This window comes from Nonomuraea glycinis (assembly GCF_014646515.1).
Classification (GTDB): Bacteria; Actinomycetota; Actinomycetes; order Streptosporangiales; family Streptosporangiaceae; genus Nonomuraea; species Nonomuraea glycinis.
On the sequence record NZ_BMNK01000005.1, the window covers coordinates 112904 to 169164 of the forward strand.

The 56261-nt window shown below is 69.3% G+C and carries 52 protein-coding genes (1 of these 52 cut by a window edge); 20 read left to right on the top strand and 32 right to left on the bottom strand.

Annotation, left to right across the window (positions count from 1 at the left end):
- Positions 1-672, top strand: partial view of a glycosyltransferase family 2 protein gene (locus IEY87_RS16460; RefSeq protein ID WP_225277069.1) — the 3' portion only. It extends 294 nt beyond the left edge of the window; only the last 672 of its 966 coding nucleotides appear in the window; the start codon falls outside the window, past its left edge; the stop codon is at positions 670-672.
- 42 nt (positions 673-714) lie between these two features.
- Here IEY87_RS16460 and IEY87_RS16465 read toward each other — a convergent pair whose 3' ends face one another.
- Positions 715-1218, bottom strand: coding sequence for a hypothetical protein (locus tag IEY87_RS16465; RefSeq protein WP_189139546.1), 504 nt, complete (start codon positions 1216-1218; stop codon positions 715-717).
- A 214-nt stretch (positions 1219-1432) separates the two neighbouring features.
- On the bottom strand, positions 1433-1774 hold the full coding sequence (locus IEY87_RS16470; protein WP_189139547.1) for a hypothetical protein: 342 nt from the start codon (positions 1772-1774) through the stop codon (positions 1433-1435).
- Between the two features lie 128 nt (positions 1775-1902).
- Here IEY87_RS16470 and IEY87_RS16475 point away from each other — a divergent pair, with 128 nt between their 5' ends.
- The gene (locus tag IEY87_RS16475; protein WP_189139548.1) at positions 1903-3096 is read left to right on the top strand and encodes an RNA-guided endonuclease InsQ/TnpB family protein; all 1194 of its coding nucleotides are present in this window, start codon (positions 1903-1905) and stop codon (positions 3094-3096) included.
- 132 nt (positions 3097-3228) lie between these two features.
- On the opposite strand, the gene IEY87_RS16480 is transcribed toward IEY87_RS16475, so the two are convergent.
- From IEY87_RS16480 to IEY87_RS16490, 3 genes are all read right to left on the bottom strand, one after another.
- Complete coding sequence (locus tag IEY87_RS16480; RefSeq protein WP_189139549.1) at positions 3229-3624, bottom strand: glucodextranase DOMON-like domain-containing protein; 396 nt, start codon at positions 3622-3624, stop codon at positions 3229-3231.
- Positions 3621-4484: an LLM class F420-dependent oxidoreductase gene (locus IEY87_RS16485; protein WP_189139550.1), complete on the bottom strand. Its 864-nt coding sequence runs from the start codon at positions 4482-4484 to the stop codon at positions 3621-3623. Before IEY87_RS16485 ends, IEY87_RS16480 begins: the two co-directional genes overlap by 4 nt.
- 154 nt (positions 4485-4638) lie before the next feature.
- The gene (locus IEY87_RS16490; RefSeq protein WP_225277068.1) at positions 4639-4968 is read right to left on the bottom strand and encodes an STAS domain-containing protein; all 330 of its coding nucleotides are present in this window, start codon (positions 4966-4968) and stop codon (positions 4639-4641) included.
- Between the two features lie 154 nt (positions 4969-5122).
- Here IEY87_RS16490 and IEY87_RS16495 point away from each other — a divergent pair, with 154 nt between their 5' ends.
- The 5 genes from IEY87_RS16495 to IEY87_RS16515 all read left to right on the top strand — a co-directional run bounded on the left by IEY87_RS16495 (position 5123) and on the right by IEY87_RS16515 (position 9128).
- On the top strand, positions 5123-5428 hold the full coding sequence (locus IEY87_RS16495) for a hypothetical protein (protein WP_189139551.1): 306 nt from the start codon (positions 5123-5125) through the stop codon (positions 5426-5428).
- A gap of 73 nt (positions 5429-5501) precedes the next feature.
- Positions 5502-5963, top strand: a complete 462-nt coding sequence (locus tag IEY87_RS16500) for a TspO/MBR family protein (RefSeq protein WP_189139552.1) — start codon at positions 5502-5504, stop codon at positions 5961-5963.
- Positions 5964-5992: 29 nt separating this feature from the next.
- Entirely contained in the window at positions 5993-6910 is a 918-nt protein-coding gene (locus IEY87_RS16505; protein WP_189139553.1) for a diacylglycerol/lipid kinase family protein, read from the top strand.
- Between the two features lie 92 nt (positions 6911-7002).
- Positions 7003-7851: a hypothetical protein gene (locus IEY87_RS16510; protein ID WP_189139554.1), complete on the top strand. Its 849-nt coding sequence runs from the start codon at positions 7003-7005 to the stop codon at positions 7849-7851.
- A gap of 80 nt (positions 7852-7931) precedes the next feature.
- Positions 7932-9128: a cytochrome P450 gene (locus IEY87_RS16515; RefSeq protein WP_225277067.1), complete on the top strand. Its 1197-nt coding sequence runs from the start codon at positions 7932-7934 to the stop codon at positions 9126-9128.
- Positions 9129-9187: 59 nt separating this feature from the next.
- Here IEY87_RS16515 and IEY87_RS16520 read toward each other — a convergent pair whose 3' ends face one another.
- Positions 9188-10318 carry an L-talarate/galactarate dehydratase gene (locus IEY87_RS16520; protein ID WP_189139555.1) on the bottom strand — a complete coding sequence of 377 codons (1131 nt, stop codon included), beginning with the start codon at positions 10316-10318 and terminating at the stop codon, positions 9188-9190.
- Positions 10302-12626 carry an LLM class flavin-dependent oxidoreductase gene (locus IEY87_RS16525; protein ID WP_189139556.1) on the bottom strand — a complete coding sequence of 775 codons (2325 nt, stop codon included), beginning with the start codon at positions 12624-12626 and terminating at the stop codon, positions 10302-10304. The genes IEY87_RS16520 and IEY87_RS16525 overlap by 17 nt, the downstream gene beginning before the upstream one ends.
- Positions 12627-12732: 106 nt before the next feature.
- Here IEY87_RS16525 and IEY87_RS16530 point away from each other — a divergent pair, with 106 nt between their 5' ends.
- Positions 12733-13281 carry a MarR family winged helix-turn-helix transcriptional regulator gene (locus IEY87_RS16530; protein ID WP_189139557.1) on the top strand — a complete coding sequence of 183 codons (549 nt, stop codon included), beginning with the start codon at positions 12733-12735 and terminating at the stop codon, positions 13279-13281.
- A gap of 3 nt (positions 13282-13284) precedes the next feature.
- Here IEY87_RS16530 and IEY87_RS16535 read toward each other — a convergent pair whose 3' ends face one another.
- Positions 13285-15426, bottom strand: coding sequence for a SpoIIE family protein phosphatase (locus tag IEY87_RS16535; protein ID WP_225277066.1), 2142 nt, complete (start codon positions 15424-15426; stop codon positions 13285-13287).
- A gap of 208 nt (positions 15427-15634) precedes the next feature.
- Entirely contained in the window at positions 15635-17608 is a 1974-nt protein-coding gene (locus tag IEY87_RS16540) for a glycosyl hydrolase family 18 protein (RefSeq protein ID WP_189139558.1), read from the bottom strand.
- Positions 17609-17827: 219 nt separating this feature from the next.
- On the opposite strand from IEY87_RS16540, the gene IEY87_RS16545 reads away from it, so the two are divergent.
- A complete protein-coding gene (locus tag IEY87_RS16545; RefSeq protein WP_189139559.1) occupies positions 17828-18961 on the top strand; it encodes a PP2C family protein-serine/threonine phosphatase in 1134 nt (377 codons plus the stop codon).
- A 104-nt stretch (positions 18962-19065) separates the two neighbouring features.
- Here IEY87_RS16545 and IEY87_RS16550 read toward each other — a convergent pair whose 3' ends face one another.
- Entirely contained in the window at positions 19066-19296 is a 231-nt protein-coding gene (locus IEY87_RS16550; RefSeq protein WP_225277065.1) for a hypothetical protein, read from the bottom strand.
- A gap of 93 nt (positions 19297-19389) precedes the next feature.
- On the opposite strand from IEY87_RS16550, the gene IEY87_RS16555 reads away from it, so the two are divergent.
- Positions 19390-19539 carry a hypothetical protein gene (locus IEY87_RS16555; RefSeq protein ID WP_189139561.1) on the top strand — a complete coding sequence of 50 codons (150 nt, stop codon included), beginning with the start codon at positions 19390-19392 and terminating at the stop codon, positions 19537-19539.
- 73 nt (positions 19540-19612) lie between these two features.
- Here IEY87_RS16555 and IEY87_RS16560 read toward each other — a convergent pair whose 3' ends face one another.
- Together IEY87_RS16560 and IEY87_RS16565 are read right to left on the bottom strand one after the other, a co-directional pair.
- Positions 19613-21163: a M28 family metallopeptidase gene (locus IEY87_RS16560; RefSeq protein WP_189139562.1), complete on the bottom strand. Its 1551-nt coding sequence runs from the start codon at positions 21161-21163 to the stop codon at positions 19613-19615.
- Positions 21164-21320: 157 nt separating this feature from the next.
- Positions 21321-21773, bottom strand: coding sequence for an Lrp/AsnC family transcriptional regulator (locus IEY87_RS16565; protein WP_189139563.1), 453 nt, complete (start codon positions 21771-21773; stop codon positions 21321-21323).
- 156 nt (positions 21774-21929) lie between these two features.
- Here IEY87_RS16565 and IEY87_RS16570 point away from each other — a divergent pair, with 156 nt between their 5' ends.
- The 3 genes from IEY87_RS16570 (at position 21930) to IEY87_RS47180 (ending at position 28062) form a co-directional block, all read left to right on the top strand.
- On the top strand, positions 21930-25337 hold the full coding sequence (locus IEY87_RS16570; RefSeq protein WP_225277064.1) for an indolepyruvate ferredoxin oxidoreductase family protein: 3408 nt from the start codon (positions 21930-21932) through the stop codon (positions 25335-25337).
- Between the two features lie 9 nt (positions 25338-25346).
- Positions 25347-26486 (top strand): acyl-CoA dehydrogenase family protein, encoded by a 1140-nt coding sequence (locus IEY87_RS16575; protein WP_189139564.1) that lies wholly within the window; start codon positions 25347-25349, stop codon positions 26484-26486.
- A 1135-nt stretch (positions 26487-27621) separates the two neighbouring features.
- Positions 27622-28062, top strand: a complete 441-nt coding sequence (locus IEY87_RS47180) for a bacteriocin fulvocin C-related protein (RefSeq protein ID WP_225277093.1) — start codon at positions 27622-27624, stop codon at positions 28060-28062.
- Between the two features lie 170 nt (positions 28063-28232).
- Here IEY87_RS47180 and IEY87_RS47185 read toward each other — a convergent pair whose 3' ends face one another.
- On the bottom strand, positions 28233-29021 hold the full coding sequence (locus IEY87_RS47185; RefSeq protein ID WP_373294352.1) for a Clp protease N-terminal domain-containing protein: 789 nt from the start codon (positions 29019-29021) through the stop codon (positions 28233-28235).
- 176 nt (positions 29022-29197) lie between these two features.
- Here IEY87_RS47185 and IEY87_RS16590 point away from each other — a divergent pair, with 176 nt between their 5' ends.
- Together IEY87_RS16590 and IEY87_RS16595 are read left to right on the top strand one after the other, a co-directional pair.
- Positions 29198-29521, top strand: a complete 324-nt coding sequence (locus tag IEY87_RS16590; protein ID WP_189139567.1) for a type II toxin-antitoxin system RelE/ParE family toxin — start codon at positions 29198-29200, stop codon at positions 29519-29521.
- The gene (locus tag IEY87_RS16595) at positions 29518-29835 is read left to right on the top strand and encodes a helix-turn-helix domain-containing protein (protein WP_189139568.1); all 318 of its coding nucleotides are present in this window, start codon (positions 29518-29520) and stop codon (positions 29833-29835) included. Before IEY87_RS16590 ends, IEY87_RS16595 begins: the two co-directional genes overlap by 4 nt.
- A 660-nt stretch (positions 29836-30495) precedes the next feature.
- Here IEY87_RS16595 and IEY87_RS46685 read toward each other — a convergent pair.
- Complete coding sequence (locus IEY87_RS46685; protein ID WP_189139569.1) at positions 30496-32343, bottom strand: S8 family peptidase; 1848 nt, start codon at positions 32341-32343, stop codon at positions 30496-30498.
- A 743-nt stretch (positions 32344-33086) separates the two neighbouring features.
- A complete protein-coding gene (locus tag IEY87_RS16610; RefSeq protein WP_189139570.1) occupies positions 33087-33920 on the bottom strand; it encodes a helix-turn-helix transcriptional regulator in 834 nt (277 codons plus the stop codon).
- Positions 33921-34037: 117 nt separating this feature from the next.
- Between IEY87_RS16610 and IEY87_RS16615 the strand changes: the two genes are divergently transcribed.
- A complete protein-coding gene (locus tag IEY87_RS16615; RefSeq protein ID WP_189139571.1) occupies positions 34038-35126 on the top strand; it encodes an aldo/keto reductase in 1089 nt (362 codons plus the stop codon).
- A gap of 62 nt (positions 35127-35188) precedes the next feature.
- Positions 35189-36208, top strand: coding sequence for an MDR family NADP-dependent oxidoreductase (locus IEY87_RS16620; protein ID WP_189139572.1), 1020 nt, complete (start codon positions 35189-35191; stop codon positions 36206-36208).
- A gap of 138 nt (positions 36209-36346) precedes the next feature.
- Here the strand turns inward: IEY87_RS16620 and IEY87_RS16625 are convergent, their stop codons facing one another.
- The 3 genes from IEY87_RS16625 to IEY87_RS16635 form a co-directional block, all read right to left on the bottom strand.
- Complete coding sequence (locus IEY87_RS16625; protein WP_189139573.1) at positions 36347-37549, bottom strand: hypothetical protein; 1203 nt, start codon at positions 37547-37549, stop codon at positions 36347-36349.
- Complete coding sequence (locus IEY87_RS16630; RefSeq protein ID WP_189139574.1) at positions 37546-38067, bottom strand: SigE family RNA polymerase sigma factor; 522 nt, start codon at positions 38065-38067, stop codon at positions 37546-37548. The genes IEY87_RS16625 and IEY87_RS16630 overlap by 4 nt, the downstream gene beginning before the upstream one ends.
- A 161-nt stretch (positions 38068-38228) precedes the next feature.
- Complete coding sequence (locus tag IEY87_RS16635; RefSeq protein ID WP_189139575.1) at positions 38229-38789, bottom strand: SMI1/KNR4 family protein; 561 nt, start codon at positions 38787-38789, stop codon at positions 38229-38231.
- A gap of 458 nt (positions 38790-39247) precedes the next feature.
- On the opposite strand from IEY87_RS16635, the gene IEY87_RS16640 reads away from it, so the two are divergent.
- A complete protein-coding gene (locus IEY87_RS16640; protein WP_189139576.1) occupies positions 39248-39997 on the top strand; it encodes a PP2C family protein-serine/threonine phosphatase in 750 nt (249 codons plus the stop codon).
- Here IEY87_RS16640 and IEY87_RS16645 read toward each other — a convergent pair.
- The 11 genes from IEY87_RS16645 to IEY87_RS16695 form a co-directional block, all read right to left on the bottom strand.
- Complete coding sequence (locus tag IEY87_RS16645; protein WP_225277063.1) at positions 39987-40322, bottom strand: hypothetical protein; 336 nt, start codon at positions 40320-40322, stop codon at positions 39987-39989. The genes IEY87_RS16640 and IEY87_RS16645 overlap by 11 nt on opposite strands.
- Positions 40323-40398: 76 nt before the next feature.
- Positions 40399-41451, bottom strand: coding sequence for a hypothetical protein (locus IEY87_RS16650; RefSeq protein ID WP_189139577.1), 1053 nt, complete (start codon positions 41449-41451; stop codon positions 40399-40401).
- Between the two features lie 562 nt (positions 41452-42013).
- A complete protein-coding gene (locus IEY87_RS16655; protein WP_189139578.1) occupies positions 42014-43120 on the bottom strand; it encodes a hypothetical protein in 1107 nt (368 codons plus the stop codon).
- Between the two features lie 131 nt (positions 43121-43251).
- Positions 43252-44532 carry a glycosyltransferase family 4 protein gene (locus IEY87_RS16660; RefSeq protein ID WP_189139579.1) on the bottom strand — a complete coding sequence of 427 codons (1281 nt, stop codon included), beginning with the start codon at positions 44530-44532 and terminating at the stop codon, positions 43252-43254.
- A complete protein-coding gene (locus IEY87_RS16665; RefSeq protein WP_225277062.1) occupies positions 44529-45797 on the bottom strand; it encodes an MATE family efflux transporter in 1269 nt (422 codons plus the stop codon). Before IEY87_RS16665 ends, IEY87_RS16660 begins: the two co-directional genes overlap by 4 nt.
- The gene (locus IEY87_RS16670; RefSeq protein WP_189139580.1) at positions 45794-46948 is read right to left on the bottom strand and encodes a glycosyltransferase family 4 protein; all 1155 of its coding nucleotides are present in this window, start codon (positions 46946-46948) and stop codon (positions 45794-45796) included. Before IEY87_RS16670 ends, IEY87_RS16665 begins: the two co-directional genes overlap by 4 nt.
- On the bottom strand, positions 46936-47688 hold the full coding sequence (locus tag IEY87_RS16675; protein ID WP_225277061.1) for an NTP transferase domain-containing protein: 753 nt from the start codon (positions 47686-47688) through the stop codon (positions 46936-46938). The genes IEY87_RS16670 and IEY87_RS16675 overlap by 13 nt, the downstream gene beginning before the upstream one ends.
- Entirely contained in the window at positions 47681-48346 is a 666-nt protein-coding gene (locus IEY87_RS16680) for an HAD family hydrolase (RefSeq protein WP_189139581.1), read from the bottom strand. The genes IEY87_RS16675 and IEY87_RS16680 overlap by 8 nt, the downstream gene beginning before the upstream one ends.
- On the bottom strand, positions 48343-49536 hold the full coding sequence (locus tag IEY87_RS16685) for a 2-phospho-L-lactate transferase CofD family protein (protein WP_189139582.1): 1194 nt from the start codon (positions 49534-49536) through the stop codon (positions 48343-48345). Before IEY87_RS16685 ends, IEY87_RS16680 begins: the two co-directional genes overlap by 4 nt.
- Entirely contained in the window at positions 49533-50291 is a 759-nt protein-coding gene (locus IEY87_RS16690; protein WP_225277060.1) for a glycosyltransferase family 2 protein, read from the bottom strand. Before IEY87_RS16690 ends, IEY87_RS16685 begins: the two co-directional genes overlap by 4 nt.
- Positions 50292-50350: 59 nt before the next feature.
- Positions 50351-51064, bottom strand: a complete 714-nt coding sequence (locus tag IEY87_RS16695; RefSeq protein ID WP_225277059.1) for a hypothetical protein — start codon at positions 51062-51064, stop codon at positions 50351-50353.
- A 358-nt stretch (positions 51065-51422) separates the two neighbouring features.
- On the opposite strand from IEY87_RS16695, the gene IEY87_RS16700 reads away from it, so the two are divergent.
- Both IEY87_RS16700 and IEY87_RS16705 read left to right on the top strand, forming a co-directional pair.
- Positions 51423-52931: an ATP-binding protein gene (locus IEY87_RS16700; protein ID WP_225277058.1), complete on the top strand. Its 1509-nt coding sequence runs from the start codon at positions 51423-51425 to the stop codon at positions 52929-52931.
- Between the two features lie 103 nt (positions 52932-53034).
- Complete coding sequence (locus IEY87_RS16705; RefSeq protein WP_189139583.1) at positions 53035-53340, top strand: antibiotic biosynthesis monooxygenase family protein; 306 nt, start codon at positions 53035-53037, stop codon at positions 53338-53340.
- A 36-nt stretch (positions 53341-53376) separates the two neighbouring features.
- On the opposite strand, the gene IEY87_RS16710 is transcribed toward IEY87_RS16705, so the two are convergent.
- The 3 genes from IEY87_RS16710 to IEY87_RS16720 form a co-directional block, all read right to left on the bottom strand.
- A complete protein-coding gene (locus tag IEY87_RS16710) occupies positions 53377-53967 on the bottom strand; it encodes a TetR/AcrR family transcriptional regulator (RefSeq protein WP_189139584.1) in 591 nt (196 codons plus the stop codon).
- 88 nt (positions 53968-54055) lie between these two features.
- Positions 54056-55015, bottom strand: a complete 960-nt coding sequence (locus IEY87_RS16715; RefSeq protein WP_189139585.1) for a phage baseplate protein — start codon at positions 55013-55015, stop codon at positions 54056-54058.
- A gap of 79 nt (positions 55016-55094) precedes the next feature.
- The gene (locus tag IEY87_RS16720) at positions 55095-56174 is read right to left on the bottom strand and encodes an epoxide hydrolase family protein (protein ID WP_189139586.1); all 1080 of its coding nucleotides are present in this window, start codon (positions 56172-56174) and stop codon (positions 55095-55097) included.
- Between the last annotated feature and the right edge of the window lie 87 nt (positions 56175-56261).

Here is a 56261-nt window from a genome sequence, read left to right on the forward strand (position 1 = left end):
CTTCAGGTGCCGCCGGAGGAGATCTGGACCCTGCTCGACAAGGCCGCGCAGGGCTACGACGTGGTGTTCGGCGAGCGGCGGGGCCGGCGCGATCCGCTGGTCCGCAGGGGCGGCTCGGCCGGGCTGCACTGGACGGCCCGGCGGCTGTTCGGCATCGACATGCCGCGCGGCGCCTCCACGTTCAGGCTGGTCCGCACCGGCCTGGCCCAGACGATCACGGAGCTGCGGCTGCCCTGGTTCATCCCGGCGGTGCCCCTGGTCGGCGCCCGGTACGCGGTCACGCCGGTCACGCACCGCCCCCGGACGGCGGGCCGGTCCAAACTGCGCGTGGCCAGGCTGGCGGCGCACTCCTTCGAGCTGTTCTTCGGCTTCTCCTGGCGTCCGCTGGCCGCCGTCTACGCGGCGGGGGCGCTGGGCGGCTGCCTGGCGCTGGTGCTCGCGGCCCTCGGCTATGCCGGGGTGGCGGGCGGCAGCGCGTTCGCGGCGACCCAGGTGCTGCTCACCGGGCTCACGGTGGCGGCGGTGGCGCTGCTCGGGCGCTATCTCCACCGGCTGCTGCGCGAGTCGTCGCGGCTGCGTACCTACTACATCAAGGAGGCGAACGTGCCGCTGCGCCCGGAGGACACGCTCACCGGCGGTCAGCCCGGCCCGCCGCCCCCGGCACGTGCCTGACCGGATCCCACCGGGATCCGGTCGGCGTCGTACGGCGGGGTGTCAGGCGGGGCAGACCATGCCGATGCCGCAGATGACCACAAGCCGGCCGGGGGTGACCCAGCCGGGGTGGTGCGCATTTCCGGTGGGCAGCGTGAAAAGGGCGAGTGGCAGGTTGTTCGGCAGACATCCGCACAAGTCCTTTATCGATTTAAATCCAGTCATGGTGGATATTTCACTGCAGCCGTCGATCAGCAGCCAGCCCAGCGGCACGAGGGCGCCGTTGGAATCTCCCGCCGTTCTGATGAGTGCGGGGTCCGAAGGCGCGTGCGCGGCCGGCTTGGTGGCGCCTTTCCGCGAGGGCTTGCGCGCCGGTGCCTCGGCGCCGAACCTGACCAGGCCGAGGCTGGTCAGCAGAAAGGTGACGCCGGCGATGACGCTGGACACCTCGTCCGCCGATCCGGCGCCCTCAGTGATGAACGTGGCGATGAGATAACCGAGCGCGACGAGGGCGAGGCCGCGGGACAGTGCCTTTTTCGTACCGGCGTACTTCCTTTTGATGGACATTTTCCTGGACATTGTGTGGAGCCTCGGCTTCTCTCGTTACGGCCGCTCTTCAGAGCTTTTCTGTCTGATGTGACGCGGTCGTTACGAGGTACGCCGACAGCATGGCTGTCACGATTCAGCAACGTTGAAAACTTTACGATCCGCGTTTCTCTGTATTTGCGGATATATCCCGAATTAAGGGTGAGGTGCGTCAGCGGCTGGGGCGGAGCGGGCGTCAGGTGGGCCAGTCGATGCGGAGGCGGTCGTGGCGGGCTGGGTCGACCCTGACCGGTAGGACGGCCCCGGGCGCCACCCTGTCCGGCGGGATGCGCGGCAGGGACTGGCGGTGGGAGAGGGGGTAGGGCGGCGTGCCGGGGACGCTCACGGTGAGGTCGAAGGCCACGACCGGCCGGCCGTTGACGGTCAGGCCGGTGTCGCTCATCGTCTCGACCACCGCCTGCGCCGGCAGGCCGGTGGCCAGCAGGCGTCGCGCGTCACGTGACCTGATCAGGAACGGGAGTCCGACGCCCGCCAGGATCAGCGCCGTGCCGCCGGTGATCAGCAATGCCATCAGCATGCCCTGCCCCACACTCACCGAACACCCACAGCGTGGAAGCCCCGTCCTTCAGGGCGGGGAGGAAGCGCGGAACGGTCAGGCATCTCGGCCTCCCGGTTTTGTCGGTGGCGGTCGGTAGTTTGATCGGCGTGTCTCGTTACCGGCTCCAGCCGTCGCCTGCTCAGGAGGTGATGTTGCTGGAGCATTGTGGGCACGCCCGGTACGTGTGGAATCTCGCGGTGGAGCAGCACCGTCACTGGAAGCCGGGGCGCAGGTCCGCGCCCGGTTTCGCCGAGCAGTGCAGGCAGTTGACGCAGGCGCGGGCGGAGAACGGCTGGCTGCGCGCAGGATCGATCATCGTTCAGCAGCAGGCGCTGAAGGACTTCGCTCAGGCCATGGCGAACTCTTTCGGCGGGACGCACCGCAGGCCGACATGGCGCAGGCGCGGGCAGGGCGAAGGGTTTCGGATCGTCGCGGTCAAGAGCGGTGACGTCCGCCGCCTGACCCGCCGTGTCGGCGAGGTGAAGATCCCGAAGGTGGGGTGGGTGCGGTTCCGTTGGAGTCGTGCCGTCCCCGAGGGGGTGAAGTCGTATCGGGTGACCCAGGACACGGCCGGGCGTTGGCATGTGGCCTTCGCCGCGATCCCTGAGCCGATCCCCGCACCGGCTGCGGGCGAGGTGGTGGGCGTGGATCGGGGCGTGGCCGTGTCGGCGGCGCTGTCCACCGGCGAGCTGCTGCACACCCCTGCGCTCCGCGACCCGGAGAAGGCCCGGCTCCTGCGTCTGTTGCGCAGGCTGGCGCGGGCCGAGCGTGGGTCGAAGCGGCGCGGCAGGGTGAAGGTGGCCGTGGCGAGGTTGAAGGCCCGGGAGAGGGATCGGCGTAAGGACTGGGTGGAGAAGACCAGCACCGATCTGGCCCGCCGGTTCGGTGTGATCGCCGTCGAAGACCTCAAGATCGCTAACATGACCCGCTCGGCCAGGGGCAGCATCGACGCGCCGGGCCGCAACGTCCGCCAGAAGGCGGGCCTCAACCGGGGCATCCTGGCCAACGGGTGGGGCCGGCTGGTGGCCCGGCTGGAGCATAAGGCTCCCGGCCGGGTCGTGAAGATCAACCTCGCGTACACGAGTCAGCGTTGCTCGGCGTGCGGGATCGTGGATCGGCAGGCGCGCGAGAGCCAAGCCGCCTTCCGCTGCCGATCCTGCGGATACGCCGCCAACGCCGACGTGAACGCGGCCAGGAACATCGCACACGCGGCAGGGCATGCCGTGTCCGCGCGGGGAGGCCCGCCGTTGGGCGAGCCGATGAACCGCGAACCTCAACGCGACCTCCTCCTCGTTAGGTAGCTGGCGTTGGAATCCTCTGCCTTCAGGCGGGGGAGGATGTCAACGATGCTCCCGCTCTCCGGGCTCGACAGATCTCCGTCGAACGTAGCGACCGGTCATTGCACGCCGCTTGATCGCTGATTGCACGATGTGTCAAGGGACGGCGACGGCGGGCAGGGTGACCGGGCCGGGGATGGGGTCCAGGACCTCCTCCTGGGACCGGCCGGCGGGGACGATCACGTCGAGGGCCTGGGGGACGGACCCCGGGCCGAACGAGCACAGCGGCGCGCCGCCGCCGGGGGCGCAGACCCCGAACTGGTACGGCTCCGGGGTGGCCGTGAAGCCCCTGGCCTGGTCTGGGCTGAACCCGTCCTGGCCGGTGAGCACGACCGCGAAGCGCCAACCCGGTCCCGGCGTGCCGAAGCCGGCCCTGGGCAGGGCGACGGTGATCGTCCGGGTGGTGCCGGACGCCCGGACCGCCGCGCCGCCCGGGGCGGTGTCGGCGGCGGTCACCCAGACGGGGGCGGCGAAGCCCTGCGCCACGTTCATCGGCCCGCTGGGATGATGCCGGAGATCTGCTCGGCGAGCGCGGCCAGGTGCGCGAGCGCGGAGCCGGAGGAGGCGTCCGGGACGGCGGCGATGACGTGGTCGATGCCCTCCGAGGCCAGCTCGCCGCACACTTGGACGCTCTCGCCGACGCTCTGCCCGTCGGGGATGCGCAGGTGGAGCGTCTTCTCGATCTCCTCGTACGGCCTGCCGAGCCGTTCGCAGTGAGCGCGCAGTACACCAAGCTTGTGCGTGACGTCGGCGCCGTGCAGCAGGTTGCAGGCGTCGGCGTACTCGGCGACCAGGCGGAGGGTCTTCTTCTCGCCGCTGCCACCGATCAGGATCGGCGGGCGGGCCTGCGGCGAGTTGAGCGTGCGCGACAGCCTGTAGTGCCTGCCTTCGTACGGTCCGTCCTGCTCGCTCCACATCTGCTTGGCGATCCGCAGCGTCTCCTCCAGTCGCTCGAACCGCTCGACCAGCGGCGGGAACGGCAGGCCCAGGCCGTGCGCCTCCTCCTCGTGCCAGGCGGCGCCGAGCCCGAGCACGGCACGACCGCCGGAGAGCGCGTCCAGCGTGCTCACCTGCTTCACCAGCAGGCCAGGCGCGCGATAGACGGCCCCGGTGACCAGGGCGCCCAGCCGCACTCGGCTGGTGAGGGCGGCGGCGTAGGACAGCGTGCCGTACGCCTCCAGCATCGGCTCCTCCGCGGTGCCGAAGTTGGGGATCTGGAAGAAGTGGTCCATCACCCACAGGCTGTGCAGCCCCGCCTCGTCGGCGCCGCGGGCGACGTCCGCGAACCTGCCGGCGATGGCGGCGTCGCCACCGGGCCAGGTGAAGCTGGGGCACGTCAAACCGAGTCGCATGAACACTCCTTAGAGAATTTGGGCATGAAAAAACCCTCTCGGCCGGATTTCTGCATCCACGGCCGAGAGGGCAAGGTGTGCACCCATTATCTCATGGTCTGAACAACGAAACGGCCGGCCGCTCGCGCGCGGCCGGCCGTCCCCTCGTCGGAGGTCACGCCATCGTGAAGCTGCGGTCCAGCCCGGTCATGCGCAGCAGCCGCGACATGTACGGACGTGGCGCGGCCAGGACGACGGTGATGCCCTGCGACCTGGCCCGGCTCTGGATGCCGATCAGCACGCCGAGCCCGGCGGTGTCACAGAACACCAGGCTGGACAGGTCCAGGACCAGCCGGTCCGTGCTGTGCCGCAGCGTGTGCAGGAGCCGTCGGCGCAGGGCGTGACTGGTGAAGATGTCGATCTCGCCGGAAAGGTGGACCGTGGTCGGGAGGGCAGAGTCGGGAGTGAGAGTGAGTATCGTGATCGCCGGCCTGTCGAGGCTCACGGGAACCGGAGCCAGAGCGTCTATCGCCGGGGGCGACGCCGGCCGAATGCCGGCGCACTGGAGATCCTCGGTATTTCGACCTTACCTCAGCGACCATTATCAAAAGCATGGCGTAATCGAGAGGTCACTCCGGGTATCGATCACCCTGCACGACATGATCGACATCCAGCAGGAGAACTCCATGTTCAAACACGCCATCGGCGCATTCGCCATCGCCGCCACCACTGTGCTGCTGTCGGCCGGGCCCGTGGCCGCCGACCCGTGGTGGGACGACGACTGGTCGGAGGAGTGCGCCACGTACACGGTCAGGCCGGGCTGGCTGCCGGACTGGCCGCTGTTCGACGCCCTCGGCGTCAGGCGGATCGTCCAGAACACGTCCGGCAGCGCCCGGGTGTGCCTGGACCGCAACGGCCGGCCGGTGGTCGAGCGCCTCCGCTTCAGGGAGCTGCCCATCCGCTGAGAGCGTGGCCGTCGGAGGCGAGCCCGCCCGTGATCCCTGATAGACGCCCGCTCTCACGGGCAGGGCTCAGCCCATGAACAAGACGCTGATCGCCACCGCCCTCGCCACCGCCACCACGGCCGCCGTGGGCGCGCTGGCGACCCGCTCGGGCTCGCGTTGGTACCAGCGGTTGAGCAAGCCCTCGTGGCAGCCGCCGGCGCCGGTGTTCCCCCTGGTGTGGAACCCGCTGTACGCCCTCATCGCCTACGGCGGAGCCCGCGCCCTGACCAGCGCGGAAGGCGCCGAGCGAGACGCGCTGACCCGCACCCTGGCCGCCAATCTGGCGCTGAACGCCGCCTGGCCGGCGCTGTTCTTCAGAGCCAGGTCCCCGCGGCTCGCCCTCGCCGAGATCATCGTGCTCAACGCCTCCAACCTGATGCTGGTCCGGCAGGCCGCCCGCGCCGACCGGACCGCGGGCCTGCTGCTCGTGCCCTACGCGGCGTGGACGGGGTTCGCCACCGCGCTGAACGCCTCCATCGCCCGCAAGAACAGTTAGAGCCGCGCGATCCAGGGCACCTGGCGGCCATGACTCCTCCCGCTGAACCACGCAGGCTCCTGGTGATCGGCAACCCGGCGGCGGGCGGCGTCGACGGGCAGACCCGCGAAAAGGTCCTGGCCACGCTGGCCGACGACGCCGACGTGCTGGCGTGTGACGTGGCGGAGCCCGGCGACCTCGGCCGGATCCTCGGCGAGCACCCCGGCCGGATCCCGGTCGTCCTCGGCGGCGACGGCACCGTGCACGCCGTGGTGGCGGCCCTGCTGGCCAGGGACGAGCTCGCCACCCGCCCGATCGGGCTGGTGCCGCTGGGCACCGGCAACGACCTGGCGCGCGCCCTCGGCATCCCGCTCGACCCCCGCGCGGCGGCCCAGGCCGTCGCCCGAGGGCGGGAGCGGGCGCTGGACCTGCTCGTGGACGGCGAGGGCGGGATCGTCGTCAACGCCGTGCACGTCGGCGTCGGGGCCCGGGCCTCGGAGCAGGCCGCCGCGCTCAAGCCGGTGCTGCGCCGGGCCGCGTACGCGGTGGGCGCTCTGCTCGCCGGGGCGCGTACCCGAGGCTGGCGGCTGCGCGTGCGGGTGGACGACGAGCTCGTCAGCGACGGCCGCAGGCGCGTCCTCATGGTGGGCGTCGGCAACGGCGTCTCCATCGGCGGCGGCACCCCGCTGGCCCCGCACGCCCGCCCCGACGACGGCCTGGCCGACGTCTTCGTCTCCTACGCGGTCTCCCCGCTGGCGCGGCTGGCGTTCGGGGCGCTGCTGCGGCGCGGCAAGCACCCCGAACGCGGCGACGTGCTCACCGTCAGGGGCACCACGATCACCGTCGAGGGCGAGCCGGTCCCGGCCAACGCCGACGGCGAGCTCTCCCCACCCGCACCCCGCCGCACCTGGACCCTGCACCCGGCGGCCTGGCGCGTCATCGTGCCCGCCGAAGAGCCGACCGGCTGACGGTGGTGCGGGGCCGGGCGGTGCACACCGTTTAATGCCGCCGCAATCACTTCGATCTCCTTCCGGTAACAGTGCGTAGCCAAACTGGTCTCATGAGCGATGCACACAGGACGGTTCACGTACGTACCGGCGGGCACCACCTCCAGCATCACGCGCGTTCCTGGCGACGGGAGATCCTGGAGCTGGCCGCGCTGTTCTTCGCGGTGGGCGTGGCGCATCTCCTGGCCACGCTGCTCGGGCACGAGCAGCCGGGCCCGCTCGTGCTCGTCGGGCTCGGGGTGGCCCTGATCACCGGCACCGCGATCCACAAGCGGCTCGGCCTGCCCGGCAGGAAGCCCCGGCAAGGGCCGACCCTTCCGGTGGCGGACGACGCGGGGTCCGCGATGGCCCTGTGGCGCGTCCGCATGCGGGTGGTGGAGCGTCCGGGCCGCCTGGCCGCGGTCGCGGCCGCGTTCGGCCGGCTGCGCTGCGACATCCTGGCGCTGCACATCGCGCCGACCGGCAGCAGCGCCATCACCCCGGCCGGCTGCGACGCCCTGGACGAGTTCGTCGTCGAGGCGCCCCGGGACCTGGCGCCCGGCGTGCTCAGCGCCGCCCTGTCCGAGGCGGGCGGGCATGACGTCATCATCGTGCCGGCGCAGGTCAAGGATCTGACCGACCCGGCGGTGCAGGCGCTGGTGCTGGCGCAGCGGGTGGGCGCGGACCCCGACCGGCTGCCCGAGGCCATCGCCGAGCTGCTGCGCGTCTCCGAGGTCGAGTGGCGGCGTCCCGGCGACACCGTGGACGAGGGCGCCGAGCTCAACACCACCATGGTGATCTCCGTCAACCCTGACCGGGCGCTGCTGATCAGGCGGCCGGGACTGCCCTTCACGCCGACCGAGGCCGCCAGGGCGACGGCCCTGACCGCCGCCGCCCGGCACGCCCGGTACAGCACCGGCTGAAAAGGATCACTGCCCCCCTGGCGGCCCGCCGGTCCATGGTTGACAGTGGATACGGAACACGAAGCCATCCAGGGGGTCACGTGAGCGAGTCATCGACGTTCCCGATCTACATGCGCAGGGACGGGTTCGATCCCGTTCCCGAACTGGCGGCCATGCGGGACGAGGAGCGCATCGGCCGCATCAGCACGCCGTTCGGGATCGACGCGTGGCTGGTCACCCGGCACGCCGACGTGCGCGCGGTGCTGGGCGACGCCGAACGGTTCAAGATAGCCAAGCGGGGCATCGGGGAGCTTCCCGGGGCGCCGAAGATGACCGAGGAGGAGCTCGCCGTCATGCGTGCGGGCAACCTGCTCACCACCGACCCGCCCGAGCACACCCGGCTGCGCCGGCTGTTGACGCCCGAGTTCACGATCCGCCGGATGCGCCGGCTGGAGCCCCGGATCAGGGACATCGTGAACGATCACCTGGACGCGATGGAGCGCGCCGGCTCGCCCGCGGACCTGGTGAGCTCCTTCGCGCTGCCGATCCCGTCGCTGGTCATCTGCGAGCTGCTGGGCGTGCCGTACGAGGACCGGGCCGGCTTCCAGCACCGCACCTCCCGCACGATCGACATGTCGGTGCCGATCGAGGAGCGCGTACGGGCGCAGCTGGAGTCGCGCGCCTACATGGGCGAGCTCGTCGCCCGCCAGCTGGCCGAGCCCGGCGACGACCTGCTCGGCATGCTGGTACGCGAGCATCGCGACGACGTGTCGGCCGACGAGCTCATCGGCATCGGCAGCCTGCTGCTGCTCGCCGGGCACGAGACCACCTCCAACATGCTCTCGCTGGGCACGCTGGCGCTGCTGCGCCACCCCGAGCAGCTGGATCTGCTCAGGAAGGAGCCCGAGCGGATCGACGCCACGGTGGAGGAGCTGCTGCGCTGGCTCAGCATCGTCCACTCCGGCACCTTCAAGGTGACCACCACCGAGGTGGAGATCGGCGGCAGGAAGCTGGCGGCCGGCGAGCTGGTGGCCTGTGCGCTGCCCGCCGCCAACCGGGACCCGGCGCTGCTGCCCGACCCGGACCGGCTGGACATCAGCCGGGGCGAGCCCGGCCACGTGGCCTTCGGGCACGGCGTGCACCACTGCCTGGGCGCGCCGCTGGCCCGGATGGAGATGCGCATCGCCTTCCCCGCCCTGCTCGACCGCTTCCCCGGCCTGCGCGTGACCGACACCGAGCCGGAGTTCCGCTCGTTCAGCATCGTGTACGGCCTGTCGTCGCTGGAGGTCGCCTGGTGAGAGCCGGACGGTCCGCTCGTGGTGAGGGCGGCCGGCCGGCCGGCTCGTGGTGAGGGAGGTCAGCCGGTCAGTTCGCGGCGTTCGACGGTCCACTGGGCGGCCTGCTCACTCAGCGTGAAGCCGAGGCCGGGCCGGTCCGGCACCAGCATCCGGCCGTCGCGGATCTCCAGCCGTTCCTGGAACAGCGGCTCCAGCCACTCGAAGTGCTCCACCCAGGGCTCCAGCCCGTACGCCGCCGCCAGATGCAGGTGGATCTCCATGGCGAAGTGCGGGGCGAGCTGCAACCGGTGGTGCTCGGCCAGCGCCGCCAGCCGCAGGAACGGCGTGATGCCGCCGATCCGGGGCGCGTCCGGCTGGATGATGTCCGCGCCGCCCGCCCGGATCAGCTCGGCGTGCTCGGCCACGCTGGTCAGCATCTCGCCGGTGGCCACCGGCGTGTCCAGGGCGGCGGCCAGCGCGGCGTGCCCAGCGCTGTCGTAGGCGTCCAGCGGCTCCTCGATCCAGGTCAGCCCGTACTCCTCCAGAGCCCGGCCCATCCGCGCGGCGGTGGGCCGGTCCCACTGCTGGTTGGCGTCCACCATCAGCGGCACCCCGTCGCCCAGGTGCTCGCGCACCGCCCGGACGCGGGCCAGATCCGCCCGCGTGTCCGGCTGCCCCACCTTGATCTTGATGCCGCCGATGCCCCGCTCCAGCGCCGCCGAGGCGTTCTCCAGCACCTCACCGACTGGCGCGTGCAGGAACCCGCCCGAGGTGTTGTAGCAGCGCACCGAGTCGCGGTGCGCGCCCAGCAGTTTGGCCAGCGGCAGCCCCGCCCGTTTGGCCTTCAGATCCCACAGCGCCGTGTCGAAGGCGGCGATGGCCTGGACGGCCAGCCCGCTGCGGCCGACGGAGGCGCCCGCCCAGACCAGCTTCTCCCACAGTCGGGGGATGTCGTTGACGTCCTCGCCGATCAGCTCGCGGGCGATCTCGCAGGCGTGGGCGTACTGACCGGGACCGCCGGCCCGCTTGGAGTAGGCGAAGCCGATGCCCTCCAGGCCGCCCTCGGTGCCGATCTCGGCGAACAGGAACGCGATCTCGGTCATCGGCCGCTGCCGCCCGGTGAGCACCTTCGCGTCGCTGACGGGAGCGCTCAGCGGCAGACGTACGGAGGACAGCCGAATTACGGCAATACGGTCAAGAGGCTTGGTCATGGGAGCCATCATCCGAAATCGCTTGTTGTCCTACAACTGGGCTGATCGGGAAGTTGTGCCGGAAGACGTTGCCCGGGTCGTACACCCCCTTGATCCGCCGCAGCCGATCCAGCGTGCGCGGCGGGAAGGCCTTGGCCAGCAGCGCGTCGTCCGGATAGGACTCGAAGCTCAGGTAGATGGCTGCCACGTCGAGCCGCTGCCACGTCCGCTCGGCGGCGGCCCGGCGGGAGGTGCTCAGCACCACGTTCAGGGAGAAGTTCTGGGTGCGGTGGGCGTAGGCGGTGGCATCGGGGGCGGTGTCGTTGACCGCGCCGCCGACCGAGCGCACCTGGAACATGGTGACCTCGCCGCCGGCGAACATGCCGGCCACCAGCGTCGTGACGGCGCTGTCGAGGTGCTCGACCAGCGCGGAGTGGCCGTACAGGCGGGGCTGGCCGCGATGCCGGTTGTGGTGCGGGGCGACGAGCGCCGCGTAGGGGGCGAGCTGGGCCTGCTGCTGCAGCACCGGGCCCAGCTCCAGGAACGGCTCCAGCGCCGTCACGGCGGCGTCGGTGTCGTCGCCGGCCCAGGTGACGATCGTCTGCGCCAGGACCGTGGCGTCCGCCTGGCCGGGGAAGACCGTCAGGAAGGCCGTCAGCTTCCGCGGGCTCGCCTCGACCAGGCGTCCCCACTTCTCCAGGAACGCGGCGGTGTCCGTGGCGTCGTGCACGAAGACGGCGAACACCACGTCGCCGACCTCGGCGGCCTCGATCTCGAAGGAGGTGACGACGCCCATGTTGCCGCCCGCGCCGCGCAGCGCCCAGAACAGGTCCGGATGCTCGTCGGCGTCGGCGCGCACGATCCGGCCGTCGGCCAGGACCACCTCGGCGGCCCGTACATGATCGAGGGTCAGCCCGTAGGAGCGGGCCAGGAAGCCCTGGCCGCCCGCGGTCGCCAGGCCGCCGACCCCCACGTCGCCGTAGTCGCCGGAGCTGATCGCCAGCCCGTGCGGCGCGAGCGCCTGCGCGACGTCGCCCCAGCGGGCGCCCGCGCCGACGCGTACCAGCCGCCGCGCACGGTCGATCACCTCGACGCCGTCGATCGCGCCGACGTCGATGACGATCCCGCCGTCGTTGGTGGAGCGCCCGCTGATGCCGTGCCCGCCGCTGCGCACCGCCAGCGGCACGTCCTGCGCGCAGGCGAACGTCACGGCCTCGGCCACCTGCTCCGGCGTGGTGGCGCGCAGCACGAGCCCGGGGGAACCGGCCCAGACGTACGACGAGCGCACACTGTCGTACGCCCGGTCGCCGGGCTCGACCGCGACGCCCGCCAGCGACGCGGGCAGCGCGTCGTAGTCGATGCCGGGCCGGCGCGCCGCCAGCGCGCGAGGCGAACGCACCGCGCCGGCCGCGGCGCCGCTCCCCGCGCGGGTCGCGGTGCCGGTCAGAGCGCTGGTCGTGGCGTCGCGTGCGGCGGCGACGGAAGCGCGCAGGGCCGGGGCGACCTCCTGGGCGAAGGTGTGGATGGCGCGCGGGTCGTCCGAGGCGATGATGAACGTGGAGACGCCGTCCTCCAGCGCCAGCGGCAGCAGTTGCTCCGCCCACCCGGCCACCGGACCCCGCAGGGCGGAGCCCATGACGTTGAGCAGCCGGCGGATCTCGCGCGGATCGCGCCCCGCCTCGACGGCCGCCTCGTCGATGATCTTGTTGCCCGCGCCGATGTCCGCCGGCTGGGCATAGCCGAGGCTGGGCAGCCAGCCGTCGGCCTTCGTGCCGATCAGGCGCAGCATGCGCGGCTTGTAGGCGCCGAGCCAGATGGGCACGTCGTGCGCGGGGGAGGGGCCGCGCTTGGCGCCATGGACGGAGTAGTAGGTCCCGTCCAGCTTCAGCACGCCGCGCTCGCCGGCGTCCCACACCCCCCGGATCACGTCCATGGCCTCGCTCAGCGCCTCGACGGCCTGGCCGGGGGTGAGCCGCCGACCGCCCATCGCCTCGACCGCGTCCCAGAACGCGCCCGCCCCCAGGCCGAGCTCGATCCGCCCACCCGACAGCAGGTCCAGGCTGGCCACCGACCGGGCCAGCACAGCGGGAAGACGCAACGGCAGATTGATCACATTGCCGGACAGATGCACCCGCTCGGTCCTGGCCGCCACCCAGCTCAGCAGCGTCCAGGTGTCCAGATAGCCGGGTTGGTACGGATGGTCCTGGAAGGTAACAAGATCCAGGCCGGCCTGCTCGCTCAGGACGGCGAGCTCGACGGCCAGCTCGGGCTGTTGGTTCTGCGGAGTGATGAACGACCCGAACCGTAGATCGTGGCCATAGTCAGGCATGAGGGGACCTCCCGGACAACTGGTAGACATGTCAACCATAACCATATTGGATGACATGTCAACCGACTGGGTGACGTATCAACCTTTCGTGACGTACGCTGCCCATATGACCGAGCAGCGACTGGCGAGCCCGAGCCCCACGGAGCCGGACGCGTCCCGACGCCAACCAGAGGTGGCCGCGTGGCTCCGCCACACCACCGCCCACGGACAGCTCGCCGCCCACCTCGCCCGCGAGCTCACCCGCGCCACCGGCCTGTCCGAGGCCGACCACCAGGTCCTGGACGCGCTCCTGGACGCGCCCGGCACCCGCATGCGCGCGCTGGAGCTGCGCTATGCCCTGCAATGGGAGAAAAGCCGCCTGTCCCATCAGGTGGCCCGGATGAGCGCGCGCGGGCTGATCGAACGGGTGGCCTGCACCGAGGACGCGCGCGGCTGGGACCTCTCGCTCACCGCCACCGGCCGCGAGGCCGCCACCCGCGCGCGGGCGGTCCGCGAGGAGTCCGTACGCCGCCTCGTCGTCACGACCCTGGGGCCGGAGCGCCTGGCCCTGCTCGCCGAAGCCGCCGACCTCCTGACCGAGCGTCTGGAGCGCGCGGCGCAGGAGGACCCGGACTGCCGGGCGGCTCGTACGGAGATCTACGGCGAGGAGAAGTAGGGCTCAGCCGTTCAGGGACGTGCGCAGGAGGAGCATCGCGATGTCGTCGGTGCGGTGGTGGACGGCGGCCGAGGGGGCGATGAGGGTCTCGGCCACGGACTGCAGCGGCTGGTCCGCGAGCCGGCCGAACTCGGCGGTGAGGCCGAGGATGGCGTCACCGATATCGATGCCCGGGCTCTCGATGAGCCCGTCCGTGTAGAGGGCCAGGACGGAGCCGGGCGGCAGTTCGTACTCCGTGGTCGGGTATTCGGCGTCGGCGTCGATGCCGAGCAGCAGGCCCGGCGGCGGCTCGAGGACGACGGCGGGTGCGCCCGGCGAGTGGAGCAGCGGTGGGAGGTGGCCGGCGCTGGCCATGCAGGCGAGGCCCCGGCTCAGGTCCAGGCTGACGTACAGGCAGCTGGTGAAGCGGTTCGGGGACAGCTCGGTGAGCAGCCGGTTGGTGTGGCGCAGGACGTCACCGGGTGACGAGCCCGCCCTGGCGTAGGCGTGGATGGCCGAGCGCACCTGCCCCATGAGGGCGGCGGCGGTCGTGTCGTGCCCCTGGACGTCGCCGATGACGGCCGCGGCCATGCGGTCGCCCAGGTCGATGAGGTCGTAGAAGTCGCCGCCGATGTCCATGCCGCGCGTGGCGGGCAGATAGCGGGCGGCCACGTCCAGGCCGGGAAGCTCGGGCAGCCGGCGAGGTAGCAGACTGCTCTGCAGGGCCTGTGCGAGCTGGTGCTTGGCGTCGTACAGGCGGGCGCGTTCGAGCGCCTGGGCGAGCAGCCCGGCGATTCCGGTGAGGTGGGAGCGCTCGTCGGTGGTGAAGTGGTGGGGATGGTCGAAGGCGAGCACCCAGGCGCCCACGGGCCGGCCGGAGGCGATCAGCGGCAGGAAGGCCCAGGCGGACATGTCGTCGTAGCGGATGGTCTCGGGATAGACATGCGCAAGCTCGCGCCAGGTGGCGAAGAACAACGGCATGCCGGATGCGAGGGCGTGTGCGCTGGGCGTCGGTGAGGTCACCGGCCGGCCGTCGAAGTCCTTGATGGTCTCCTGGGCGTAGTTGCGTGAGCCGATGATCCGCATTCGCCCGCTCTCGGCCCGCAGGACCGCCGTCGCCTGGACGTCGAAGACGGGCAGCACATGGTCGGCGACGAGGTCGACCACGTCCTGGACGGTGGCGGCCTGGCTCAGGGCGGTGGTGAGATGCAGCATGTCGTAGAGCGCGGGCCCGGTCGCCCGCTTGTTCGCGCTCACCGGGACATCGGGCAGCAGGTGGTCCACGTCCCTGGCCATGGTGCTGGGGATGACGCGGACGCTGACCCCGAAAGGGGCGGGATAGAGCTGGAAGGCCAGCCACTGCCCGTCGGGGCGCTCCGCCATGAAGGAGGTGGTCTCGTGGCTGATGACCGCGGCGCGGTAGCGGTCCTCGCAGTGCGGCTTGTTCAGCCAAGGCAGCCATTCCCAGGGGCGCTTGCCCAGCAGTTCGGACGCCTCGTCGCCCAGGAGTTCGGCGGCCGGCGGGGTGAGGAAGGTGATGCGCCCGTCGATGTCCATCGCGAAGTAGCCCTCGGGCAGGCCGTTGAGGCAGTCCAGCGCGGCCAGGCCGGAGTCGAAGTCCGCATGGGTGGCGCGATAGGGCGACAGGATGCGGGGGCGGTGCCGGGGTGTCATCGATCTCCCTTCCCTGGCCGCCTCCCCCAGGACGTGGCTCATCTGGCGACAGGTTCGCTGAATGGTGTCGAGCTTGTGCTGCGTGAGCTCGGCGGTCTCCGCGGGGGGCCACAGCAACAGCAGCGCTCCCCAGTCGGTGGCGCCGCTGTGGATCGGGGCCGCCGCGACGGAGAAGTGGTACGGCAGCGCCAGCGCGGCACCGGGGAACGTGCGGGCCAGCTCCTCCTGATTGGCCAGCCACACCAGACGCCGCTCACGCACCGCGACGGCCACCGGGACCGAGCTGGTCAACCTGATCCTGGCCCACGCTCGGGCGATCATGGTCGGGAAGCCCAGCGAGGCGTCCATCAGGAGAACCTGCTCGTCCTCGTCGAACAAGTAGAGGGCGCCGATGTGCGCCCCGGAGTCATTGATGGCCTCGATCAGCATGGTGTGCAGGTCGTCTGCGGCGTCGCGCCGTGGATCCGTGGCGGCGACGGTATCGCGCCGCACGCTCTAGATCTCCTCGCTTCTGGCATCGGACCGGGGTGAATGTCCAAAAATACCCATAAGGGAAGAATACGCATAGATATTAATAGAAAGGCATTCTCAAGGCTATAGCGGACTCAAGGACTTGTACGGGGCCGGATGCGGGCACGAGAACAGCCGCCCTGCCCGCGGATGCGCGGGCAGGGCGGCTGCGGCGGCGGCTACCGGGAGGTCATCCCAGGCCGTTCTTCATCGCGGTGATCAGCTCCCCGTTCGAGGTGTCACCGCTGAGCTCCCAGAAGAACGCGCCGCCGAGGCCCTGGTTCTTCGAGTAGCTCATCTTGCCGCCGATCGTGCTCGGCGTGTCATAGCTCCACCACTGGTTGCCGCAGTACGCGTACGCGGTGCCCGCGACGGTGCCGGTGGCGGGGCAGCGGGTCTTGAGCACCTTGTAGTCCTCGATGCCCGCTTCATAGGTGCCGGGCGCCGCCCCCGACGCGGAGCCGCCCGGGGCGGACTGGGTCACGCCGGTCCAGCCGCGGCCGTAGAAGCCGATGCCCAGCAGCAGCTTGCTCGCCGGGACGCCCTTGCTCTTGAGCTTCTGGATGGCGTTGTCGGAGTAGAAACCCGGCGTCGGGATGCCGCTGTAGGAGGTGAGCGGCGAGTGCGGGGCGGTGGGGCCCTGCGCCGCGAAGGCGCCGAAGTAGTCGTAGGTCATGACGTTGTACCAGTTGAGATACTGCGCGGCGCCGCCGTAGTCGGCCGCGTCGATCTTGCCGCCGTTGGTGCCGTCGGCGGTGATGGCCGCGGTGACCAGGTTTCCGGAGCCGAAGCGGGTGCGCAGCGCCGACATCATATTCCTGAACGCGGCGGGGCCGCTGCTGTCACAGCTCAGGCCGCAGGCGTTGGGATACTCCCAGTCGATGTCGATGCCGTCGAAGACGTCCGCCCAGCGCGGGTCCTCCACCAGGCGGTAGCAGGACTCGGCGAAGGCGGCCGGGTTCTGCGCTGCCTGGCCGAAGCCACCGGACCAGGTCCAGCCGCCGAAGGAGAACAGCACCTTGATGTGCGGGTGCTTCTGCTTGAGCTTGCGGAGCTGGTTGAAGGTGCCGCGCAGCGCTCCGGCGTCCCAGGTGTCGGCGACGCCGTCCACGCTCTCGGCCGCGCTGTAGAAGCGGTCGTAGTCGGCGTAGCTGTCGCCGATCGTGCACTGGCCGTTCTGTACGTTGCCGAAGGCGTAGTTGATGTGGGTCAGCTTGGCCGCCGAGCCGCTGGTGTCGATGTTCTTGACGTGGTAGTTGCGCCCGTAGACGCCCCACTGGACGAAGTAGCCCAGAACCTTGTCACCGCCGCCACCGCCGCCACTCGTGGTGGTGGCGCTGACCTGGGCGCTGTTGGCGGAGCGGTTGCCGGCGGCGTCGCGGGCGCGGACCGTGTAGGTGTAGGCGGTGTTCGGGTTCAGGCCGGTGTCGGTGTGGGTGGTGCCGGTGACCGTGTCGATGAGGGTGCCGCCGCGGTAGACCTCGTAGCCGGTGACGCCGATGTTGTCGGTGGAGGCGTTCCAGGCGAGCGAGACGCTGCTGGAGGTGACGCCGGTCGAGCGCGGGTTGCCCGGCACCGACGGCGCGGTGGTGTCGTTCCCGCCGCCGCCCGAGGTGGTGGCGCTGACCTGGGCGCTGTTGGCGGAGCGGTTGCCGGCGGCGTCGCGGGCGCGGACCGTGTAGGTGTAGGCCGTGCTCGCGCTCAGGCCGGTGTCGGTGTGGGCGGTGCCGGTGACCGTGGTGACGAGGGTGCCGCCGCGGTAGACCTCGTAGCCGGTGACGCCGATGTTGTCGGTGGAGGCGTTCCAGGCCAGCGAGACGCTGCCGGAGGTGACGCCGGTCGAGCGCAGGTTGCCCGGCACCGAGGGCGCGGTCGTGTCACCGCCGCCGCCGCTCGTGGGCAGCCAGAGCGCCAGGACGTTCGGCGGCTCCCAGCCGGGCTGCGAGGTGTGGCTCTGGCGGCACTCGTACTCGACGCCCTCGTAGGTGACGCGGGTGCCCGCCGTGTAGGCGGTCCACGGCGCCCAGGCGGCGAAGGCCGCGACGGTGCCGCCAGTGGAGGTGGTGGCGCCGTACGCGCCCGGAGGGGCGGCGACCGCCGCGGTGAGGGGCAGCAGTAACGCCGCCAGGCCGGCGAGGACCTTGCTCAGGATGGTGTGTCTCATGGCTGCTCCGGCATCCGGTGGGAGTGGGGGGCGGGATGGGAGACGTGCGGTCAACTCTTAGGAAAGTTTCCTTATAGTTGTACGTTGACCGTAGCCCCTTACCGGCGTCAGCGTCAATGACGGTAAACGCGATCCGATTAGGGCAAGGTGCCGTCAAGTGGGCGTGTCCGGTTCCAGGCCCGCGAACCCCCCGGTAGAAGGTGGATCCCGGAGGTAGCGGTGCGGGGGAGCAGGCGGCGCGAACGCAGGCGGGTCACTCTGCCGACCTGGCTGTTCGCCGTCACGCTCGTCGTCGTCACCGCGCTCGTGGTCGGGCTCGACGCCGTGCTGGGCACGGCCGTGGGACTCGTGCCACTGCTGATCTTCCTGCCGGCGATCGTCGCGGCGCTGGGCACCATACCGCAGACCGCCTTCGCCTCCGCCTGGGTGTTCCTGGCGGTGTTCGCCGCCGCCGTCCGTCTGGGCGACAGCCTCGCCGAGAACCTGGGCGCGATCGGCTTCACCGCCGCGTTCGGCGTGCTGAGCGTCCTCGGCTGCCGCTACCGGATCCGCCGGGAGGAGGAGGTCCACCGGCTGCGCTCGGCCGCCGCGGCCCTGCAACGCGCGATCATGAGTCCGCTGCCACTGCGCACCGCGCAGGTGATCGTGGACGGCCTCTACCACCCGGTGGAGGAGGACAGCATGGTCGGCGGCGACATGTACGAGGTGGCCCCCTCACCGTACGGAACCAGGGTGCTCATCGCCGACGTGCAGGGCAAGGGACTGCCGGCCATCGGGGAGGCCCTGGCCGTCGTGGGCGCGTTCAGGGAGGCGGCCTACCGCGAGAAGACGCTCATCGGCGTCGTGGACGCGCTGGAGAGCGCCGTGGTCCGGCACAACACCTACGGCCGGCACGCCGATGAGCCCGAGCGCTTCGTCACCGCGCTCGTGCTCCACATCGGACAGGGACAGGGCGTCCAGGCGGTCAACTGCGGGCACATCGAGCCGTACCTGATCTACGACGGCCACGCCGGACAGGTGAGCCTCGGCGAGCCCGGGGTGCCGCTGGGCCTGGGCCGGCTGACCGCCGAGCCGCGCACCAGCGCGTGGTTCGCCTTCCCGCCGACGGCGACGCTGCTGCTGTGCACCGACGGCGTCACCGAGGCCCGTGGGCCGGGCAGAGCCTTCTATCCGCTGGACGAGCGGCTGCGCGAGTGGGCCGATGTCTCGCCCGGCAGGCTCGTGGACACGCTCCGCGCCGACCTGAGCGCGTTCATCGGAGCGGCCCCGCCGGACGACATCGCCGTCCTCATCCTGCACAGGGCTGACGCCGTGGCCGCTCCGGCGCGCACGCTTAAGCTCCCGGTGCCGTGACAGGACCCGGGACCGTGAAGCGTCGGACGAGCTCCTGACGGAAGCTCGTCGTCACGCCCGCGTACGCGCCCGTCGAGGTCTCGCCGCCCAGGGCCGCGAGACCTTCAAAGCTTAAACAGCCTGGGGTACGGCGCGATGATGCGGTGGATCTCGGTGCCGAAGTCGACGAGCACCGCGATGTCCTCCTCGACACCTACGACATGGCCGAGACCGTACTTGTCGTGGCTGACCTTGTCCTGAACGACGAAATGGGGCAATGGTGGGGGTGGCACCTCGGGAACGTTGAAGGGACTTCCGGGCAGGGGACGCCGGGCCGCGGCTTTTCTGGGTTTCACTCCTTCTAGTATGCTCCCCATTTGCCACAGGTCTTGCCTAAGGGGCTCACGACGAGGCCGCGTTCTTGTCACTGTCCTGGGTAGGGGCCCCACATGACCAAGCTCATGGATCGGGTGCGCGCCTACATGCGCAGCCCTGAAGGCAAGCAGACGGTCGAGAAGGCCAAGCGGATGGCCAACGACCCGAACAACCAGCAGAAGGCCAGGCGCTTCATGGACAAGTTCCGCTCACGTCACCACTGACCATCGCGACGTCCGTCACATCAGCGCACACCACCGGCGCCCGCGCCGTGAAGGGCGGGCGCCGGTGCGTGGGCTAGTTGAGGGACTCGGCGGGGCCGTGCCGGTGCGGGGCCGTGGTGCGGGCGGCGCCGGCCGGGGCAGGAGCGCCGGTGCCGATCGTGCCGGTGTCGAAGGCGTACGTCGCCACCAGGGTCGCGATCGCGTCGGCGTTCACGTCCAGCGCCTTGGCGCTGATGTTCTTGATGGTGTCGCAGGCGCTGTGGTAGCAGGGGTCGAGGGGAATGCCCGCGGTGCCGCCGAAGATCGCGGCCTCCTCCTCGGTCTTGAGCACCTCGGCGCCGGTGAACAGGCCACCCGCCGGGATGCCGGCGGCGATGAACGCCCCGTAGTCCGAGCGGCCGGTGAACGCGGTCGCCGTGAACGGCAGGCGGCGGCCGGTGTAGAACTTCTCGAAGTCCTCCTCGATCTGCGCCGAACCCTCCGGGCCGGCCGTGCCGAAGGCGTCACCGTCGCCGTCGTAGATGCCGAAGGTGTAGTTCGGCGAGCCGATCATGTCGAAGTTGAGGTAGAGGGTGATCTTCTCCCGTTCCTCCGGCGTCAGCGCGTCCACGTAGTGCTGCGAGCCCAGCAGGCCGAACTCCTCGGCCCCCCAGAAGGCGAAGCGCACCTTGTTCTTCGGCTTGGTCTTGGCGAACTGGAGCGCGACCTCCAGGATGCCGGCGCTGCCCGAGCCGTTGTCGTTGATGCCCGGCCCCTCCTGGACGCTGTCCAGGTGCGCGCCGGCCATGACGACGTTGTTCGGGTCGCCCTTCTTGGTCTCGGCGATCACGTTGTACGTGGTCCTGGTCTCGGAGATCGGGTCCCAGTTCATCGTGACCGAGGTGCCGGCCGTGGCGGCGAGCTCCGCGCCGACGGCGAAGCTGGTGAAGAACGACGGGATCGTCACGCCGGGGCCGCCGAGCACCGGGTTCAGGTCGATCTCGGTGCGGCCTTCCTGGCCCTCGTTGAACACGATGGCGCCGGAGGCGCCCGCCGCCATGGCGTTGTCCACCTTGACGCGGAAGTTGCAGGTGCCGCGCTGCATGAGGGCGATGCGGCCGGCGACGAAGCCGTCGAAGTCGCTCGCCTCACAGCCGGAGGAGGAGCTGTTGGCCGCCGGGCCGGGCGGCAGCACCAGGTCCACGGCCTGCGTCTGACCGCTCACCGAGCCGGCCGGCGAGTCGCCCATGGCCACGTAGTCGCTGAAGAACCCGTAGGTGTACGTCTTCGGATCCGGGCTGGTGCGCCGCAGCACCGGCGGGGTCCGGTAGCCCTCGAACAGGAACTCGAACGGCTGCACCGTCACCCGGTAACCGGCCGCCCGCAGCCTTCCGGCGACGTAGTCGCGGGAGAGGTCAAAGCCCCGGGTGCCGGACACCCGGGTGTCGTTGTTGACCTTCGCGATCGCCTGCAACACCTGGAGGTGCTTGGTGACGTTCTTGCCCGAGACGGCCTTGACCAGGTCGCGGACGGGGTCCTTGTGGGGGCGTGGATGGGCGTTGGCCGTGCCGGGCAAGGCGACGCAGGACAGCGTCATGGCGGCGACGACCACGCCGAGCACGCCCTTGCGGAAGCGGGAACGCATGATTGCTCCTCGGAACATCGGGGGGTGACCCGGGTCAAAGTGCGCGCGTTCCCTGAACGTACGGATAAATCAGGAAATGCAGGAGAGGGCGGGATGTCTCTGTTGCATCACGGAGTCCGAACGTGCCGCTCAGGCCTTCGGCGCGGTCTCGTGCGGCTCAGGCCTTCGGCGCGGTCTCGTGCGTCCACGAGCCGAGCACCAGCAGCGTCTTGGTCCCGGTGACGTCCCCGGCGCGGCGCAGCCGGTCGATGACCTGCTGCAGATGGCCGAGGTCGCGCGCCCGTACGTGGATCATCGCGTCCGGGTCGCCCGCGATGGTGAACACCTCCTGCACCTCCGGCACGTCGACCGTGGTGCGGACGATGTCGGCGACCGGGGTGGTGCCGGGATAGCGCAATTCGGTGAAGGCCTCGATGCCCCAGCCGAGCCTGGCGTAGTCGATCTGGACGGTGAAGCCGGTGATCACGCCGATGTCGCGCAGCCGGTCCACCCGCCGTTTGACGGCGGCCACGGACAGTCCCACCTTGTCCGCCATCTCGGAGAACGTCCGGCGCCCGTCCTCGCGCAGCAGACGCAGCACATGATGATCGATCTCGTCCACCTCGGGCATGCCAGAACCATCCCATCAGACGCAAACAAAGCAGGCCATCTCTAGCAGGAACTATAACTTTTTGCGTCTTTGTCCGATCCGGTCGTCGGATACTTGCGCAGCCCCGTCCGCGTTGCTGTGCTATGGCTCACACCACGAAGCCCAGGAGGTTCCGGCGTGAGCACGACACCCGTGTCGCTGGACGACAGGTACACCGCCACCGGCGGCCGCGTGCTGATGTCCGGCATCCAGGCCCTGGTCCGCCTGACCTTGGAACAGCGCCGCCTCGACGAGCGACGCGGACTCGACACCCGCGTCCTCGTCACCGGCTACCAGGGCTCCCCGCTGGGCGGGGTCGACATGGAGATGGGCCGGGCCGCGCGCTTCCTCGACCCGGCGGGCGTGGTCTTCCGCGCCGGCCTGAACGAGGAGCTCGCCGCCACCGCCGTGGCCGGCACCCAGCTGCTCGACCGGCTCCCCGGCAAACGCCACCAGGGCGTGACCGGCTTCTGGTACGGCAAGAACCCGGGCCTCGACCGGGCCGCCGACGCCATCCGGCACGGCAACGTGGCCGGCACCGCCGCGCTCGGCGGCGCCGTGGCCTGGATCGGCGACGACCCCGGCAGCAAGTCCTCCACCGTGCCGAGCTCCTGCGAGCCGATGGTGCAGAGCCTGTCCATGCCGCTGCTGGCGCCCGGCTCGATCGCGGAGATCATCGAGTACGGGCTGCACGCCGTCGCCCTGTCCCGCGCCACCGGCCTGTGGACCGCTCTGAAGATCGTCGCGGACATCGCCGACGCGTCCGCCACCGTGGACCTCGGCCGGCTGTCCGACGGCGTCCCGGCCCCCGATCACGCCGACCGTGGCACCGCTCCGGCCCTGGTCGGCCCGGCCTCGCTGGACGCCGAGCACGACATGCTCACCCGCAGGCTCGACCTGGCCCGCGCCTACGCCCGCGCGCACGGGCTCAACCGAGTGGTCTCCACCGCGCCGGACGCCACCCTGGGCATCCTCGCCTCCGGCACCGGCTTCGCCGTGGTCCAGCGGGCGCTGGCCGACCTCGGTGTGGACGAGGCCGCGATGGACGCGCTCGGGCTACGGCTGATCAAGCTCGCCATGCCCTTCCCGCTCGACCCCGCCGAGCTGGCCGCCATGACCGGCGACCTGGAGCGGGTGCTCGTCGTGGAGGACAAGGTGCCGTTCCTGGAAGGGCAGCTCAAGCAGGCACTGTACGGCCGCGCGCACACCCCCGCCGTGACCGGCCGCGAGCTGCTCACCGCCCGCGGCACCCTCGGCGCCGAGGACGTGGCCAAGGCGCTGGCCACCTGCGTCGGCGCCGACCGGCTGCCCCGCCAAGCCGTCCACCTGGCACCCGTAAAGCCCGCCCGGCGCATGCTGCCGATGGTCGCGGCGCGGACCCCGTACTTCTGCTCCGGCTGCCCGCACAACGCCTCCACCCGCGCCGACGACAGCACGCTGGTCGGCGTCGGGATCGGCTGCCACGCGATGATCGCGCTGGACGGCGGCGGGCGCGGCAACCAGATCGGCATCACCCAGATGGGCGGCGAAGGAGCCCAGTGGATCGGCCTGGCGGACTTCACCGACGACCGCCACTTCGTGCAGAACCTCGGCGACGGCACCTTCCACCACTCCGGCTCCCTCGCCATCCGGGCCGCCGTCGCCGCCGGCGTGCGGATCACGTACAAACTGCTCTACAACGACGCGGTCGCCATGACCGGCGGGCAGCGCGCCGAGGGCCGCCTGGACGTGCCCGCGCTCACGCGAGCCCTGGAGGTCGAGGGCGTACGGCGCATCGTCGTCACCAGTCCCGAGCCCGAGACGTACCGGGGGGTCCGGCTCGCGGGGATCGCCACCGTGCGGCACCGCGACGACCTCGCCGAGGTCGAGCGGGACCTCGCCGCGCTGGACGGCGTCACCGTGCTCATCCACGACGACCGGTGCGCCGCCGAGGAGCGGCGGCTGCGCAAGCGCGGCAAACTGCCCACGCCGGTGGCCAAGGTCGTGGTGAACGAGCGGGTCTGCGAAGGGTGCGGCGACTGCGGGGAGAAGTCCACGTGCCTGTCGGTGCAGCCGGTGGAGACGGAGTACGGCCGCAAGACCCGCATCCACCAGGCGTCCTGCAACACCGACCTGAGCTGCCTCAAGGGCGACTGCCCGTCGTTCCTGCTCGTCGAGCCCGGCACCCGCCAGGCGCGGCCGGTGCCCGAGCTGCCCGTGGAGCTGCCCGAGCCGGTCGGCCGGGTCGGCGGCGAGTCGGTGCTCATCAGGATGCCCGGCATCGGCGGCACCGGCGTCGTCACCGTCTCGCAGATCCTGCAGATGGCCGCCCACCTCGACGGCCTGCACGCGGCCGGGCTGGAGCAGACCGGGCTCGCGCAGAAGGGCGGGCCGGTGGTCAGCGACGTGCGCGTCTCGCGGCGGCCGGTCGAGGGCTCGGTGCGGGCCTCGCGGGGCACCGCCGACGTGCTCATCGGGTTCGACGTGCTGGGGGCCGCCGCTGACGGGAACCTGGCCGTCGCCTCGCCCGGCCGTACCGTCGCCGTGGTCAACACCTCGATCGTGCCCACCGCCGCGATGGTGACCGGCCGCGCCACCCTGCCCGGCTCGCCCGCCGACGCGATCGTCCGGGTCGAGTCCGCCACCCGGCCCGGCGAGAATCTCTACCTCGACGCCCACGGCCTGTCCGAGGCGCTGTTCGCCGACCACATGCCCGCCAACATGCTGCTCATCGGCGCCGCCTACCAGCACGGCTGCCTGCCGATCTCGGCCGACGCCATCGAGCGGGCGATCCGGCTCAACCAGGCCGCCGTCGAACGGAACCTCGCCGCCTTCCGCTGGGGCCGCGCCGCCGTGGTGGACCTCGCGGCCGTGCTCGCCGCCGTGGCCCCGGAGCCCGCCTTCACCGAACCGGCCGTCGGGCTGGAGGAGGCGGTGGCCCTGCGCGTCGCCGACCTGACCGGCTATCAGAACGCTGCCTACGCGCGTACGTACGCTGAGGAAGTGAGCCACGTGACGGCGCTCGCCACCGCGCGCGCCGGCCAGGAGGACGGGGAGCGGATCGCGCTCGCCTACGCCAGGAGCCTGCACCGGCTGATGGCGTACAAGGACGAGTACGAAGTCGCGCGGCTGCACCTGGACCCGCGGGAGAAGGCCGTGCGGGAGCGGGAGTTCGGCGCGGACGCCGTGGTGTCGGTGCTGCTGCACCCGCCGGCGCTGCGGGTCCTGGGGATGAAGCGCAAGATCAAGCTGCGGCGGTCGGCCGGGGTGCTCTTCCGGGGCTTGCGCGCGGCTCGGGTGCTGCGCGGCACCGCGCTCGATGTGTTCGGGTACGCGGGGGTACGGCGGGTCGAACGTGCGCTGATCACCGAATATCGTGAGTTGATGCGTGACGCACTTGTCCGGCTAACTCCCGGTACCGCAGAGGCGGTCGTCTCGCTCGCCGCGCTGCCGGAGATGATCCGTGGGTACGAGGACATCAAGCTGGCTCGTGTCGCCGAGTGGCGTGAGCAGTGCCGGGCCGAGCTGGCCCGGTTGGACGAGCCCGCCGCGCACCCCGCCCTGTGAGGAGTGACCGTGACCGTTGACCGCCTGCTGCCCGGCCAGGACGCCGCAGACCTGATCGAGCTGACCCGTGAGATCGCCGACAAGGAGCTCGGGCGGCGGGTCGATGAGCATGAGAAGGCCGAGACCTACCCCGAAGGGTTGTTCGCGACCTTGGGGGAGGCTGGGTTGCTCGGGCTGCCTTATCCGGAGGAGTTCGGTGGGGGTGGGCAGCCGTACGAGGTGTATCTGCAGGTGATCGAGGAGCTGGCGGCGCGGTGGGCGGCCGTGGCGGTGGCCACCAGTGTGCATACGCTGGCCTGTTTTCCGGTGGCCACGTATGGGAGCGCTGCGCAGCGGGAGCGGTGGCTGCCTCGGATGCTGGCGGGGGAGCTGGTCGGGGGGTACAGCTTGTCGGAGCCGCAGGCCGGGTCGGACGCGGCTGCGCTGACCTGCAAGGCTTCCAAGGTCGAGGGCGGGTATCGCGTCACGGGGAACAAGGCGTGGATCACCCATGGGGGTAAGGCTGACTTCTATGCGCTGTTCGTCCGGACTGGGGAGGGGAGTCGGGGGATCTCCTGTTTTCTGGGGCCTGGGGCGGCTGACGGGCTGACCTTTGGGCGGCCTGAGGAGAAGATGGGGCTGCACGGGGTGCCCACCACCTCAGCCCATTACGACGGGGTGATGCTGGAGGACGATCGGCTGCTGGGGGAGGAGGGGCAGGGGCTGCAGATCGCCTTCAGCGCCCTGGACTCCGGGCGGTTGGGGATCGCTGCTTGTGCTACCGGGTTGGCTCAGGCTGCTTTGGACGAGGCCGTTGCCTATGCCAAGGAGCGGCAGACCTTCGGGAAGAAGATCATCGACCATCAAGGGCTTGGGTTCCTGCTGGCTGACATGGCGGCTGGGGTGGACAGCGCTCGGGCCACCTACCTGGACGCGGCTCGACGGCGGGATGCGGGGTTGCCGTACAGCCGGCAGGCCAGCGTCGCGAAGCTGGTGGCGACGGACACCGCGATGAAGGTGACGACGGACGCGGTGCAGGTCTTCGGGGGGTACGGGTACACGCGGGAGTTCCGGGTCGAGCGGTACATGCGCGAGGCGAAGATCATGCAAATCTTCGAGGGCACGAACCAGATCCAGCGCCTGGTCATCAGCAGGCATCTGGCCCGCTGACCTTCTTCGGTCCGCACCCACCCGCTGACCATCTGAGGGGTGGGCCGTCTGCTGCCCACCCCGCTTTCAAAGGGCCTCGCTACGCTCGGGCTGTCTTCCTGGGGCGCGCCTGGGGGCGCGCGACGGTCTTCGTGGGCGGGTTCGTTAAGGAGGCACCTCTACCCGGGTTGTTCCTATCGCCGACTGGCCGATGACAGCACCTGTCGCCCATGTCCTGGGACTCATCCGTCAAGCATGTCCCGGGACAACACACACAGCAACGGCCAGGCCAGAAAGCAACTTATCTCCACGTCATTAAAGGCGGTCCGCTCCGCGGCCCGCCGCGCGTCGGCGGTCGCTGGCCGCGCTGCGGCTCTCCGGCCGGTCGCGGCCAGCGCCGCAGCGCGCGATCTTACGCCGGGCCTTAAGTGGATGCAACTGGATCCCATAATGGAATGTTGAATTACCAAATGGCTATAGAGCGCTCTTGTAAAATATTGGCTTCATTATCTTGACCTTCCCTGAAAACTTATAGATCATCCTCCTTAGTGGCTTTCCGTGGCGGTCGCTGAGCGGCAAGCCGAAAGAGAGCTTTCAGCGAGCATTAGTACGGCTCTGCCGTGACCGAGGAGGGCAATCCATCATGCAGTCTAGTGGGCGCTGGATCGTTGGCTTCGACGCTTCCTGCGGGAGGTGTGCCGAAATAGCTGAAATTGCAAAGGATGCAGCTGGTGAGAAGCTCGAAGTGCTCCCATTAGCTCATCCGGATGTACACCAATGGCGGCAGGAGTCCCTCGGCCAGGAAGCTCCTTGGGCTCCGACGCTCGTCCACGTCACTGACAACGGCGTTCGTGCTTGGACCGGCCCGTCGATGGGCCTACGTTTGCTCGGCCGCCTCGGCCCCAAGGCCGCATTCAAGCTCTTCCGTGCGCTAGGTGAGTTGAGTCGGGCTTCGGCAACGGCCCCGGAGTCGGCTGCCGATGCAGTTGGTCGAAGGCGCTTCCTTAGAGTGGGTGCTGGAGTCGGGATCGCCATGGGTATCATTCTGACGGGGAAGGCTCCTGCGCTGGCTGATGAGCCTGGCAGGGCTCGCGCATGGGTAGCGGCCAATAAGGATCGCCTTCCTGCGGCGTATCCGGAATTCTCGAAGCACAGCATGGCTTATCGCCGAGCTATATATGCAGAACTCGATCAGTCCGCTCGAGCCCAACTCTGGAGCGAACACTTCGCGCAGTATCGCCTTGCTCATCCAAACCTCTCGGCGAAGCAGCAGAAAATCCTCGGCCACCTCGAGGCCCTTGCTAAGGACACATCCGTGTTCGGTAAGAGTTCGACTCGAACGGAGAAGGACGACGAGACCTTGAAGCAGGAAGCAATCGAGGCCTTCGGCCGGGATGAGGCGGGAGCCCTGCTGGCCACGCTGGGACCTGTAGAGCCGACCAGCCAGGCGCAGGCCCTGCTAGTCGACTGCGAATGTTCCGTGCAGAGCAACTGGTGTGGTGTTATATGGCCATGTAGCGCCCTGCCAAGCTGCACTGCCTCATGGAGCGGATGTGGCACCCTTTACCGGTACCCATGCGATGGCATGTGTACGTAATACGCAACAGGGCAGTGGTCTTCATTGTGGCTGACAGCCAGGGAGTCTGTCAGCCACAATGAGTGACGTCCGCATCACTCTCGATTAATCGTCGATGGAACTGAAAAGAACGTCTATCCTTCCGCAGCGCTAGTCAGCAGCGCCGCCGGTGATGGTTTGAGTTTATGGAGCTATGCCCAGTTCGCTGGTTTAGGTCCACGCAGCACTCCGAGGATGTGCTGCCGAACTCTAGCAAGCTCTATGCCTTGGCTGTGTAGCTGCGCTGCCGTGAGAGATCGATTCTCTCTAAGGAGTCCTAGCACAATGTGTTCTGTGCCGACATAACGGTGCCCCAAGTCGGACGCCTCAAGGCGTGCAAGCCGTATCACTTCCTGGGCCCGATGATCGAACGATATGGCCTGCGAGGGTTCGGCAGGATTGTCGCCTCTCGATCGTTCGATGCTTCTACTAAGCGCATCAAGGCTCGCCCCTAGGGACCGGAGTGCATGGACGCCCACACCTGCGTTGAGGTGAATGAGGCCATGCATTATGTGATCGGCGCTAGCTGCCTCCATGCCATCGGCTGCAGCCTTCTGCTTGGCCACGTCGAGGGCGTGCGTCGCGCGCTCAGTGAGAACCTCTTCCAGAGGCTTATTTGAAATTCTTCTCCGCCACATAAAGCGCTCCTCCGAGAGTGGGGCCGGCAAGAAGCCGCAGCCTTTCTGGCATGGTACGTCCAGGATCACATCTGCATGCCGCTTGTACCAGTAAAACCACTCGAGAAGTTGCTCTGTCAAGGTCTGCGGGATGAGAATGGAGGGCCACAGTCTCCGCTCGAGTCGTAACGAAGTGCTCGGTGACGGACGTGACGATCGCTCACTTCGGTTCTCGCTGTATATGGCCTGGGCGATCGGCTCATTAAGAGATCCTGGGTAGGCAGCCCTCGTGAGGGTTGTCACCTCTCGGCCCGGCGGGTGCATGGCCTGCGATCGGATCGCCGCTTGACGGCTCGCGTGCAGTGGCGCCGGCCCCGCTGGGACGAGGGCGTTGAGATCGGCATCAGGAAATAGCCCCCGCTTGAGGGCCGCAGTAATGAGCTTCCGGCAGACGTCCTCACCGAACCCCCGGGGTGACCTGCAGCGGAACGAGCCACACCATGCACACCGTCGGATGGGACTGGGGCAGTCAACGCCGCGCGGTCACCGTGCAAGCGATCGATCTGCTTGCTCAAGGAGGGCCAGGTCTGGGGCGGCCGCTGGTCGATACGATCACCGCTTCACGTCTGCAGAACTTGAGGGAGCTGCGGCCGGGGACGGTGCGGATCTTGTTTGCCTTCGATCCGTGGCGATCCAGCATCCTGCTGGTCGCGGGTGATAAGGCCGGGCGGTGGAACGCCTGGTACAGGCAGGCCATCCCGATCGCCGAGCAGCGCTACGAGGTCTACATGAAGGAACGGCAGGCGGAGGAGGGCGGATCGTGACGAATTATGCGCGCTGGAAGGACATCCGTGCTGAGCACGTCGAACGTGCCGGCGGCGAGGAAGTCGTGGAAGCGGGCAAGCAAGAACTCCTCGCCAAGGTGCAAGGACACCGGCTTGCCGAGATTCGCCGTAGTCGGGGGATGACCCAGCAGGACATCGCACAGCGCATGGGGGTCACCAAGGGCCGCGTTTCGCAGATCGAGCAAGGCAAGATCTCCGGACAGGACGTTCTCGCCCGGTACGCCACTGCACTCGGCGGTCAGCTCCATCAGTCGATCTACTTCGACGATGGGGACATCGCAGCCATTGCCTGAGATGTGGGCGAGAGACCGAGAAATCCTGCGGTAGCAGTTCACGCGTCCTCGGAATGACCAAGGTAGGTCGTTAGCCGGGGAGTTGTGTGCAGCAGCAGGTACAGCAACATCGACTTGCGTGAGCTCGTACCTGCCGCCTGACCAGGACGAAGGCCTCTCTACGGGGAGACCGGCTCCCGTTTGCAAGCAGGCGCTCATCAAGGGTCCGGGCAGACCGCCTTCACGCTCTGCCCTGTTCCGTCGCTGTTCCGTGGGAGCGCGGGAACCAGCGAGAAGTGGTGCGAGACGTCCGCAGGCGTAGCCGGTGCTCAGCCGCATGGTCGAGCTGTCCTTGCAGGTCACTAGATCACGGGTCGGAGATCATGCAGATCTTCGAGGGCACGAACCAGATCCAGCGCCTGGTCATCAGCAGGCATTTGGCCCGCTGACCTTCTTCGGTCCGCGCCCACCCGCTGACCGTCTGAGGGGTGGGCCGTCTGCTGCCCACCCCGACACAAAGGGCCTCGCTACGCTCGGGCTGCCTTCCTGGGGCGCGCCTGGCGGCGCGCAGGTCGCCAGTACCGGGCGCAGCCGACAAAGGACCCCGGGCAACTGCCCAGGGTCCTCCGTGTCCTCACCGGCATGCGCGCGGCCGGCTGTCGCGGTACTACGCGTACCTGATCACTTGTTGGCGTGCTTGTATAGATAACCAGCGCTCTTTCTGAGCTGGGCGGAGGTGCCGTTGGTCGTGCGGCGCCTCTCGGCGAGGCCGATGGCCTTGGCGAGCGTGATGCTGCCGTGGATCTTGGTCGAACCGTTGTGCACGCCGTGGGTGTAGTTCAGCCAGGCGGCCAGCAGTTCACGGTCGAGCAGAGCTTTGGCGGTCTTGCTCTTGGGAGCGAGGACCTTGTACGCCTTGCCGAGCGAACCGGCGTTGGTCAGCTCGGGGAAGACCTTGCTGCCGTTCTGCGCGAGCGACAGGTAGCACAGCAGGGTCTTGTCGCTGAGCGACCCCTTCTTGCGGTGCATCTCGGTGGCCCACTGCTTGGCGGTCAGCGGCTTGGTGGCCTTGCCCCGCTTGCAGGTGTCCGGGACAGGCTGGGGGTCGAAGCGTTCATCCGGCCGGTGCGTCCGGGTCGGAGTCGGAGTCGGAGTGGGGGTGGCCGCCGGGGTCGTGGCCGGGGTGCCGGTCGGCCTAGGAGAGGCGGTCGGCACGGGCGGGAGGGCGGCGAGAAGGTCGATGCGCTTGGTGGTCACCGTGGTGTCGCCGCTGGCGTAGGCGATGCTCTTGCCGGTGGTCCGCAGCTTCTCGACGAGCTGGTCGCCTGTCAGGTCCGGGTAGGCCTGCCGGAGCAGTGCCAGGGCTCCCGCGACGTGGGGGGCGGCCATGGAGGTGCCGTTCAGGACGCCGAAGGTGTTGCCGGTCAGGGCGGAGTTGATGGCCACGCCGGGCGCGAACAGGTCGATCAGGGGGCCGCGGTTGCTGAACGCAGCGGGGGCGTCGTGGTCGTCGGTCGCGCCGACGGCGACCGCCGCGGAGATGCAGGCGGGGCGAACGATGCCGTTGTCGTGCCCGTCGTTGCCCGAGGAGATGACGGTGGCCACGCCGGCGCTCTTGAGCCGGAGGATCTCCGCCTCGAGAGGAGCGCCGTCACAGTGGACCTGGTACCTCGGACCGCCGCCGATGCTCATGTTGATCGCCACGACGTTCAGCCCCGCGCGCACCTCTTCGACATGTTGCAGCGCGCGCATCTGGTCGGAGGTGAAGCTGAGGATGCAGGGCGCGGGAAGCTCCTGCTGCTCGCAGATGGTGCCGTTGAAGCGGGTGGACACCTGGATCGGCAGGATGCCCGCTCCGGGCGCGACACCGTTGGAGGGCGCGGTTCCGGCCTTCTTCCCGGCCGCGATGCCGGCGACGTGGCTGCCGTGGTAGCACTTGTTCACGCCGTTCACGACGCACTTCGCCGTCTCGGCGTCGGCCGCGCCGGCGCCGATCTGGGACGGCTGGCCGTTGGGGCACACCACCTCGCCCAGGTAGTACGGGTCCGGGTCGGAGCTGGAGAAGCAGGCCTCGGCCACGATCCGGCCGGCGAAGAACGGGTGATCCCGGTCGATGCCAGTGTCGAGGATGGCGATGGTGGATCCCTGGCCGGTCCAGCCCATCCGGTTGGCCCTGTCCGATCCGATCAGTCTGGTGCTGACGTCGAGCGTCGGCTTGCTCACCTCGTCCTTGTAGATGGCCTTGACCCGGCTGTCGGTCCTGAGCTCGGCGAGGGTCGGCTTGTCCACGGTGGCGACGATGAACCCGTCGGAGCCGGCCTTGCTGATGACCTTGGTCTTGCTCGAGGCCGCTTCGGCGGTCTTGGCCACGTCCGCCAGGTTCTGGCCACGCTCGAGCTCGATGATCGCGCGCACCTTCTCACCCTGCCGCACCTCGGCTGCGAGGTCCTTGGCCACGGCGGGGTCATCGAGGGCGGCTTGAGCTGGTGACCCGACGGCGAGCATGGCCGTCGCGGTGATGACGAGCACAGCGGTGCCCGCAAGTAAAGACCGTGGTCTCACTGGTCCTCCGGGGGAGCGAACCGTCCCGAGCTGGACGGCTGAGGAAGCCGGAAGAATCCGAAAAGTCCTCATGTACGGTGATCGAAGGTCAAGAGTAGCCAGCGATCACCAGTGTCGACGAGAATGAAGTGGCACCGTTATACGAATTTTCGAACGTCCGCAACCAAGCCCGCACCGCGCCGACCGGCTGCTCGCCGCCCGGACGTGAGCGCGAGGAGGTCGATGGGGCCGAGCAGGAGGGATGCCGGCTGGGTGGCGGAGTCCACGTCTGCCTGAGCCTCAGGCGGTGGATCGCTGGACGAGCCGTCGGCCGCGAATACTCCCCCTTGGCCGTCAGGACGTTCTGTCCACTTTCCGCCAGACCGGTCATGTGATCAGCGACTCTGAGCTGTATCCGGATGTGGAGTCTGGCTGCAGCGTTGGAGGTGGTCGCTGTCGAGCTGGGGGGTGAAGGCAAGATCTCCGGACAGGACGTTTTTGCCCGGTACGCCACTGCACTCGGCGGTCAGCTCCATCAGTCGATCTACTTCGACGATGGGGACATCGCAGCCATTGCCTAAGAGACCGAGAAATCCTGCGGTAGCAGTTCACGCGTCCTCGGAATGACCAAGGTAGGTCGTTAGCCGGGGAGTTGTGTACGGCAGCAGGTACAGCAACATCAGCGCCTCCAAATCGGGCGTCAGGCCCGCACCGGAGGCGTGTCAGCACTATCACCGTGTGTGCAGCCGGTCCATTGCTGCTCGGCTGTCGTCGTCCGCGGCGCGGCAGATTATCAGGCGCTGGTCGGGGTCTTGAAGTGGCATGAGTACTTCGAAGTGGACTGCGATTTCTCCGGCGTCGGGATGTCGTATCACCTTGTGTCCGCGGCCGTTGATTTTGACGTCGCGCTGGGCCCACAAGCGTGCGAACTGCTCGTTGTGCGTGATGCACAGGGAGATGAGTTCGTTCAGGACCTGGTCCTCCGGATACGCGGCCCACGCGGCGCGCAGGTAGGCGATTCCCTCCCGCACGACGCGTTCGCGGTCGACGTAGTACTCGCGTGTTTCCGGATGGATCAGACACAGCCACATCGAGTTGCGCTGCTGGGGCGGCAGGGTGTCGAAATCGATGAGCAGCCTCCCCATTTCGGGATTCCAGGCCAGGATGTCGTACCGGTGGTTCAGCACCATGGCCGGCAGCGGGGACAGGTCGGTGACCAGCCCGGCCAGCGGCGGTGCCGCCGTGGTGGAGGGCTTGGCGGTGGTGCGGGGGCGTTGCCGGGTGAGGTCGTAGAGGTAGGTGCGTTCGTCAGAGGTCAGGCGCAGGGCGCGGGCCAGCGCTTCGACCACGTCGGTCGAGGGCCGCAGCGGGCGGGCCTGTTCCAGCCGCACAACGTAGTCGATGCTGATCCCGGCCAGTTCGGCGACCTCTTCGCGGCGCAGTCCGGGAGTGCGCCGGGCCTGACGGCGCACGGGCAGACCGACGTCACGCGGGTCGAGGCGCTCGCGTCGAGTACGCAGGAACGCAGCCAGTTCCTGGGCCGGGTCCACGGTGCGGGTCGTCATGGCCTGTCCAACAGGCTGGGTAGGAGTGGTGTTCCCAGGAAGCGTCTTCCCTTACCCATGGCTGCTGGCGGTCGCAGGCTGGTGGCCGACGTTGGAACACGAACACGGGAGAACACGATGTCGCTGACCCTCGACACCTACCGGCTGCTGGGCCGTTCCGGGCTGCGGGTCTCACCGCTGGCGCTGGGCGCGGCGACCTTCGGCACCGAGTGGGGCTGGGGCGCCGAGCGCGAGGAGGCGCGCATGCTGTTCGACCGTTACACCGAGCTCGGCGGCAACTTCTTCGACACCGCCAGCACCTACACCAACGGCAGTTCCGAGCGGCTGCTGGGCGAGTTCACCCGCACCGACCGCGACAGACTGGTGCTGGCGACGAAGTACTCGACGCTGCGCCGGCCCGGTGACCCTAATTCTGGGGGTACGCACCGCAAGAGCATGCTGGCGTCGGTGGAGTCCAGTCTGCGGCAGCTGAACACGGACTACATCGATCTGCTCTATCTGAACGTATGGGACTTCAGGACGCCGGTGGAGGAGATCCTGCGCGGCCTGGACGACCTGGTGAGGCAGGGCAAGGTTCTGTACGTGGCGATCTCCAGCGCCCCGGCCTGGCAGGTGTCGCGCATGCAGACGATCGCCGACCTGCGCGGCTGGTCGCCGCTGGTCGCACTGGAGATCGAGTACAGCCTGATCGAGCGTACCGGGGAGCGTGACCTGATCCCCATGGCACGCGAGATGGGACTGGGCGTGGTCTCCTTCTCCCCGCTGGGCGGCGGGGTACTCACCGGCAAGTACAGCCGGGAGGACCTGAACCCGACGGGCCCCGTCGCCGGCGAAACCGCCAGCAGCCGCAAGAGCCTCAACGCCGCCCTGGGAATGGTCACCGAACGGACCCTTGCCATCGCTGATGTGGTGAAGGAGGTGGCCTCGGAACTGGGCCACACACCCGCCCAGGTCGCACTGGCCTGGACCCTGAACGCCCCGGGCGTGACGGCACCCATCATCGGCGCCCGCACTATCGCGCAACTGGAAGACAACCTGGGCGCCCTGCAGGTCGACCTCACTCCTTCCCAACTGGCCCGCCTCGGCGAGGTCAGCGCCATCGACCTCGGCATTCCACACGGCCTGCTCGCCAGCGACCACATCCGCGCGGTCACCACAGGCGATATGAAGATCGAAACCCGCAGCTGCGGCGAAACCCAGCTCTGAGCTCGCCCTGTCGCTCTGCCATGGGCTCAGGCCCGACCATGACCGACCGAGAGGCTTCCATCATGACTGTCCAGGGACCATACGCCGTCGTCCTGCGCGAGCATCGCAGGGATCTGACTCAGCCGCCCAGCTCACTGCTCGAGGTGGTCACGCTCCCTCCGCAGGAGCCGGCCGCCGGCCAGGTCCGGGTGCGGAACCTGTACCAGCAGGTGATCGCGGCGAGCGGCGACCTGATGTTCGAGACCACTCAAATCCCGGTGCCCGTCTTCCGGGTCGGCGAGCCGGTCTACGGCACCGCGATCGGCACGGTCGTCGAGTCACGCGCCGACGACCTGCCGGTGGGAACCGTCGTGTTGCACATGTCGGGCTGGCGCGAGGAGAGCATCCTGGGGCCGGGCGAGGCGTTCCCCGTGCCCGACGGCGTCTTCCCCGGCCCCGAGTACCTACTCAACCAGGGAGTGCCCGCCTACCACGGCATCGTGGACATCGCCGGCGTCGGCGACGGTGACGTCGTCCTCGTCAGCGGAGCCGCCGGCGGCGTCGGGTCGATGGCCGCGCAGATCGCCAAGGCACGTGGCGCCGCGTACGTCATCGGCATCGCCGGCGGCCCCGAGAAGACCCGCTACCTCGTCGAAGAGCTCGGCCTCGATGCCGCCATCGACTATCGCAACGACGACCTCGACGACCGGCTCACCGAGCTCGCCCCCGACGGCATCACCGCCTTCTTCGACACCATCGGCGGCCCCCAGTTCGAAGCGGCACTCCGACACGCGGCGTTCGGCGCCCGCTTCGCGCTGTGCGGCACCCTCGCCGGACAGGTCAGCGGCGGCGACGGCGGGCACCCCCGCCTCGACATCATGACCGCGATCGTCCACGAGGTGCAGATCCGCCCCTTCACCACCAGGCACACCCCCGACCAGGTCCAGGCCTGGAACACCCACTACGCCCAGTGGTACGCCGAAGGCCGGATCAGGTTCGCGCACACCCTCCTCGAAGGCACCCTCCAGCGCGTCATCACCGCGCAGGACGAGCTCCTCGCTGGTGTCCACCGCGGCAACGTCATCGTGAGGCTCACCGCATAGGCGAGATTCACGATGACACCTGATCGTTCACATAAGAAAAGTCCCTTTGAGCTGGGAGGATCAACACCCACTCAATGGTGACGTGGACGTTCGGATCCGGCTGAAGGCGAAATACTTGCCGCAGCATGAGACCTGAGGTCAGAGCGCTCCGGGGGGCCCAGGTAGGACGATGCCGAAGAAGTCCTGCGCCTTGTACGTGGCGAGCTTCCTGGCCTTGCCGGTCCTGACGTTCAGCGCGTAGGCGGTCATGGCCTGGTACGGCGGGTCGACCACCGCGGGCTCGTCGTCCGGCACCTCGGAGCTCGGTCTGCACCGCACGGATGTGGTGAGAGCGGTGACCTCGTCGCCGCTGAGCCAGGTGCGCAGCGAGATCTGGGAGACGTCGGGGGGCAAGCCGCTGATGGCGGTCGCCTTCCGCTTCTTGCCGGTGAGCGTGTCCATGAGGGCGAGGTCGCCATGGCGGCAGGGCTTCTCGGCGGTGCTGCGGTTCTCGATCACCGCGACGGTCTTCCCGTCAGGGGCGAGCGGGCTGAAGTCGTAGCGCTTCGGCAGGATGATCGACGTGGAGTTGCCCGCTGAGGAGGACGGCCACAGGTTCGTGATCGTTCGCAGCTGCGAATTGGGCGAGTATTGCGCGAGCGTGATGGTGGCGCCGTCCTGTGACAGGCCGATGGGGACCCAACGGTTCGGCAACTCGCGGACGACTCTGGCGCGCATGTCGATGAGCAGAGCGGGGTCCTTGAAGTCCGGGACCTTGCTGAAAGCCACGAACCGGCCGTCGTCCGACAGCATCAGACGCGAGACACTGCCCAGCCAGCCCTCCGGCACCTTGTCGGCGGCCGTCGTCTTCTCGCCCGAGGCCAGGTCGCGGACCTGGAAGGTCCTTTCCTTGGCACTGTAGTAGGCGATCTTCCGGCCGTCCCGGCTGATCGCCAGTGGGCTGTCCCGCAGTCCGCTACGTCCGGGGCTGAGGCTGGGCAGCGCTTCGGTGACGTAGTAGGCCTTCCCGCTCCGCGTGACCACCCGCCAGCGTCCGTCTCGGCAGCCTGACGGCGCCTGCGCCTTCCCCTTCTTCGGCTTGCAGAAGATCTTGTACGCGTGGCTCAGCGGCTCCACCCCGCGTGCCGGTAGGTCGCCTTGGGCAGCGGCCTCCTGCGGCCCGTCCGGCAGCAGCCGGACGGCGGCCGTCACACCAAGAGCGATGACCACGATCATGGCCGCCGCGAGCTGCGACATCACGGTACGCCGCCTGCGGTCATGCGTCGCGATCGTGCGTTCGGCCAGGTCCACCTGTGGAGAATCGTCGGCCAGGTCGACGAGCACGTCCCGTAGCCAGGTCATCGGTAGGCCTCCTCGGCTTCCATGTCGGCGAGCTTCGGCGCCAGTTCGGGCGCCAGTTCGCGTAAACGGGCCAGCGCGTAGTGGGCCTGGCTCTTCACCGTCCCGATCGAGCAGTTCAGCAGCTCAGCCGTCTCACGTTCGGTCTGGTCCTCGTAGTAGCGCAGAACGATCACCGCCCGCTGCCGGGGCGGCAATCGCATGAGAGCCCGGCGCATGACGAGCCGCACGATGGTGGGGTCCTCACTCGAGTACGGCCGGTCGGGCGGGTCGGCGGTCGGGAGCTCGATCCTGGCCCGGCGCCGCCGCCACGAGATGTGCTGATTCAGCAGCGCCTTGCGCACGTACGCCTCGGGGTGCTCGACGCGAGACAGCTTGGACCAGCGTCTGAGCACCTTGAGCAGGACGCTCTGCAGCAGGTCCTCAGCTTGGTGGGCGTCTCCCGTGAGCAGGTACGCGGTGCGCATCAGCGCCTGCTGATGGCCGGCGACGAACTCGCGGAAGCTGTCATTGCGATCCAAGGCGACTCCTCTCGACCGTTACCGACTCCGGTGACGTGTCGAAAGGTTCGGTCCACCCGGCTGGAACTTTCGTGTCGCGTTCTCGCACCGCGGCGACGCCCACGCGCATGATCACGGCCACGAAGGACCCGAGACGGCGAAGCTCAACGACAAAAGGGGTATCAGCGTGGGTATCGCAGTCTCAGCTCGTCCATTGCGAGGTCCCAGAAGGACCTGTAACGCTTGGCGCCAGCCAGCCATGGCGCGAGATACCAGGCTTCCCACTCACCTTCAGCGGTTCTGACGTGGGGATTGAGGAGCGCCACTCCGTCATCCCAATATCCGGCCAGAAGGGTGTCGGGCACATACTCCCCTCGGTAATGGATGGAGTCCTGCTCCTGTCCGTACATGAAGTAGAGCTCGTCGGGCACGCTCCATGAGTTCTCCGGCTTGGGTGCTGACCAGCTCTCGGCCACCGGAGGATCGACATCACGGAGCCAGCCGACCTCCATGACGCGCAGCAGACAGCAGTCATCGTCGCTGCCCCATCCGTTGGCGAACAGGAGAAACTGCCGGTAACTCGGCGGCAGCTCCATGCCCAGCCGCTCTTCAAGCTCGCGGACCTCTGCATCGGTAGCCGGAGAATACAGATCGCCGAGTGGACTGACCGCCAGGCGATCAGAACCCTCGGTCACCGGATGCCTTGCAGGGAAGCGTTCAGACCATGCGTACTGGGCGCTCATTGTGAAGAAGATCCCGTTTCGAGTGGCTGCTGCACGTGCAGCAGCAAAGCTGGCGCTACCCCTCCCGATAAGCTTCCGGTGTGGGACTTGCGCGAGACGATCAAGGTATGACATCTATCGATTCTCAGCATCCCCGCAGGCCACCCAGTGCACCGGACCACAGGAGCGCCGTTCTCCGAATCCGGGTGTCGGTGGGCTGAGGCCGTGACGATCGCCTACTTCGGCGCCCGCCGCACGGGTCGGGGCGATCGGCTCATTAAAAGATCCTGGGTAGGCAGCCCTCCTTCGGGGGGCCTTACCGTCGAGCGCGAAGGTACAAGATCGAATTCTCCCGCGCGTACGGCTCCGACACCCCGACCAGTCGGTGCCGTCGATCATGCCGCACAGCCACCGAGTAAGCCAGAACCGTACTATCCCGCCTAAAGATCCCTGCTCCGACATGGAAGGTACGTGAAATCGTGGGACTAACCTGGAATGCAGCCTCCCGCTACATTGAACTTGCGCGCCAACCTATCGAGGAAGAAATCTATGTGGGTCCTTTGTTGTTCGCGATCGCCAGCAGCAAGGGTCGACCCGCCGGTGACGTTTCCACTCATCTCGTGATCGAATCCTTGAAGAAGTACGATCGGTGGGATGACAATATTGGCCCGTCACATCTGACAACCGTTCTCGAGCATGCGATCCACTCGGCGAACGAGTCCATTCAGCGAAAGATCGAGGCTCAACCCGAGCCGGCGGGCATAGGCGCCGACCTGGTGGCCTTGCTGTGGTCTGGGACCTTAGGGGTCTTTGCGAACATAGGCGAAACACAGGCGTATGTCGTACGACAAACAGATAGCGGGGCCGCTGAGCTCATCTGGACGACCGAGGGTCATGCCCACGGTATGGCTGAGACCGCCAGCGTGCCGGAGTCACCGGAACGGATCCCGAGCTTCCTCGACGGACAGTCCGAGGGTCATGTCCCTGACCTGGTAACCCTCAGCCTGTGCGCTGATGACCGGATCTTGCTGTGCACGAGTGGACTCAGCGCGGTGGTTCCTCACACGCTCCTGATGGAGATTTTGAGCGGACCCGGCGGATCGGCAGAAGCGGCCGATCGTCTCGAAGCCCTAGCCGTGGAGCACGGTGGTCCAGATAACATCGCCCTGGTCGTCATCGAATTCGTCGACTTCGAGTTGCATCAGGAGGAATACACGTTCATTGATTAGCCCCGTCGCATTGATCGTTGAAACGCGATGTTCGAGTTGAACCAGCTCTTGAGTTGGGCGTTCGCACGACCGGCCGCAGAACATCCTCGAACCGGAAGACCACGACAGGGGTCTCGGACAGCTCGGGCGGAGTCCACTGCGGATCGTAGAGGAACTCCAGCCACAACACCGGCGGCCTGCCGGGCTGATAGGTCAGGCACGTGAAGTCGGTGTCGTGGAGGTAGATGTGCGCGTTCTTCTCGGTCCAGAACTCGTACAGTCCTGATCTGGAGGTGACGCCACGATCTTTGTCCCCGGTCACGCCGGCGAACTCGGTCACTGACATGAGGACATGGTCCTACAGGCGAGAACGGCCGCAGCGGGCCTCAAGCGGTGGCAGCAGGGCCGGCAGTGGTATCCCTTCACCACCAGAACGGGAGGTTGGCTCGGCGGCTCCGCACGTCGTCGTACATCGTACGTAGCCATGGCTGACGAACCTCCGGCAGTCGTGCCAGTGCGTGGAGGAACATCTGCCGGTCGAGCCGGAACGGGCCGGACGGCGGCGGTAGTGGAGGGTCGTCGCGGTAGACGCCGTCGGGTAGCCCGCCTGAGGCGGGGCGAAGCCGCCGATTGCGGCTGAAGGCCAGGTGCATCCATACATCGGCAACCAGCGGCACCGCCGCCTCCGTGCCGGACGGCCATATCTCCCCGGTTTGCGGGTGCTGCGGAACCAGAGCGATGTCCGTGACGGTGGCGGGCAGGCCGGGCCCGGCCAGGGCCAGGCTTCTCGTCGGCGGCTCGGCCGGGAGCAGGGCGTCGAGGGCCGGACGGAACGCGTCGGCGACAGGGCCATGGGGAACCACGACCCGTGCACCCCCCGACGCGGCCAGCAGGTGGGCCAGCGCCACCGAGACCGTTGCCTCCCACACCGGGCTCCACGCCCCGATCGGCTCAACCGGCGGTCTCTCCGGTTGCTCTCGTAGTTCCTCCCAGCTGAGCGCCCGGCGGGCGGGCGCATCGACGTCGAGGGGACGTACGGCGCGCGGGTCCAGCCACACCACCTGCCAGTACGAGCAGTCGTCGATGAGGGTGGCCACGGCATGCCCGCACTGCGCGCACGCCAGGTTGGGGCCGTTTCTGCTGTCCAGGCCGCAGCAGTGGCCGTCACACCGCTCCGGAATCAGCACGGTCCCGCGGACGTCACCCAGCGCGACCGCGACCGTTCCCGGCGGCCCGTACGACAGGGCATAGGTCGGCGCGTACACACCGCGGGCTTCCGCCTCCTCCGCGCCGACCTCCTCCCACCGCCGCCACGGCGGCCCGGAGGGTTCCGGGTCCACCGCGTAGGTCCGGGGCTCCATGAGCGCGGGAAGTGGTTCGTGGCCGTACTGCTGATGGGCGTGAGCGGGGAGCGCGACCTGCGACACGGGTACGGTCAGCGAGGCAGCACAGCCCGCGCACGTGAACACGATCATGCGCCCTCCCACGTCACGGTGCATGGATCACCTGATCGAGCGGCCGGCGCCGACTTATCCGAGGGTGTTCGAGCAAGTTGTACATCTGGTGACGGCCGCCAGACGGAGATTTCCCTCGGTAGCCTGAACAGGGCTGCTGTTGCTGATGCGATCCCAAGCGCCGGGCTCTGGCCCACGGACCCACCCCCAGGCCGGAGCGACCACATCGGACTCGCTCATGTGATCACACGCGCCCGGCAGGTGAGCCATCCTTCTGGGGGAGATCAGGATGGTGTCCGGCGCGAACTTCGCCCAGCGGATCGGGCCGGCCGCGCTCTGCGTACGGCGTGGCGCGTCAACCCCGGGCAAAGCGCACGCACAGCCCTCACCGACGAACAAGTCGCACCGATCGCAACGTTCCATGCACCTCTCCCGCCACTTGGAATGCTTAAAGCCAGACCTGGCCATCGCGTCTGCGTTATATGCCGGAACCTCGTAGGGTGTCGCTCGCCGCTGAGGGCCCCGGGCACCGATCCGTTCACGGAAGCGCGACCCGCAGGGTGAGGCCAGGTGGTGTACGACGCTAGCCGTACGTCCGCTCCGCCGCCTCCCGGCCTTGGAGGAGCTTTTCGCTCTCCTCCAACCACTGCCGGCCGTCATACCGGTTGAGTGCTGCTGAGTCGTACTCCTTGCGGTCCTCGATCGTGGAGCGGAGCGATTTGAGATCCTCGTCGACCACCATCAGGCCCGGCAGGTTCTCCGTGATGGGCGGGGGGATCATGTCAAGAACCTCGAGGAACAGGGGGTTCGCCGTCCGGAGAAAAGTCCTGGTCCGGCTGTCCGCGGTGGTGCCGAGATCGAGGAGCTCATCCCAGTAGGGACGATTCGGGTCCACCGTCTCGTAGAAGTTCTTGGTGTACCAGTCGACGACTTCCAGGAACCTCTTGCACGCGGTATCCAGGGTGTCGGCCCAGGTGGCCAGGTAGATCATGTTGTCGTAGACCTGACGCAGTGCGCGCTGCGTCAGAGCGGCGGCCTCACCGCGCCATGGAGCGTCGTGCAGGTCCTGCGCCCGCAGCGGCAGGGTGTTCGCCAATTCGACCAGAGAGCCGACCAGCAGATCGAGGAAGGTCGGGATACCTTCCTCCCAATCGGCAGAGGGCCGGTGGAAGCTCGTCATCGCCGTTTCGGCGGACTGCCACTCGACGCCGTCATCGACCACCGACGGCAGCGGGTCGGTACCGTTGGGGTAGAAGCCGCTCGGACCATTCCAATGAATGGCAGGCCGCTCTCCGAGCCGGTCGGGAGGCCGCACCCCACCAGAGCCCGCCTCCATGAAGGGCATGTCGCCGAGCAGGGGATTATCTACAAGATCATACCTGGTGCAGGCTCGTTCGATCAGGACTCCGGCCGTACCGATCTCCGCGTTCAGGTCGTTCCAGAAAACGGAGGCCGACAGGCCGGCGCTGTAGAGACACCTGGCGAGTTCGTGAGGAAACTTCCAGGGGAAACCCACAGGGAGTTGAGCATACGTGTGCAGGGGTGTGTCGAGTCCGTCGTGCGCCAGTTCGATGAGCTTGCCGGAAACGGCCCGCACACCCCTTCGGTCGATCTCGAACCCATCAATTCCGGATCCGTTCGCCCCCGCCGTGTAATCAGGCCCCGGCCAAGGTCCGATCTCGGGACTCATTTCTCACCCGGACCACTGGTCGGTACGCGTCGCTCCGGCTCGTACATCGAGACTCCGATCATCGGTGAGGCAGCTCACACTACGAAGATCCCTCACAGCGCGCAACGCTGGGTGTACGCCCGGCGCGTGTACTACGCGGCACCGGGGGCGAGCTCCGCCCCGGTTCCCCGGAGGTCGCGTGCGGAGAGCGCGGTCCGGTAGACCGCGACCGTCTCCGTCGCGGCCCTCGCCCAGCTCAGTCGCTCCCTGACGAACCGTTCCCCGCTCTGCGCGAGAGCGTGGCGGGCCGGCGGATCCTCGATGAGGTCGATCACGGCGTCGGCGATGGAGCCGGGGTCGGCGCTGCGCGCGAACCGCACGGCGGGGTCGGCGGGATCGCCGAGGAAGATCTGGGAGAACCCGTCGCCGAGGATCGTCGGCCTGGTCAGGGCCATGGCCTCGGTCGCAACGAGGCCGAACGGCTCGAAGAGCGAGGGGAAGACGCAGAGGTCGGCCAGCTCGTAGTACTCCAGCAGCGCCGCGCCGTCGACGAACCCACCGGAGGTGAGGACACGCCCGTCCAGTCCGGTGTCCGCGACGATCCGCGCGACCCCGGCCTCGTCCCCCTCGCCGACGATCACCAGCCGGAGCCGGGGGAGTGCGACGGTGATCTTCCCCATCGCCTCCAGCAGTTGGTAGATCCCCTTCTGCCGTTCGATGCGGCCGACGAAGAGCAGCACCGGGTCGCCGTCCGCGATGCCGAGACGGGCGCGCAGCGCGGCGGCGCCGGAGCGGAGCGCGGCCCGGTCGACACCGGCGAGCCGCCGCTCGAACGTGCCGCCCAGGCAGACCACGTCGATCGTGTCCCGGTTCCACCCGGCGGCGGCGAGCTGCTCGCGCACCTCCGGGGTGGCGACCACGACGCGGCGGGCGATCCGGGCCAGCCACCGCTCGACGGCCGCGAACACGTTGAGCGGGTCGGTGATGCTGCGCTGCGGCGCGACTCCGTACTCGGTGGTGTGCACGTGGAAGACGACCGGCAGCCGCAGCAGGTAGTGGCACAGCAGGGCGGCCAGGAAGTTCGTCGAGTCGTGCACGGCGACCAGGTCGGGCCGCTCGCCGGGGGCCAGCCGCCGCAGCCGCAGGACGTAGCGCCAGTTGCTCACCACGACGTTCACCGCCAGCAGGACGAACTCGGCCGGGTGCGTCCGGTTGAGCCTGCGGCGGCGGCCGATCGCGCCGAGCAGGCGGCCCAGCGGCCGGTAGACGGTGACGCCGTCGCGCCGCTCGTGCACCGGCAGGCGCCCGTCGTTCAGCGTGAACACGGCCATCCGCAGGTCGCCGGTCAGGTGCGGGGTGATCTCCTCGATGTAGCGGCCGAGCCCCGCGGTGATGTTGGGCGGGAACTGGTTGATGATGTGGACGACTTTCACCGTTCGACCTCCGAAGGACGCGCTCGGTACACCCGGGCCGCGGTGGCGGCCACGACGGTGACCAGGACGAGATTGGTCAGCGCGAACGCCACCAGGCCCCCGGTCAGGCCCTGCCAGGAGATGAGCACCGCCTGGCAGGCGAGCGCGGCGGGCGAGGCGATGGCCAGGCAGGCGATGAGCACCTTCGCGCCCCGCACCCCGTCCATCGACAGGGCGAAGAGGTAAAGATTGAACACCGTGTGGACGCCGATCCCCACCGCCGACAACGCCATCAGTCCGGGCGCGTACGGATACTCCGCGCGCAGCACCAGGAAGAACAGTGCGCTCGCGGCGAAGGAGAAGACCGCCGTGGCCACCGCGATCGCCGGCGCGAGGCGGCCGATCCGCCGCAGTGCCGCGACCTTGTCGGCCGTCGCCAGCACGGGCAGCAGCACCAGCCCGATCCCCTCGGTGAACACCACGCCGAGCAGCCGTTTCGGGAAACCGTTGTAGACCGAGTACACGCCGACGTCGCCGCCGGAGGCCCAGTGGTTGAGGAAGATCACGTCCACCCCGAACAGCACGGCGGTGAAGGCGGCGATGACGCTCATGTAGGCGCCGTGTCTGAGCAGCGAGCGGGCCAGGGACACCGACCAGGAGCGCGGGACGACGTCGAAGCCGGCCACGGCCACGAGGGCGAAGACGACGTTCGTGACGATCAGCGCGACCAGGTAGACCTCGGCGTCCCGGATGCCCGCGACCAGCAGGCAGTAGGCGGCCGTGGCCAGGTAGACGACGGCGACGACGAACTTGAGCCCCGCCACGAACGCGAACTTCTTCAACCCGCGCAGGAAGCTCTCGGTCAGCTGGTTCACCGTCAGCGACAGGGCCAGCGCCAGCGCGAAGCAGAGCGTACGGACGTCGACGCCGAGCAGGTGGGTCAGCAGCGGGGCGGCCGGCAGCATGACGGCGATCAGGCCGCCGCCCAGCGCCAGCGTGGTGAACAACGCCGTCGTCACCAGGGCGGGCCGGTCCGGCGGCGCCGCCCTCGGCAGCTCCTGGAACATGACGTAGTTCAGGTTCAGCAGCATGCCGACGGTGACGATCAGCGCGATCGTCAGCACGAGGGTGAACCGGCCGAACGCCGCCGCGCCGATCCCCCAGGCGATGACGAGCGTGGTCGCCGCGGCCGTGCCGCTGGCGGCGATGCTCACCAGCGTGGGCCAGACGGCCCAGCCGCGGCCGCCGAACAGCCGCGCCATCCGGTCGCGGAGCGCGGACGTCACCGGGCCACCTCCGCGTACGCCGCGAGCGTGGTCTCGGCCGTGCGCGCCCACGAGTAGCGCGCGCGGACGTGCTCGGCGCCGCGCCGGGCGAGCCCCGCCGCGTGCTCCGGGTCGTCCAGGCAGCGTGCCAGGGCCGCGGCCAGCTCCTCGGGCTCTCCGGTACGGCAGCGGACCGCGCCGTCGCCGACCACCTCCGGCGAGTATCCCGGCCCGACCACGACCGGCCGCCCCAGCGCCATCGCCTCGACCGCGACCAGCCCGAACGGCTCGTACGACGAGGGGAAGGCACACACGTCGGCGGCCAGGAAGTGCGCGAACACCTCGGGCGGGTCCAGGAACCGGTAGCCGGCGACCACGTGCTCGCCGACGCCTTCGCGCTCGATCAGCCGGGCCACCTCCGCGTCGTCGCCGCTGCCGACGAGCACCACCCGCAGGTCGCCGCGCTCGCGGAGCAGCGCCGGCACCGCCTTGATCAGCGTGTGCACGCCCTTGTGCGACGACAGGCGCCCGGCGAAGACGACCAGCCTTCCGGCGCCGCCCGGCAGGTAGCCGGCCCTGACCTTCGCGCGGAGCCGGTCGCGCTCGGCGCCGGACAGCCCGGCCAGCCGTACCAGCTCGGGATCCTCGAAGCCGTGCGGCACCACCCGCAGGCGTCCCGGCGGCCAGCCGCGCGCCACGAGCTCGTCCCGCATGCCCGCGCTCGGCACCACGATCAGGCTCGCCAGCCGGGCCATCGCGTTCTCCAGCGCGGTGATGCCGGCGGTCACGGCGGTGCGGCGCGCCCCCGGGGCGGTGTTGTGCTCGCAGGTGTGCACGTGGAACACCACCGGCATCCGCCCGGCCGACCGGCACAGGATCCCGGCGATGCATCCCATCCAGTCATGCACCGCCACGACCGCCCCGGAACGTCCGCCGGCCCGCAGGATCCGCGCCGCGACCCGCACATTGAAGGCGACCAGCCCGGCGATCCTCCGCAACGGGCGATCGGCCTGCCGAGGCCGGCCGGTCACGCCGTACACCTCGATGGGGACGCCGGAGTCACGCAGGGCGGGAAGGATCCGCTCGGCGTAGCGTCCCAGACCGCCGACGACGTGCGGCGGGACCTCGGTGCAGACGACGTGGCAGCGGCGCGGCCGGGTCAGTCCGGGCACCGCTGGTACGCCTGCCGGGCGAAGTCGAGGTCGTCCGGGGTGTTGACGCCACGGGCCTCGGCGGGGTCGCCGACCGGCACCACGGTCACCGGCCGGTCGCGGACCTGCGACAGGTACGGCAGGAACGGCAGGAAGTTGACCTCACCGGTGGCCGCACCCGGGGCGGCGTCGAGCAGGTAGCCCGCCCACGCCTCCGGCAGCCCGTCCGTGCCGAGGCCGAACACGCCGACGTCGCTGAGCCCGCCGGGCCGGCAGTCGTCCCCCTCGCGGGACATCCGCACCCTGACCAGGGCTGATCCGTCCAGCTCGTACTCGACGTACGGCTCGGGCATCGGCACCAGCGGGAGGGTGAGGCCGTCATGGCCGGCCTGCACCACCTGCCGTACGGTCGCCGCGGACAGGTTCACCTGGTCGCCCCAGACCACCAGGATCCGGTCGTACCCCTCCCAATGCGCGGCGGCTCCGAAGATCGCGTCGCCCATGCCCGTCGGCCGCGCCTGGACGCTCACCGAGACGGCGCCGCGCTCGATCTCCTCGGCGGCGAGGCGGCGGAACGGGATCTCACCCGCCGGGGAGACCACCACGTGGACGTGCTCCACCCAGGGGCCCAGCCGCCGGTGCAGCAGGTGCCACACGGTGACGCCGTCGGCGACCTCCAGCATGATCTTCGGGATGCCGAGGCCGAGCCTGGTCCCGCTCCCGGCCGCCGGGATCACCGCACAGACGCGCTGGTCACTCACTGCCACTCACTCCCTGGTCGAGGACGTCCGCGATCTCGTCCAGATCCCGTACCTGGGCCGCTCCCGCGGCCGGTTTCACCGCGTTGACCTGCAACGTCACCAGTCCGGCGCCGACGGCGGAGGCGACGCCGTGCGCGGAGTCCTCCAGGGCCACGGCGTCGTCCGGGTCGACGGACCAGAGCGCGCAGGCGTGCCGGTAGAACGCCGGGTCCGGCTTGCCCGACGGGACGTCGTCCCCGGTGAGCACGCCGCTGAAGTAGCCGCCCAGCGAGCACGCCGCAAGGACCCGCTCGACCGACCCCCTGCTGCCGCTGGTGACCAGGTAGGCCGTGCGGCCGCCGCTGGTCAGGTGGTCGAGCAGCCGCCGCGCGCCGGGGAACACCGGCACCCGGCCCGCCGCCACGTACTCCCGGTACAGCCGCTGCTTGCGCCGGACCAGCCGGTCGGCCACGTCCCCGCCGACGCCCAGGCCGGCCACCACCTCCCGGGTGGTCGCCCCCGCGTGCGCGTCGTACCGGAAGGAGCCGAGCGCGGACGGCGCCAGTTCCCCGATCGCGGCCCGGAACGCGGCCGCGTGCACGGGCGCGGAGTCGACGAGCGTGCCGTCCAGGTCACAGAGCCAGACCCGCCGCCCGGCGACGAGCGCCGCCGGGCTCATCGGGCCCTCGCCGGCGCGGCCTCGTCGGCGATCTCGGTCAGTGCGCGTACGGTGCGGGGGCCGCAGTGGACGCCGGGTCGTTCGGCGTCCTCCAGGTCGGCGGTGACCCATCGGGCGCCCGCCCAGACGCCGCCGGCGACGACGTCGGACGGCACCCCCGGCGCCTCGGGTGCGCGGTGGCTGAGGACGTGCGTGACGGTGCCGCGCTCGTTGCCCGGGTCGCCCAGGTAGGACAGGGTACGGCCGACCAGCTCGGGCGCGCTCAACCCTTGGACGTCGTGGTCGTCGCGGGTGTTGACGACGAACACCTTGGCCGCGGCCCGGCTTTCGGCGATCGCGTCCGCGATCCCCGGCGTCAGGTAACTGGGCAGCAGTGACGAGTGCGGCGTGCCGGGCCCGTACAGGAGAAGGTCGGCGTCCCTGATCGCGTCCCCGGCCTCCGGGCTCAGCGAGACCGGGGCGCGCAGGCCCGCCAGGATCCGCCGCACCTCCTCGACGGGTCGCGCCGCCAGCTCGGCCCGGCGCTCGGCGGTGACCGGCTCGCGGAGCAGGAACAGCTCGGTGATCGCGGCGGCGTCCTGCGGCGCGACGATGTCGGCCTCGTCGGCCAGGAGCCGGCCGTCCTGCTTGAGCGCGACCAGGAACGCGTTCTCGCCGCTGGTCACGTTCACCAGGCCGAGCGGTGAGGCGAACGTCCGGGCGCACGCGCGTACCGCCGCGTTGAAGTCCTCGCCCAGCCGGAGGTACGCGCCGGCGAACACGAGGTTGCCGAGTGCGCAGTCGGTCAGGTCGAGCCCGTCGGGGTGGCTGTCGAGCTTGCGCAGGAAGGCGGCCAGGTCCCGCGTGATCGCGGTGCGGGCCTCGGCCGGGAGGGCGGGGAACGCCGGTTCCGCGACCAGTTCGCCGAGCTCCTCCCGCGTGGTCCCGGCCGCGAGCCGGTGCTCCAGCACCGAGCGGAGCGCGGCCTGCCGCGGGTCGCGGTCGTCGAGATGGACCAGGAGGTTCTTGCGGAAGTCCGACGGGCCGAGCATCCCGGGCAGGTAGCTCCGCAGCGCCCCGGTGGACCGCCCGTTGTCATAGCCGTTGATCACCAGGGTGAGGTCGATCCCCGGCGTGCGCAGCAGGCCGCGCGCGATGCTGGCCCCGCCGCGCCCGCCGCTGAAGAGGGTGACGGCGGTGCGGTCGCTCATCGGGACCGCTCCGTCAGATCGCGTGCCGGTTCCCGCGGCGCCTCCGGGAGGCGGAGCACACCCCGGCGTAACAGCCACCGGCGGTAGCCGAGATAGCCCACGAACAGGGCACGGTCCCGCGCGCCGCGCCAGAACCGCCACCCTCGGGCGCCGCCGCCGCGCTCCCGGTGCTCGATCGGGATCTCCACCCAGGTACGGCCGAGCTCCGTGACCCTGGCGGTGATCTCGGTCGAGCAGTTCATCCCGCCCGACTCCAGGGCCAGGGCGCGCAGCAGCGGGCCGCGTACCACCTTGAAGATCGAGTTGTAGTCGCGGTACCGGGTGCCGTGCAGGAGGTTGCTGACCGCGCCGCTGGCCGCCGAGCCCCACCGGTACGCGATGCCGTCGGCCTTCCTGATGCGGGCGCCGGAGAAGGCGTCCGCCTCGCCGGCCCGTACCCGGTCGAGGAACGCGTCCAGGTTGGCGATCGGGAACTGCCCGTCGGAGTCGAGCAGGACGACCCAGTCCAGCCGGGTGTGCGCGATGGCGGCGGCGATGGCCGCCCCGGCGCCGCGGTTCGCGGCGAAGTCGACGACGACCAGCTCGGGGCAGCTCTTTCGCAGCTCCGCGAGGATCTCGCCGGTCGCGTCGATGCTGCCGTCGTTGCAGACGACGATCTCCCAGGCGCCGATCGCCGGGTGCCCGGCCAGATACTCCCGCCATTCGGTCACCGCCGCCGCGATGTTCGCCGCCTCGTTGTAGGCGGGCGCCGCCACCGAGATGTCGACGGTCGGCGGTACGTCGTAGGTGTCCAGCTTCGCCTCCTCGTGGTGTGTCAGCGGCGGCCCGCCGGCGTGGGCGTCCCGTTCCCCATCAGGCGGGCGATCCAGCGGTCCAGCGGGAGCAGGTTGATCCCGACGACGATCGGCACGTGCGCCAGCGTGAACAGCACGGCCCCGCCGAACGAGATCGGCCCGCCGGTGATCACGTTGATGTGCGGCGCGTCGATGACGGCGGGGATGTCGACCGGGTTGACGAGCTGCCACATGACGTCGAGGAGCCCCGAGAACACGATGACGATGCCGCTGATCGCGATCTTCAGGCAGCGCCCGGGGCTGCCGCCGCCGATGCGGAAGGCGGCGGCCACGGTGAGCACGATCCCGGGATAGAGCAGCAGGTAAAGGTGGGTGTAGAAACTGTCGCCCTCTGTACGCGCGGTGTCGCCGTAGTAGAAGTAACTCACCCTCGGGATCACGTACGCGGTGAAGAACACGAACGGGACGTACAACAGCCAGTGCAGCCGCTCCGACACCCACGGGAAGAACGCGATCGCGCAGCACAGGAAGGCGAAGGCGACCAGTTTGACGCCGAGCTCCCAGGCGGCGCCGATCTCCCGGCCGTGCGGGGTGGCCAGCCAGACGAACCCGAAACCGAGCGCCCCCAGGAGGAGGGCGATCCACCACAGGTGCGGGGCCCATCGGGAGGGGCCGGGGTTCTCCGTGTCCGCAGGGGGTGACGGAGACTGCGGTGCGTCGCCACGGACCGTCATGAAGCTCCGCGTCTCCCGTCTGACGTTGTCCCTCAAAAGCTGGCGATCTGGATAAATGCATCGAATCCGGATTTATGCCGAGATACCCGGCATTACGCCTTCCCCGAAGTCCACACATTCCCCGCCAACATTCCGAATTGGGACCCTATACGTTCCCCTGCATAGATGGCGAGAGGTCCGTGGATCTCCACCCGGGAGACCTCCGAGGATCGGCCCCTGGCGCCGATCGCTCATTCGATCAGGGGGTGGCCGCGCAGAGAGCCGGCGCGCCCGCCCGATCGGCTTGGTGAACCCTAGTATGGCGGAATGCGTCGAAGTAGACTTAGACGGAATTTGCTGTAGTGGATGTGGGGGAGACATGATGAGGACGAGCCTGCTTGCCAAGCCGGACGACGTGGTCGACCGCGACCGGGAGTGGGGTCTGCTCGCGGAGTTCCTCACTGACCCGGATCCCGCGATGCGGCTCGGGATCGTGTCCGGGCGTCGGCGGCACGGGAAGTCGTACCTTCTCCAGGCTCTGTCCGAGCAGGTCGGCGGCCTGTACGTGACCGCGGTCCGGGAGGAGGGGCGGCTGCCCGCGATCCGGCGGTTCAGCGACGCGGTCGCCGCTCATGCCGGTCTGCGGCCCGGAAGTCTGCGCCTGACGGACTGGCGTGACGTCCTGTCCAACGCCCTTGAGGTGGTCGCCCGTTCGCCTCACCCGCTCCTGGTGATCGACGAGTTGCCGTACCTGCTCCAGCACTCGCCTGAGATCCCGGGGCTGCTCCAGCAGTCGTACGACGAGCGCCAGCGCGGGACCCGCTCCGGTGCTGGGCCGGGTCCGCGGCTGATCCTGTGCGGCTCCGCGATGAGTGTCATGCACGAACTGCTCTCAGGGACCAAGCCGCTGCGGGGTCGGGCCGTGGTCGATCTACGGCTCGGGCCCTTCGACTACCGGGACAGCCGGACCTTCTGGCAGATCAGCGATCCGCTGACCGCGCTGAAGGTGCACGCGGTGCTCGGCGGGGCGCCCGGCTATCGGCCGGTGGCCGGGCGGCCGCATCCGGACGACGGCTTCGACGCCTGGCTCACCCGGACGTTGCTCGATCCGGGCAGAGCGGTCTATTCGCGTACCGAGACCGAGTATCTGCTGCGCGAGGACCCGAGGATCACGCAGCACACGCTCTATTACGACATCCTCACCGCGATCGCGCAGGGCGCCGGCACGCCCAGCAAGATCGGCGCCGCCCTGGAACGCCCGCGCAACGCCGTCGCCCATCCGCTGGGTGTGCTGGAGTCGACCGGTTACATCCGGCGCGAGCAGGACATCCTGCGCGCCCGGCATCCGGTCATCACCCTCGCCGACCCGGTCATCCGCTTCAACCAGCTCATCACCCTCCCGCAGGCCGCCGCCGTGGAGCAGGGCTTCGCCGAGCAGGTGTGGCAGCAGTCCGCCCCGACCTTCAACTCCAAGATCCTCGGGCCGCACTTCGAGGACCTGGCCCGCGACTTCACTCGCCGTTACGCTCATGCCTTGCTGTCCGGCGGACTGCCCGGTCCGGTCGGCACCACCGAGGTCGCCGACCCGGTCGCTCGGACGAAGCATGAGGTCGACGTCATCGCCCTGGCCGCGGGCGAGCGCCCGCAGGCGCCCCGCGCGAGGATCGCGCTCCTGGGGGAGGCCAAGGCGACCGTCGCCCGCCGCGGGACCGGTGACCTGGAACGCCTGGAGCGCATCCGCGACCTGCTCACTGATCAGGGGTACGACACCGCCGCCACGACCCTGGCCCTGTACTCCCTGCACGGCTTCTACCCGGACCTGGTGGAACTGGCCGACCGGCGCGACGACCTCCTCCTGGTCGACCTGCCCGCCCTCTACGGAAGGTGACGGTGGGGCTGGGGCCCCAGGACAGGATATCGACTCTGCGTTGGTATCATCCCGACAGGGCGTCGGGAAGTGAGACCGTGGCGCCACGGAAAAGGGGCTTTCCATGCACATGATCATGAACCGCATCGACGTTCCCGCCGAGGACGCCAAGGCGTTCGAGGCCACCTTCATGGAGAGCATGCGCGCCACGCTCGACGGCGTGCCCGGCCTGCGGCGCAGCTCCCTCCTGCGTCCCACCGAGGAAGGGCAGCCCTACGTGTCCACGATGGAGTTCGACTCCCGTGCGGGCTTCGTCGCCTGGCTGCGCTCCGACTCGTTCAAGGCCGCCCACTCCGACCGGGAGGCGCCCGGCATGAACACCTCTTCCGCCATCGAGCAGTACGAGGAGATCGGGACGATCACCGGCTGACAGCGGCCCACCGGGCTCCTGGGCCGCCGCGCCGGCTCAGGGCGTCGTGCTGTCCGGGGTGCGTACGAAGGGTTCGAGCAGGGTTCGGGCGGATTCCCAGACGGTTTCCGGGTCGGTGCCGGATTCGATCAGCCGGGATCCGACGAACACGATGGCGTTGATCATTTCTGCGGTCTCGGGCACGGTGGGGATGCCGAGGGTGCGTAGTGTCTCGGCGAGTGGTTCCAGGAGTTGCTGATGCATGGCGCGGCTCTGTTCGGCGACGTTGTCGCCGGGTGCGACTTTCGCGAGGACGGTGGCCAGTGCGTGTTCGCCTTCGGTGATGAGTTGGAAGTTGGTCAGTACGTAGGCGAGTACGCGGTCGGCGGGGGTGGTGGCGGCGTCCATCGCGGCGGTGACCCGAGCCGACCAGCGGGGGAAGACGTCCTGCACCACCGCGTTGAGGAGGTCTTCTGCTGAGCGGAAGTATTGGTAGAGGCTGGGCCGGGCCAGTCCGGCGCGTGCGGCGACCCGGGCCAGTGTCGGTGGGCGGCCGGTCTCGGTGAGGATGTCCCTGGCCGCGTCGAGCAGTGCGCGCTGCTGGGCGGCCCGGTGCTCGGCCACGGTCGGCGCCTGGATGCGTGGCACCTGCCCTCCTCTACCCTGGTCGGTCTACTGCGACAGTCTCCCATCCACCATCGACAGGACGCGGTCGCAGTGGCCGAGCACGTCGTGCTCAGACGAGCTCTGTCTTGTAGAAGATGCTGGCCAAGCGCGCTCCCGAGAGGCCCGAGGCCAGGCCGAGGCACAGGCGCGGGGCGCCGGAGACGATCTGGATGGCCATGCCCTCCGGCTCGCGGTAGTCCAGGGACTTGCCGGCCACGCTGCGCGCGCGCTGGATCTGCTGCCCGGTACGCAGGTCGAGACTGGTGACGTAGGTGTTGCCCGGCGCTGGGTTCGCGTCACCGTAGGCGTTGCCGGTCAGGATGTAGGCGAAGTCCCCGTAGGCCGCGTACCCCTGGAAGGTGCCCAGTCCGGACGGCTGGGCCACGTCGTGCAGGGGCTCGGGCGTGCCCGACTTCACCGCTGACAGCGCGTACACCGCGAAGCGGAACGCGCTCCCGTCCCAGTAACGCATGATCAGGCGGTCGGTCGAGGGATCGATCGCACAGGTGGTGTTGGTCGCGCCGGCGATGAGCGTGTACTTGGTGAGCGCCGTTGACGACGTCGTCAGCGTCTGGCCGTTGACGAACTTGAACCTTGCCAGCCTGGTGCCCCGGGAGCTGCCGTCGTCGCTCACCCCGTCGGTCTCCGTCCACAGGTAGGCGGCGGCCCCCGACGGCTCGACGCCGATCTGGACGCCGTGGCCGAAGCCCTGGAGGTACATGTGGCCGAGAATCGCACCGGTCAAGCTCAGCTTGGTCAGGCACAGGTGACCGGCGGCATTCGAGCCGCTGCCGTTCCGGACCTGGACCGTGTAGATGTGTCCGTGGACGTTGTCGATGGTGAACGACTGCATGACGGTCTCGTCGTACAGGGCCTTCTTCCAGATCAGCGAGGTCGAAGGGGCGGTCAGGTCGAACCGGCCCGCCGCACCGGCAGCGGTCGCGGCCGCCGGCGCCAGCGCGGCCGTCGCGGCGACCCCGGCGCCGAGCTTGAGGAGTCCTCTGCGGGTAACGGGCCCATGAAGTGTCATCTCGACGTCCGTTCGCTCAGCGAGCTTTCGTGATCACCTTTACTTTAGGTCGAACATGATCGAACGCCAGGCGGACCGTTCAGCGCAGGGGGCGGAAGAAGGCGCGGATGTCGGTGACCAGGAGGTCGGGGGCCTCCATGGCGGCGAAGTGGCCGCCGCGGTCGAACTCCGACCAGTGCACGACGTTGTCGTTCTGTTCGGCGACGCGGCGGATGCCGGCGTCGCCCGGGAAGACCGCCACCCCCGTCGGGACGCGCGAGGGCCCCAGCGGCTGCGACCAGTCCATCGCGCCGTCCTTGTACAGGCGGGCGGCGGAACCGGCCGTGCCGGTGAGCCAGTAGACGGTGACGTTGGTGAGCAGCTGGTCGCGGTCGACGGCGTCTTCGGGGAGCTCGGCGGCCGGGTCGGTCCACTCCTTGAACTTCTCGACGATCCAGGCCAGCTGCCCGGCCGGGGAGTCGTGCAGGCCGTAGGCCAGGGTCTGCGGACGGGTGGACTGGATGGCCGAGTATCCGGAGCGGTCGCCGGTGGGGAAGCCCAGGGCTCCGTTGACGTGGACGCCCACGACCTGATCGGGTGCGATCCGGCCCAGGACGGGCGAGATCAGCGAGCCGGTGTCGCCGCCCTGGGCCCCGTAGCGGGCGTAGCCGAGCCGGTGCATCCACTGCGCCCACGCCCGTGCGATCCGCTCCAGGCTCCACCCGGTGCTGCGGGCAGGGCCCGAGAACGCGAACCCGGGCAGGGACGGCGCCACCACGTGGAAGGCGTCGGCGGGATCGGCGCCGTGCCCGCGTGGATCGGTGAGCGGGCCGATGACCTTCATGAACTCCACGATCGAGCCCGGCCAGCCGTGGCTGAGGATCAGCGGGAGCGCGCCGGGCTCGGGGGAACGCACGTGCAGCGCGTGCAGCCGCTCCCCGTCGATCACGGTCGTCACCTGGGGGAACCGGTTCAGTTCGGCCTCGTGGACGCGCCAGTCGTACGCGGTCATCCAGTGGTCGGTGAGGCTCTTCAAGTAACCGACGGGCACGCCGTACGACCACGCGGGGGCCGGTGCGTCGTCGGGCCAGCGGGTGCGGGCGAGTCTCGCGCGCAGGTCGTCCAGATCGGCCTGCGGTATCGCGATGCGAAACGGTCGCAGCGCGGTGTCTCCTGGCATGCGGTGCTCCTTGCGCTCCGGCGTCGGTGACGTACGGTCGCGATCACCCAGCCGCCGGGACTCCTGGCGCCGGCGCGGGAGGCTCCT

What these genes read in the sequence shown, in the direction of transcription:
- IEY87_RS16495 (WP_189139551.1), top strand. Translation starts at nt 5,123, where the DNA reads ATGATCGACATCCAGCAGGAGAACTCCATGTTCAAACACGCCATCGGC.
- IEY87_RS16695 (WP_225277059.1), bottom strand. Translation starts at nt 51,064, where the DNA reads ATGACGGTCCGTGGCGACGCACCGCAGTCTCCGTCACCCCCTGCGGAC.
- IEY87_RS16525 (WP_189139556.1), bottom strand. Translation starts at nt 12,626, where the DNA reads ATGCCTGACTATGGCCACGATCTACGGTTCGGGTCGTTCATCACTCCG.
- IEY87_RS16705 (WP_189139583.1), top strand. Translation starts at nt 53,035, where the DNA reads ATGCACATGATCATGAACCGCATCGACGTTCCCGCCGAGGACGCCAAG.
- IEY87_RS16685 (WP_189139582.1), bottom strand. Translation starts at nt 49,536, where the DNA reads ATGAGCGACCGCACCGCCGTCACCCTCTTCAGCGGCGGGCGCGGCGGG.
- IEY87_RS16590 (WP_189139567.1), top strand. Translation starts at nt 29,198, where the DNA reads ATGCACACCGTCGGATGGGACTGGGGCAGTCAACGCCGCGCGGTCACC.
- IEY87_RS16615 (WP_189139571.1), top strand. Translation starts at nt 34,038, where the DNA reads ATGTCGCTGACCCTCGACACCTACCGGCTGCTGGGCCGTTCCGGGCTG.
- IEY87_RS16680 (WP_189139581.1), bottom strand. Translation starts at nt 48,346, where the DNA reads ATGAGCCCGGCGGCGCTCGTCGCCGGGCGGCGGGTCTGGCTCTGTGAC.
- IEY87_RS16485 (WP_189139550.1), bottom strand. Translation starts at nt 4,484, where the DNA reads ATGCGACTCGGTTTGACGTGCCCCAGCTTCACCTGGCCCGGTGGCGAC.
- IEY87_RS16505 (WP_189139553.1), top strand. Translation starts at nt 5,993, where the DNA reads ATGACTCCTCCCGCTGAACCACGCAGGCTCCTGGTGATCGGCAACCCG.
- IEY87_RS16625 (WP_189139573.1), bottom strand. Translation starts at nt 37,549, where the DNA reads ATGACCTGGCTACGGGACGTGCTCGTCGACCTGGCCGACGATTCTCCA.
- IEY87_RS47180 (WP_225277093.1), top strand. Translation starts at nt 27,622, where the DNA reads ATGGCTTATCGCCGAGCTATATATGCAGAACTCGATCAGTCCGCTCGA.
- IEY87_RS16470 (WP_189139547.1), bottom strand. Translation starts at nt 1,774, where the DNA reads ATGCTGATGGCATTGCTGATCACCGGCGGCACGGCGCTGATCCTGGCG.
- IEY87_RS16635 (WP_189139575.1), bottom strand. Translation starts at nt 38,789, where the DNA reads ATGAGCGCCCAGTACGCATGGTCTGAACGCTTCCCTGCAAGGCATCCG.
- IEY87_RS16610 (WP_189139570.1), bottom strand. Translation starts at nt 33,920, where the DNA reads ATGACGACCCGCACCGTGGACCCGGCCCAGGAACTGGCTGCGTTCCTG.
- IEY87_RS47185 (WP_373294352.1), bottom strand. Translation starts at nt 29,021, where the DNA reads ATGCACCCGCCGGGCCGAGAGGTGACAACCCTCACGAGGGCTGCCTAC.
- IEY87_RS16700 (WP_225277058.1), top strand. Translation starts at nt 51,423, where the DNA reads ATGATGAGGACGAGCCTGCTTGCCAAGCCGGACGACGTGGTCGACCGC.
- IEY87_RS16500 (WP_189139552.1), top strand. Translation starts at nt 5,502, where the DNA reads ATGAACAAGACGCTGATCGCCACCGCCCTCGCCACCGCCACCACGGCC.
- IEY87_RS16555 (WP_189139561.1), top strand. Translation starts at nt 19,390, where the DNA reads ATGACCAAGCTCATGGATCGGGTGCGCGCCTACATGCGCAGCCCTGAA.
- IEY87_RS16715 (WP_189139585.1), bottom strand. Translation starts at nt 55,015, where the DNA reads ATGACACTTCATGGGCCCGTTACCCGCAGAGGACTCCTCAAGCTCGGC.
- IEY87_RS16620 (WP_189139572.1), top strand. Translation starts at nt 35,189, where the DNA reads ATGACTGTCCAGGGACCATACGCCGTCGTCCTGCGCGAGCATCGCAGG.
- IEY87_RS16530 (WP_189139557.1), top strand. Translation starts at nt 12,733, where the DNA reads ATGACCGAGCAGCGACTGGCGAGCCCGAGCCCCACGGAGCCGGACGCG.
- IEY87_RS16480 (WP_189139549.1), bottom strand. Translation starts at nt 3,624, where the DNA reads ATGAACGTGGCGCAGGGCTTCGCCGCCCCCGTCTGGGTGACCGCCGCC.
- IEY87_RS16465 (WP_189139546.1), bottom strand. Translation starts at nt 1,218, where the DNA reads ATGTCCATCAAAAGGAAGTACGCCGGTACGAAAAAGGCACTGTCCCGC.
- IEY87_RS16540 (WP_189139558.1), bottom strand. Translation starts at nt 17,608, where the DNA reads ATGAGACACACCATCCTGAGCAAGGTCCTCGCCGGCCTGGCGGCGTTA.
- IEY87_RS16520 (WP_189139555.1), bottom strand. Translation starts at nt 10,318, where the DNA reads ATGACCAAGCCTCTTGACCGTATTGCCGTAATTCGGCTGTCCTCCGTA.
- IEY87_RS16645 (WP_225277063.1), bottom strand. Translation starts at nt 40,322, where the DNA reads ATGTCAGTGACCGAGTTCGCCGGCGTGACCGGGGACAAAGATCGTGGC.
- IEY87_RS16565 (WP_189139563.1), bottom strand. Translation starts at nt 21,773, where the DNA reads ATGCCCGAGGTGGACGAGATCGATCATCATGTGCTGCGTCTGCTGCGC.
- IEY87_RS16560 (WP_189139562.1), bottom strand. Translation starts at nt 21,163, where the DNA reads ATGCGTTCCCGCTTCCGCAAGGGCGTGCTCGGCGTGGTCGTCGCCGCC.
- IEY87_RS16720 (WP_189139586.1), bottom strand. Translation starts at nt 56,174, where the DNA reads ATGCCAGGAGACACCGCGCTGCGACCGTTTCGCATCGCGATACCGCAG.
- IEY87_RS16655 (WP_189139578.1), bottom strand. Translation starts at nt 43,120, where the DNA reads ATGAGTCCCGAGATCGGACCTTGGCCGGGGCCTGATTACACGGCGGGG.
- IEY87_RS16650 (WP_189139577.1), bottom strand. Translation starts at nt 41,451, where the DNA reads ATGATCGTGTTCACGTGCGCGGGCTGTGCTGCCTCGCTGACCGTACCC.
- IEY87_RS16510 (WP_189139554.1), top strand. Translation starts at nt 7,003, where the DNA reads ATGAGCGATGCACACAGGACGGTTCACGTACGTACCGGCGGGCACCAC.